The 57,671-nt window shown below is 77.1% G+C and carries 35 protein-coding genes (1 of these 35 running past the window's edge); 15 read left to right on the plus strand and 20 right to left on the minus strand.

The genetic code is table 11. From position 1 onward, the window contains the following. Positions 1-143: 143 nt before the first annotated feature. Entirely contained in the window at positions 144-461 is a 318-nt protein-coding gene (locus tag ACIP60_RS35450) for a cupin domain-containing protein (protein WP_400692842.1), read from the minus strand. 148 nt (positions 462-609) lie between these two features. Here ACIP60_RS35450 and ACIP60_RS35455 point away from each other — a divergent pair, with 148 nt between their 5' ends. Continuing rightward, the gene (locus ACIP60_RS35455; RefSeq protein WP_400692844.1) at positions 610-1,524 is read left to right on the plus strand and encodes a hypothetical protein; all 915 of its coding nucleotides are present in this window, start codon (positions 610-612) and stop codon (positions 1,522-1,524) included. A gap of 19 nt (positions 1,525-1,543) precedes the next feature. Here ACIP60_RS35455 and ACIP60_RS35460 read toward each other — a convergent pair whose 3' ends face one another. The 8 genes from ACIP60_RS35460 to ACIP60_RS35495 all read right to left on the minus strand — a co-directional run bounded on the left by ACIP60_RS35460 (position 1,544) and on the right by ACIP60_RS35495 (position 9,855). Further along, positions 1,544-2,545 (minus strand): aldo/keto reductase, encoded by a 1,002-nt coding sequence (locus ACIP60_RS35460; RefSeq protein WP_400692847.1) that lies wholly within the window; start codon positions 2,543-2,545, stop codon positions 1,544-1,546. Continuing rightward, positions 2,542-3,519, minus strand: coding sequence for a Gfo/Idh/MocA family oxidoreductase (locus ACIP60_RS35465; protein WP_400692849.1), 978 nt, complete (start codon positions 3,517-3,519; stop codon positions 2,542-2,544). The genes ACIP60_RS35460 and ACIP60_RS35465 overlap by 4 nt, the downstream gene beginning before the upstream one ends. Before the next feature lies 1 nt (position 3,520). Further along, a complete protein-coding gene (ligA, locus tag ACIP60_RS35470) occupies positions 3,521-4,834 on the minus strand; it encodes a protocatechuate 4,5-dioxygenase subunit alpha (RefSeq protein ID WP_400692852.1) in 1,314 nt (437 codons plus the stop codon). Positions 4,835-4,838: 4 nt separating this feature from the next. Further along, a complete protein-coding gene (locus ACIP60_RS35475) occupies positions 4,839-5,762 on the minus strand; it encodes an amidohydrolase family protein (protein ID WP_400692855.1) in 924 nt (307 codons plus the stop codon). Between the two features lie 5 nt (positions 5,763-5,767). Then, entirely contained in the window at positions 5,768-6,457 is a 690-nt protein-coding gene (ligK, locus tag ACIP60_RS35480) for a 4-carboxy-4-hydroxy-2-oxoadipate aldolase/oxaloacetate decarboxylase (RefSeq protein WP_400692857.1), read from the minus strand. Positions 6,458-6,475: 18 nt separating this feature from the next. Next, positions 6,476-7,504: an amidohydrolase family protein gene (locus tag ACIP60_RS35485; RefSeq protein ID WP_400692860.1), complete on the minus strand. Its 1,029-nt coding sequence runs from the start codon at positions 7,502-7,504 to the stop codon at positions 6,476-6,478. Between the two features lie 27 nt (positions 7,505-7,531). Then, complete coding sequence (locus ACIP60_RS35490; RefSeq protein WP_400692863.1) at positions 7,532-8,839, minus strand: 4-hydroxybenzoate 3-monooxygenase; 1,308 nt, start codon at positions 8,837-8,839, stop codon at positions 7,532-7,534. A 248-nt stretch (positions 8,840-9,087) separates the two neighbouring features. Next, complete coding sequence (locus tag ACIP60_RS35495) at positions 9,088-9,855, minus strand: IclR family transcriptional regulator (protein ID WP_400692866.1); 768 nt, start codon at positions 9,853-9,855, stop codon at positions 9,088-9,090. A 66-nt stretch (positions 9,856-9,921) separates the two neighbouring features. On the opposite strand from ACIP60_RS35495, the gene ACIP60_RS35500 reads away from it, so the two are divergent. The 4 genes from ACIP60_RS35500 (at position 9,922) to ACIP60_RS35515 (ending at position 12,764) form a co-directional block, all read left to right on the plus strand. After that, on the plus strand, positions 9,922-10,614 hold the full coding sequence (locus ACIP60_RS35500; protein ID WP_400692869.1) for a substrate-binding domain-containing protein: 693 nt from the start codon (positions 9,922-9,924) through the stop codon (positions 10,612-10,614). Positions 10,615-10,688: 74 nt separating this feature from the next. Then, complete coding sequence (locus ACIP60_RS35505) at positions 10,689-10,910, plus strand: hypothetical protein (protein WP_400692872.1); 222 nt, start codon at positions 10,689-10,691, stop codon at positions 10,908-10,910. A 142-nt stretch (positions 10,911-11,052) separates the two neighbouring features. Beyond that, positions 11,053-11,565: a hypothetical protein gene (locus ACIP60_RS35510; protein ID WP_400692874.1), complete on the plus strand. Its 513-nt coding sequence runs from the start codon at positions 11,053-11,055 to the stop codon at positions 11,563-11,565. Between the two features lie 17 nt (positions 11,566-11,582). Beyond that, the gene (locus ACIP60_RS35515) at positions 11,583-12,764 is read left to right on the plus strand and encodes an RNA-binding protein (RefSeq protein ID WP_400692877.1); all 1,182 of its coding nucleotides are present in this window, start codon (positions 11,583-11,585) and stop codon (positions 12,762-12,764) included. Positions 12,765-13,108: 344 nt separating this feature from the next. Here the strand turns inward: ACIP60_RS35515 and ACIP60_RS35520 are convergent, their stop codons facing one another. Beyond that, on the minus strand, positions 13,109-13,660 hold the full coding sequence (locus ACIP60_RS35520) for a GNAT family N-acetyltransferase (protein WP_400692879.1): 552 nt from the start codon (positions 13,658-13,660) through the stop codon (positions 13,109-13,111). 375 nt (positions 13,661-14,035) lie between these two features. Between ACIP60_RS35520 and ACIP60_RS35525 the strand changes: the two genes are divergently transcribed. Both ACIP60_RS35525 and ACIP60_RS35530 read left to right on the plus strand, forming a co-directional pair. Then, positions 14,036-15,133 carry a polyprenyl synthetase family protein gene (locus ACIP60_RS35525; RefSeq protein ID WP_400692882.1) on the plus strand — a complete coding sequence of 366 codons (1,098 nt, stop codon included), beginning with the start codon at positions 14,036-14,038 and terminating at the stop codon, positions 15,131-15,133. A 211-nt stretch (positions 15,134-15,344) separates the two neighbouring features. After that, complete coding sequence (locus tag ACIP60_RS35530) at positions 15,345-15,755, plus strand: hypothetical protein (protein WP_400692885.1); 411 nt, start codon at positions 15,345-15,347, stop codon at positions 15,753-15,755. On the opposite strand, the gene ACIP60_RS35535 is transcribed toward ACIP60_RS35530, so the two are convergent. From ACIP60_RS35535 to ACIP60_RS35545, 3 genes are all read right to left on the minus strand, one after another. Continuing rightward, complete coding sequence (locus ACIP60_RS35535) at positions 15,710-23,389, minus strand: amino acid adenylation domain-containing protein (RefSeq protein WP_400692888.1); 7,680 nt, start codon at positions 23,387-23,389, stop codon at positions 15,710-15,712. The genes ACIP60_RS35530 and ACIP60_RS35535 overlap by 46 nt on opposite strands. Further along, positions 23,386-38,184 (minus strand): amino acid adenylation domain-containing protein, encoded by a 14,799-nt coding sequence (locus ACIP60_RS35540; RefSeq protein WP_400692891.1) that lies wholly within the window; start codon positions 38,182-38,184, stop codon positions 23,386-23,388. Before ACIP60_RS35540 ends, ACIP60_RS35535 begins: the two co-directional genes overlap by 4 nt. Positions 38,185-38,418: 234 nt before the next feature. Continuing rightward, positions 38,419-38,637 carry an MbtH family protein gene (locus ACIP60_RS35545; RefSeq protein WP_100840487.1) on the minus strand — a complete coding sequence of 73 codons (219 nt, stop codon included), beginning with the start codon at positions 38,635-38,637 and terminating at the stop codon, positions 38,419-38,421. 635 nt (positions 38,638-39,272) lie between these two features. Here ACIP60_RS35545 and ACIP60_RS35550 point away from each other — a divergent pair. Then, a complete protein-coding gene (locus ACIP60_RS35550) occupies positions 39,273-40,127 on the plus strand; it encodes a hypothetical protein (RefSeq protein ID WP_400692895.1) in 855 nt (284 codons plus the stop codon). A gap of 37 nt (positions 40,128-40,164) precedes the next feature. On the opposite strand, the gene ACIP60_RS35555 is transcribed toward ACIP60_RS35550, so the two are convergent. Next, positions 40,165-40,656 carry a winged helix-turn-helix transcriptional regulator gene (locus tag ACIP60_RS35555; RefSeq protein WP_400692898.1) on the minus strand — a complete coding sequence of 164 codons (492 nt, stop codon included), beginning with the start codon at positions 40,654-40,656 and terminating at the stop codon, positions 40,165-40,167. A 96-nt stretch (positions 40,657-40,752) separates the two neighbouring features. On the opposite strand from ACIP60_RS35555, the gene ACIP60_RS35560 reads away from it, so the two are divergent. Beyond that, a complete protein-coding gene (locus tag ACIP60_RS35560; protein WP_400692901.1) occupies positions 40,753-41,616 on the plus strand; it encodes an NAD(P)H-binding protein in 864 nt (287 codons plus the stop codon). 277 nt (positions 41,617-41,893) lie between these two features. On the opposite strand, the gene ACIP60_RS35565 is transcribed toward ACIP60_RS35560, so the two are convergent. Further along, positions 41,894-42,418, minus strand: a complete 525-nt coding sequence (locus tag ACIP60_RS35565) for a MarR family winged helix-turn-helix transcriptional regulator (RefSeq protein WP_400692904.1) — start codon at positions 42,416-42,418, stop codon at positions 41,894-41,896. A 105-nt stretch (positions 42,419-42,523) separates the two neighbouring features. On the opposite strand from ACIP60_RS35565, the gene ACIP60_RS35570 reads away from it, so the two are divergent. After that, the gene (locus ACIP60_RS35570; protein ID WP_400692907.1) at positions 42,524-43,963 is read left to right on the plus strand and encodes a DHA2 family efflux MFS transporter permease subunit; all 1,440 of its coding nucleotides are present in this window, start codon (positions 42,524-42,526) and stop codon (positions 43,961-43,963) included. 61 nt (positions 43,964-44,024) lie between these two features. On the opposite strand, the gene ACIP60_RS35575 is transcribed toward ACIP60_RS35570, so the two are convergent. From ACIP60_RS35575 to ACIP60_RS35585, 3 genes are all read right to left on the minus strand, one after another. Beyond that, positions 44,025-45,080 carry a hypothetical protein gene (locus ACIP60_RS35575; protein ID WP_400692909.1) on the minus strand — a complete coding sequence of 352 codons (1,056 nt, stop codon included), beginning with the start codon at positions 45,078-45,080 and terminating at the stop codon, positions 44,025-44,027. 311 nt (positions 45,081-45,391) lie between these two features. Then, positions 45,392-46,153: an isocitrate lyase/phosphoenolpyruvate mutase family protein gene (locus ACIP60_RS35580; RefSeq protein ID WP_400692912.1), complete on the minus strand. Its 762-nt coding sequence runs from the start codon at positions 46,151-46,153 to the stop codon at positions 45,392-45,394. 72 nt (positions 46,154-46,225) lie between these two features. Next, positions 46,226-47,416, minus strand: a complete 1,191-nt coding sequence (locus tag ACIP60_RS35585) for a hypothetical protein (RefSeq protein WP_400692915.1) — start codon at positions 47,414-47,416, stop codon at positions 46,226-46,228. A gap of 334 nt (positions 47,417-47,750) precedes the next feature. Here ACIP60_RS35585 and ACIP60_RS35590 point away from each other — a divergent pair, with 334 nt between their 5' ends. After that, positions 47,751-48,023 carry a hypothetical protein gene (locus tag ACIP60_RS35590; protein ID WP_400692917.1) on the plus strand — a complete coding sequence of 91 codons (273 nt, stop codon included), beginning with the start codon at positions 47,751-47,753 and terminating at the stop codon, positions 48,021-48,023. A 131-nt stretch (positions 48,024-48,154) separates the two neighbouring features. Here the strand turns inward: ACIP60_RS35590 and ACIP60_RS35595 are convergent, their stop codons facing one another. Together ACIP60_RS35595 and ACIP60_RS35600 are read right to left on the minus strand one after the other, a co-directional pair. After that, positions 48,155-49,609, minus strand: a complete 1,455-nt coding sequence (locus ACIP60_RS35595) for a serine hydrolase (protein WP_400692920.1) — start codon at positions 49,607-49,609, stop codon at positions 48,155-48,157. A gap of 58 nt (positions 49,610-49,667) precedes the next feature. Further along, on the minus strand, positions 49,668-50,576 hold the full coding sequence (locus ACIP60_RS35600; protein ID WP_400692923.1) for an oxidoreductase: 909 nt from the start codon (positions 50,574-50,576) through the stop codon (positions 49,668-49,670). Positions 50,577-50,677: 101 nt separating this feature from the next. Here ACIP60_RS35600 and ACIP60_RS35605 point away from each other — a divergent pair, with 101 nt between their 5' ends. The 4 genes from ACIP60_RS35605 to ACIP60_RS35620 form a co-directional block, all read left to right on the plus strand. Then, positions 50,678-51,673, plus strand: coding sequence for a DUF5937 family protein (locus ACIP60_RS35605; protein ID WP_400692926.1), 996 nt, complete (start codon positions 50,678-50,680; stop codon positions 51,671-51,673). A gap of 141 nt (positions 51,674-51,814) precedes the next feature. Beyond that, positions 51,815-52,456, plus strand: coding sequence for a hypothetical protein (locus tag ACIP60_RS35610; RefSeq protein ID WP_400692928.1), 642 nt, complete (start codon positions 51,815-51,817; stop codon positions 52,454-52,456). Between the two features lie 482 nt (positions 52,457-52,938). Next, the gene (locus tag ACIP60_RS35615; protein ID WP_400692931.1) at positions 52,939-56,181 is read left to right on the plus strand and encodes an amino acid adenylation domain-containing protein; all 3,243 of its coding nucleotides are present in this window, start codon (positions 52,939-52,941) and stop codon (positions 56,179-56,181) included. 17 nt (positions 56,182-56,198) lie between these two features. Then, positions 56,199-57,671, plus strand: partial view of an amino acid adenylation domain-containing protein gene (locus tag ACIP60_RS35620; protein ID WP_400692933.1) — the start only. Its footprint extends 4,083 nt past the window's final position; 1,473 of the gene's 5,556 nt are visible here — the first part of the coding sequence; the start codon lies at positions 56,199-56,201; its stop codon lies beyond the right edge, outside the window.

Raw genomic sequence — 57,671 nt, forward strand, 5'->3', positions numbered from 1 at the left:
AGGCCCACCTCGACCAGCAGGGCATCCCGCGCCTACGCTCCTGGCGAGCCGTCAGCTGACGCGACGGCGATCAAGATCCCCGACAGAGTCAAGCTAGGAATCCCTGACGGAACCCCCCGTGCCTGGGGCGGCCCGGCGGGTCGTCACTCCTCCGGGAGTTCCACGATCACCAGGGTGCCCCGGCTGCCCGGGCCGACCGCGTGCGCGGTCCCGGCCGGGACCACGTACAGCTCGCCCGCGCGCACCGGCAGTGGGGTGCCCTCCAGTAGGAGTTCCAGCCGGCCGTCGAGGACGAGGAGTGCCTCGGCGGTGCGGTGGCTCTCTTCGGGCAGCGGTGTCCCGTCCATCCGCAGGACCTTCACGCAGGCCGGTCCCACCAGGCCCAGGGGGAGGGAGCTCCAGGCTTCCGGGAGACCGGCCGCCGTCTCCGTCAGGTTGACCGTCAAGTTGGCCGGGTTCACGGCGCACGCCTCCTGACGGACCCGCCCGTCCGGACGGGCCCGTGTCTCGACATCAAGGGGATGACCGGAAACTACCCGACCGGGAGCGGCGGTTGGTCGACCGTTCGGTAAAGAATGCATCCGGCCCGGAGCGGGCACACGGCCTGGCATGAACGAGACCGCACCGCCGAACCCGGAGCCGTCCGTGCCGCCGCACCCGGCGGCCCCGCCCCATCCGGTCGCCCCGCCGAAGCCGGGCGCGCCGCCGGCCGCCGTGCCGCCGACCGCCGCTCCGCCCGGCGGGCGCCGCCGCGCGTGGCGGTTCGGCGCGGCGGCGGCCGTGCTGGTCCTGGTGGGGGCCTGCGCGGTGGCCCTGGCCGGTCGGGAGGGGCGCGGGCCGGTGCACGGGTCGATGCCCGCGCCGGTCGTCGGTCCGGTGGACGGGCCGGTGGTCGGGGACGGGGCGCAGGCGCTGCCGGGGAGTCCGCACGCGCTGCTGCTGGACGGGGTGTCGGGCCGGGTCGAGATCGTCGGCTCCCGCGACTCCGCCGCCACCGCCGCGTACCTGCCCGAGGGCTCCGAGGCCCTCGGCCGGGTCGGGTTCGGGCCGGCCGGGAGCGACGGCGCCGTGCCCGTGCGGTGCGCCGCCGCGGACGGCGGGCCGCTCGCGCGGTGCGGCGGGGTGCTGCGGCTCACCGTCCCGGAGGACACCGCGCTGACGGTCCGCCAGGAGTCCGGGGAGATCGCACTGTCCGGGCTGCGCGGCGACCTCGCGCTGTCACTGGCCTCGATCCGCTGCACCGCCGTCGGCCTGCGCCCGGAGCACGCGACGGTGTCGGTCCGCTCCGGCAGCGCCGACCTCGGCTTCGCCGCCCCGCCCGGCGACCTGACCCTGGAGTCGACGTCCGCCTCGGTGGCCCTGCGGCTGCCGGCCGACCACCCCGACGACGGGTACGCCTTCGAGTCGGACGCGGCCTCCGCCGACGTCCGGATCGCGCTGCCCGAGCAGCCGGGCGCCGACCACCGGGTACGGCTGCGCACCACCTCGGCCTCGGTGGCCGTGCTGCCCGCCGAGGCCGGGTGACGCGGGGAGCGCCGTGGGGTCAGCCCGCCGCGCCGCAGCGCTCGGTGTCGATCTCCGGCAGGGTCGCCGCCGCGTAGCGCGCGCCGTGCACCGTCCGGTCGGACAGCACCCGGTCGGCCGCCGCCAGCAGCTCGGCGGGGACGTCCAGGTCGAGGGTGGCGACGTCCTCGCGCAGGTGGGACACCGAGCGGGTGCCCGGGATGGCCAGGACGTGCTCGCCCCGGGAGAGCACCCAGGCCAGGGCCAGCTGGGCCACCGTCAGGCCCGCGGCCGCCGCCAGGGCGGACAGCTCGGCGCGCAGGGCCAGGTTGGCCGGGTAGTGGGCGTCGGTGAAGCGCGGCATGCCGAGCCGGATGTCGCCGGGCGGCAGGTCGGCCGTCCGGGGCGGCTCGTCGGTCAGGAAGCCGCGGCCGACCGGGCTGAACGCGACCAGGGCGACGCCCAGTTCGCGGGTGGCGGCCAGGGTGCCGCGCTCCGGGTTGCGGGTCCACAGGCTGTACTCGTTCTGCAGCGCCGCCACCGGGTGCACCGCGTGCGCCCGGCGCAGGGTGGCCGCCGACACCTCGGACAGGCCGATCGCGCGGACCTTGCCCGCCGCGACCAGCTCGCCCAGCGCGCCGACGCTCTCCTCGACGGGGACGGCCGGGTCGAGCCGGTGCAGGTAGTACAGGTCGATCACGTCGGTGCGCAGCCGGGCCAGCGACTCCTCCGCGGTGCGCCGGATCGTCTCCGGGCGGCCGTCGATGACCCGCCGCCCGTCCACGCCGGTCATGCCGCACTTGGAGGCCAGCACGATCCGCTCGCGGTGCGGGCCCAGCACCCGGCCGACCAGTTCCTCGTTGGCGCCGAAGCCGTACAGCGCGGCCGTGTCGAACAGGGTGACGCCCGCGTCCAGCGCGGACAGCAGCAGTTCGGCCGCGTCCTCGGGGGCGGGCGGGGTGCCGTAGGCGTGGCTGAGGTTCATGCAGCCGAGGCCGACGGCCTGGACCTCGAACGGCCCGATCCCGCGCAGGGTGCTCATGCGCCCACCGGGGCGGCGGTGAGCTGCCGTTCCAGGTCGGCCAGGGTGCGGTAGCAGGGCAGCACCTGGGCGAGCGAGGCGTTCGGCTCGCGGCCCTCGCGGATCGCCGCGACGAACTCGCGGTCCTGCAGTTCGATGCCGTCCAGCGAGACGTCGATGCCGCTGACGTCGATCGGTTCGTCTTCTCCGGTCACCAAGTCATCGTAGCGAGCGAGGTAGGTGCCGGTGTCGCCGATGTAGCGGAAGAAGGTGCCCAGCGGGCCGTCGTTGTTGAAGGAGAGCGAGAGGGTGCAGATCGCGCCGCTCGCGGTCCGGAGCTGGACCGACATGTCCATCGCGATGCCCAGCTCCGGGTGGAGCGGGCCCTGGAGCGCGTTGGCCCGGACGATCGGCGAGCCGGTCTGGTAGGCGAACAGGTCGACGGTGTGCGCGGCGTGGTGCCACAGCAGGTGGTCGGTCCAACTGCGCTGCCGGCCGAGTGCGTTGAGGTTGCTGCGGCGGAAGAAGTAGGTCTGCACGTCCAGCTGCTGGATGGTCAGCTCGCCCGCCGCGACCCGGCGGCGCACCCACTGGTGGCTGGGGTTGAAGCGGCGGGTGTGCCCGGCCATCGCCACCAGGCCGGTGCGCTCGGCCGCCGCGGCGCACGCCTCGGCGTCCGGCAGCGAGGCCGCCACCGGGATCTCCACCTGCACGTGCTTGCCCGCCGCCAGGCACTGCCGGGTCTGCGCGGCGTGCAGCGGCGTCGGGGTGGCCAGGACCACCGCGTCCACGTCGTCCATCGCCAGCACCTCCTCCAGGCTGCCCGCCGCCCGGGCGATGCCCTGCTCGGCGGCGAAGCGCCGGGCGCCGTCCAGCGAGGAGGAGACCGCGGCGGCCACCTCCACGCCCTCGATCCGGCGCAGGGCCGCCGCGTGCTTGGCGCCGAACGCGCCGCCGCCCGCCAGGGCGATCCTCAGGGGCTGCTGCTTGGTCATCTCAGTTCTCCTCGGCGGGAGTCGGGCCCTGCGGGCGGTTGGTCAGGATCAGGTGGCCGACGGCCGTGTTGGACGCCGGCACGTGGTAGAAGCGGTGCTCGACGTCCACGGCGCCGCCGTCGTCCACGTCGCTCAGCGCGCCGCGCGCGATCAGCCACATCACCAGCTCGATGCCCTCCGAGCCGGCCTCCTCCACGTACTCCAGGTGCGGCACCCGGGCCAGGCCCGCCGGGTCGGCGACCAGCCGGTCCAGGAAGGCGTTGTCCCACTCCCGGTTGATCAACCCGGCGCGCGGGCCCTGGAGTTGGTGGCTCATCCCGCCGGTGCCCCAGACCTGCACGTCCAGCGGGCGCGGGTACGACTCGATCGCCCGGCGCAGCGCCCGGCCCAGCTCGAAGCAGCGCGCCCCCGACGGCACCGGGTACTGCACCACGTTGACGTGCAGCGGGATCACCCTGCACGGCCAGCGCTCCACCTCGCCGAACATCAGCGACAGCGGCACGGTCAGCCCGTGGTCGACCGGCATCTCGTTGGCCAGGGTGAGGTCGAAGTCGTCCTGGATCAGGCAGTGCGCGAGGTGCGCGGCCAGCTCCGGGTCGCCCTCGACGCCGGGCACCGGGCGCGGGCCGTAGCCCTCGTCGGCGGTCGGGTAGGCGGCGCCGGTGCCCAGCACGAAGGTCGGGATCAGCGAGAGGTCGAAGGCGCTGGCGTGGTCGTTGTAGACCAGGACCACCACGTCCGGGACGTGCGCGGCGGCCCACCGCCGGGAGTGCTCGTACCCGGCGAACACCGGCCGCCAGTACGGCTCCCCGGTCCTGCCGTGGTCCAGCGCGGCGCCGATCGCCGGGACGTGCGAGGTGAACACGGCGGCCGAGACGGCGGCGTGCTCGGCGGGCGGCGCCTGGCCGGCGTGCGCGGCCTCCAGCACGGCGTGGTCGATCCGGCTGCCCGAGGCGGTGGCCGAGCGGCCGCCGGAGACCATCATCTCCCGGTACTCCCGCTCGGTCATGCCGGTCATCGAGCCCGCCATCTGCTGGAACGACAGCCCCAGCGTGGCACCCCACTTGGCGAGGAAGTAGATGTTCCCGCCCTCGCGCACCGCCGCGTTCAGGTCCCGCTCCAGCAGCGCCCGCCGCTGCTCCTCGCGCAGCGGCCAGGCGTCCAGGTAGGCGCGCTCGTCGGCCAGGTACGCGGCCCGGTTCTCGGCCGTCATCAGCGACATGCAGAACTGGTTGAGGTGGTAGCCGCGGGCGGACTGCTCGGCGTCGAAGATCGTGGTGCCGGGGACGAGCCGGTAGGTGCGGTCCAGTGCCACGCCGTCAACTCCCTTCGTTCTCGGGCCAGTACAGGCGGTTCGGGTTGTCCACCAGGAGCCGCCGGCGCAGTTCGGGGGTGGGCGCGACGTGCGGCAGGAAGTCGACCAGCAGGCCGTCGTCCGGCATGTGGCCCTTCAGGTTGGGGTGCGGCCAGTCGGTGCCCCACAGCACCCGGTCGGGGAACTCCTCGACCACCCGGCGGGCGAACGGCACCACGTCCCGGTACGCGGCCCGCTCGCCGTCCAGCGCGGGCGGGCCGGTCAGCGAGAGCCGCTCCGGGCAGCCGACCTTGCACCAGACGTCCTCCCGGGCCCGCAGGAAGGAGAGGAACTCCGCGAACTCCGGGCCGTCCGGGTCCTTCGACACGTCCGGGCGGCCCAGGTGGTCGACCACCAGCGGCACCGGGACGGAGAGGAAGAACTCGCGCAGCCCGGCCAGGTCGGCGGCCTCGAAGTACAGCACCACGTGCCAGCCCAGCGGGGCGATCCGCGCCACCACGTCCCGCAGGTCCGCGCGCGGGGTGACGTCCACCAGGCGGCGGACGAAGTTGAACCGCACCCCGCGCACCCCCGCCTCGTGCAGCTCGCGCAGCTCGGCGTCCGAGATGCCGGGCCGCACCGTCGCCACGCCGCGCGCCCGGCCGTCCGACCGGCGCAGCGCGTCCAGCAGGGCCCGGTTGTCGGCGCCGTGGCAGGTGGCCTGGACGATCACGTTGCGGGCGAAGCCCAGGTGGTCGCGCAGGGCGAAGAGCTGCTCGGCGGAGGCGTCGCACGGGGTGTACTTGCGCTCGGGCGCGTACGGGAACTCGGCCGCCGGGCCGAACACGTGGCAGTGCGCGTCCACCGCGCCCGCAGGGAGGTCCAGTTCGGGGCGGCCGGGGGAGGGGTGCCAGTCCAGCCAGCCCGGGGTCTTCTGCTGTTCCGTCACGGCGATCAGTCCTCGTAGCGCAGGCCGAGCGCGGCCAGCGGGCCGCGCATCGCGTACATGTCCAGGCCGAGCTCGCCCGCGCGCAGCCGCTCGCGCTTGCCCGCCTCGTTCTCCTCGCGCCGCGCGGACGCCTCGGCGGTCCCGGCGGCCCGCTCGCGCGGCACCACCACCACGCCGTCCGCGTCCGCCAGCACCACGTCGCCCGGGCGGACCGGCGCGTTGGCGCACACCACCGGGACGTTGACCGAGCCCAGGGTGGCCTTCACCGTGCCGCGGGCGCTGACCGCCCGGGAGAACACCGGGAAGTCCATCGCCGCCAGCTCCGCGACGTCCCGCACCCCGCCGTCGATCACCAGGCCCGCGCAGCCCCGGGAGCGGAACGAGGTCGCCAGCAGCTCGCCGAAGAACCCGTCCTCGCTCTCCGTGGTGCAGGCCGCCACCACCACGTCGCCCGGCCGGATCTGCTCCGCCGCGACGTGCAGCATCCAGTTGTCGCCCGGCTGGAGCAGCACCGTCACCGCCGGGCCGCACAGCCGCGCCCCCGGGTACACCGGGCGCAGGTACGGGCGGGCCAGGCCGGTGCGGCCCATCGCCTCGTGGACGGTCGCCGTGCCGAAGGCCGCCAGCGCGGCCACCGCGGCCGGATCGGGCCGCTCGATCCTCGTGTGCACGACACCGAGTTCGGGGTGCGTCATGGTCTGCTCCTGGGGGTCTCAGCGGCCGGCCGCGGCGAGGCGGGCGGCCAGTCGGGGGTGGACGCGCAGCGCGTTGCCGGCGTACACGGCCGCCCGCTGCGCGTCGGTGAGCCGGTCGGTCGCGTCCACGTACCGCCGGGTGTCGTCGAAGTGGTGGCCGGTCAGCGGGTCGACCCCCCGCACCGCGCCGATCATCTCGCTGGCGAACAGCACGCCCCCGGACGGGACCACCGAGGCCAGTAGGTCGATGCCCGGCTGGTGGTACACGCAGGTGTCGAAGAAGACGTTCGTGCCCACCAGCTCCTCCGGCCGCGGCCCGCCCAGCGCCTGCGCCAGCCCGCGGAAGCGCCCCCAGTGGTAGGGCACCGCGCCGCCGCCGTGCGGGACCACCAGCCGCAGCGTCGGGAAGTCCGCGAACAGGTCGCCCTGGAGCAGCTGCATGAACGCGGTGGTGTCGGCGTTCAGGTAGTGCGCGCCGGTGGTGTGGAACGCCGGGTTGCAGGAGGTCGACACGTGCACCATCGCCGGGACGTCGTACTCCACCAGCGCCTCGTACAGCGGGTACCAGCTCCGGTCGGTCAGCGGCGGCGCGCTCCAGTGCCCGCCCGACGGGTCCGGGTTGAGGTTCACCGAGACCGCGCCCAGCTCCTCCACCGCCCGCCGCAGCTCCGGCAGGCAGCTCGCCGGGTCCGCGCCCGGCGACTGCGGCAGCATCGCGCCCATCGCGAAGCGCTCCGGGAACAGCGCGCCCACCCGGTGCACCAGGTCGTTGCAGATCCGGGCCCAGGCGGCGGAGACCGCGAAGTCGCCCAGGTGGTGGGCCATGAAGCTGGCGCGCGGCGAGAAGACGGTCAGGTCGGTGCCGCGCTCGTCCATCAGCCGCAGCTGGTGGGGCTCGACCGCCGCGCGCAGCTCGTCGTCCGAGATGCGCGGCCCGGCCGGGTCGGGGGCGGCGGCCGGGTCGCCCGCGGCGGCGACCTGGCGTTCGCGCCAGGCGGCGAGCCGGGGCGGGGCGGTGGTGAAGTGGCCGTGCGCGTCGATGATCACGGGGTTCTCCTGGGAGGTCGGAGGGGTTCAGGCGCCGGCGGACGGCCAGCCGGTGTACTGCTCGGCCAGGTACGCGCGGCCCGCGCGGGTGCCCACCACGCCGTCCAGCTCGCCCAGTTGGCGGCGCAGCTCGAACGGGGAGGCGTCCGGCGCGGTGTGCAGCAGGCGGGTCATCCAGGACGAGAAGTGCTGCGCCCGCCAGACCCGGCGCAGCGCCTGCGGCTGGTAGTCGGCCAGCGCCGGTTCGCCCTCGGCGCCCAGCGCCCGCAGCAGCACGCCCGCCAGCACCTTGACGTCGTGCAGCGCCAGGTTCAGCCCGCGCGCGCCGGTCGGCGGCACGGTGTGCGCGGCGTCGCCCGCCAGCAGCAGCGAACCCCAGCGCATCGGCTCCTGCACGAAGGACCGGAAGCGCAGCACCGTCCGCTCCAGGACCGGGCCCTCGACCAGCCGGAAGCCGTCCCGGCCCGCGACCCGGGCCTGGAGGGTCGCCCAGATCCGCTCGTCCGGCCAGTCCTCCGGCCGCTCCCGCGGGTCGCACTGGAAGTACATCCGCTGCACGGTCGCCGTCCGCCGACTGACCAGCGCGAAGCCGTGCTCCGAGTGCGCGTACACCAACTCCGGTGCGCTGGGCGGGGCCTGGGCCAGCACGCCGAACCAGGCGAACGGGTACTCGGCGCCGTACCGGGTGCGCAGCGCCGCCGGGACCAGGCCGCGGCAGGTGCCGCGCGAGCCGTCCGCGCCGACCACGTACCGGGCCCGCAGCTCGTGCCGCGTCCCGTCCGCCGCCGTGAAGCGCACCCGGGGGCGGTCGGTCGCCACGTCCAGCACCTCGGTGCCGCGGACGCCGAAGTGCACCGTCCCGCCGTCCCGTTCGCGGGCGTCCGCCAGGTCGGCGAACACCTCGGTCTGCGGGTACAGCCACACCGAGGCGCCCACCAGCTCCCGGAAGTCGATCCGGTGCGCCCGGCCGCCGAAACGCAGCTCGGTGCCCCCGTGCTCGTGGCCCTCGCGCAGGACCCGGTCGCCCACCCCGGTCTCCACCAGGTCACGGGCCGCGCCCGCCTCCAGGATGCCCGCCCGGTGGGTGCCCGCGATCTCCGCCCGGGTGCGCAGGTCGACCGCCACCGCCTCCACCCCGGCCCGGCCCAGCCGGTGCGCCAGCATCAGCCCCGCCGGGCCCGCGCCGACCACCGCGACGGGCACCTCGGTGACGGTGTCGACCGCGTCGTCGGTCGCATCGGAGCCGGAGCCGGAGCCGGAGCCGGAGCCGGAGCCGGAGACGGTGTCGGAGTCGGCAGCGGCATCGACGGCGGAGTCGGTGACGGATTCGGGCATGACGGCTCCAGGGCACGGCGGGGCGGGGGTGGCGGCGCCCGGGGCGACAGGCCGGCCGGGCACGCCCCGAACGTTGGCAGCTCGTTCCGCCGGCCGTCGCCACCCTTTCCGCCTGACGGAAACGCGCTGCTCGCGGCGGGCTGCGCGGCGCAGACTGCGGGACGGCCCACGGCGTCGTGCGCGGTGCGGTGTCGTACGCGGTGCGTCGTGCGCGTTACGGCGTCGTGCGCGTCACGGCGTCGGGCGCGCTACAGCGCCGTGCGGGCCCGCCGCCCCAACTCCTCGGAGATCCCGTGCACCGCCCGCAGCAGCGGCTCCCGCAGCCCCCGCGCCCGCTCCGCGCCGCGCGCCGCCACCACGATCCCCAGCGCCGCGCCCACCGGCCCGGTCCGGCCGATCCGCACCGGCGCGGCCACCGCCACCGTGCTCTCCGACAGCTGACGGTCGCTCACGAACACCTGCTCGCGGCGGATCAGGTCCAGCTGCGCCCGCAGCGTCCTCGGGTCGGTCACCGTGTGCGGCGTCCACGAGCGCAGCGGCGCCGCCAGCACCTCCTCCTGCAACTCGCGCGGCGCGTGCGCCAGCAGCACCCGGCCCATCCCCGTCGACCCGACCGGGAACCGGGTGCCCACCATCGTCAGCAGCTCCACCGAGCGGTGCCCCGCGATCCGCTCCACGAACACCAGCTCGGTGCCCTCGCGGACCGCCAGCTGGATGTTCTCGTGCGTCGCCTCGTACAGGTCCTGCATGAACGGCAGCGCCGCGTCCCGCAGGATCTGGGTCCGCGGACATCCCGAGGCGATCTCCCACAGCCGCAGCCCCACGTGCCACGACCCGTCCTCGGCCCGCTCCAGCGCGCCCCAGGACGCCAGCTCCGCCACCACCCGGTGCGCGGTGCTGATCGCCAGCCCCGTGCACTGCGCGATCTCCGACAGCGTCCGCGACGGGTGCTCGCGGTCGAACACCGCCAGCACCTGGAGGACCTTGCCGGCCGCCGAAACCCGGTTCGCACTCATCCCGCCAGTCTCGCACCCGCCCGTCCGGCCCCCGCCGGCCTCACCCCTGCCCCTGGAGGAACCCCCGTGGACCTGCTCGCCCTGACCTCGATGGCCGTCCGCCCCGCCCTCGCCGACCTCGTCCCGCTGCTGCCCCCGGTACGGTTCGAGGCCGCCGGCGGCGTCGAGGTGGCCCGCCGCATCCGCGCGGGCGCGTCCGCCGACCTCGCCGTGCTCGCCGCCGACGCGCTCGCCGCGCTGCACGCCGAAGGGCTGGTGGAACGCCCCCGCCCGCTCTGGGACTCCGCCACCGTCGCCGCCGTGCCCGCCGACGCCCCGCCCGCCGCCCTCGCCACCACCGCCGACCTGCGCACCCTGCTCACCACCGCCCGGGCCGTCGCCCACTCCACCGGCCCCAGCGGCACCGCCCTGCGCGCCTTGGTCGACCGGCTCGGCCTCACCGCCCGGGTCCGCCTCGTCCAGGCCCCGCCCGGCACCCCCGCCGGCCACCTGCTCACCGACGGCCGCGCCGACCTCGCCTTCCAGCAGCACAGCGAACTCGCCGACCTCCCCGGCATCCGCGTCCTCGGCCCGCTGCCCGGCGACACCGCCATCACCTCCACCTTCGCCGCCGCCGTCCTCACCGCCACCCCCCGCCCCGGCCCCGCCCGCCACCTGCTCCACCTGCTCGACCGCCTCGCCGCCGCCGGAGCCCCGCCCACCGCCCGGGCCCGCGGAATGCACCCGCACACCCCGGCGACCGGCCGTCCCGCCGGGTGACCCCCGACCGGCGCCGGACCGGCCCGGCCGAATTCGGTTCCGGCGGACCGGCCCGACCGCCTACCATCGCGGCCATGCCCAGACCCTTCGGCTTCAGCTACGACCGGCGCCCCGACGGCACCGTCACGATCACCCACCAGGGCCGCCCGGCCGGCACGCTGCGCGGGGCGCGCGCCGAGAAGTTCCTCGCGGAGGTCGACTCCGGTGACGCCCAGCTGGTGATGGCCCGCTGGACGGGCGCCTACAAGCACGGCAACGAACGCACGGCACGCGACCACCCGCGCAACCGGCGCTAGCCTTCCTCTCCCGGGCCCCGGCCCCGGGTCCGTCCAGCCGCCCGCCGGGCGATAGCGCACCGCCCGGCGCGCCGTCAACTCCGCGACGCGGCGCGCCGATAACGGCTGGACGGCCCCGCGCCGGGTGCCGAGACTGGGTGCGGTGACGACCCATACGGACCGCTCGACGGCCCCCTCCGCCGCCGCCCCCTCCACCGACCTCGGCGAACTGCGGCGGCAGTTGGCCGTCCTGCACGGCGGCAAGGTGACCTCGGTGCACGTCCCCGGCGGCGGCGCGGGCCTGTTCGCCCTGCTGCTCGGCCTGCCCGACCCCCGGCCCGACGGCCCGGCCGAACTCGCCCACCGCTGGCTCACCGTCGCCCGCAGCGGCTGGACCCTCGACCGCCCCACCACCGCCCGCACCACCCCCGGCCCCGGGGCCCGGCACCTGGCCGACGACCTGCGGGCCCTGATCGGCCGGGAGATCACCGCCGTCCGGATCACCGAACCCGACTGGGACACCCTGATCGAGTTCGGCGACCACCACCTGCGCATCCACCCCGCCGCCCCCGCCCCCCACGCCCCGCCCGACGACACCCCCGCCTGGGCCCTGCGCCTCCCCTCCCGCCACCTCCTCCTGATCGGCCCCGGCCCCCGCTGGCGAACCCGCCACTGACCTGCGACGATGCCCGGATGCTGCGCCACGTCCACCGCGTCACCGCGTACGATCCCGCCGACCGTGACGCGTACGGCCGCTTCACCGGCACCACGGACACCCGCAGCGACCGCGGCCCCGTCGAGGCCGCGTACGTCGCGGCCGTCGCCGCGTTCGCCGCGGACTCCGGTGTGACGGTGCTGGAGCTGCGGGAGCCGTCCCTGCCCCCGGTCCCGGTCCACCCCGGGCCGGAACCGGCGTACCGGGACCCGGAGCCGGACGCGCTGCTGCCCGGCGGCCGGGAGGCGCTGCACGACGGGCTGCGGGTGGACGTGCCGACCGCGCAGGAGCTCGTTCGGGCGATGCTGCGCGACAGCGGGCTGTGGTGCCGGCTGGAGGCCGAGGGCCGGTTCGCCGTGCACATCGGGTGGGACCAGTACATGTACATCGGCAGCCACCTGCCGTGCGAGCGGGCCGTCGCCGCGACGAACGCCGCCGGTCTGTTCGCCGAGCGGATCGACGCCTCCCCGTACGACCCCGAACCGGAGCCGCGCGCGGTCCAACAGCGCCCCGCCGACCAGGAGTTCTGGGACCGGCTGCGGTGGTGCGTCGAACAGGGCGAGGCCGCCCTGCTGGAGGAGCTGTACGCGGGCAACTCGGCCCGCTGGTACCGGCTCACCCCCGCGAACCTCGACACCGTCCGGGCCGGCCTCGCACCGCGCGCCCGGCTCTCGGTGCGGCCCGACGTCCTCGGCGACGCCGCCGCGGTGGCCGCCCGGATCGCCGCGATGACCGAGCAGGACGCCACCGTCGAACTGGTCGTCGAGCACCCGGACGGCCGGATCACCGCCGCCCTCCACCACCCCGGCGACCCGGCCCCCGACCTCTCCCGGGCCCGGGGCGCCGCACTGCTCCCGCTCCTCGCCGACGAGGACCCCCCGCTGTTCACCGCCGCCCGCCCCGACCCCGACGGCGTCCTGCGCCTGCGCCGGTCCGTCGACCCGGCCCCCGGCGACTTCCGGTGGGCCCGACTGCGGGCGCTGCGGCTCGGCGAGCAGGTCACCGTCCGGATCGGCACGGACGGCACGGCCGACCTGGACGGCCTGCCCGCCCGGCTGCGGGGCGGGCCGACGGCCGGGCCGGGCGGACGGGTGGCGGGGCGGATCACCGCGATCGACCTGGTCCGCGAACAGGTCGAGGTCGCGCCCACAGGACGGTGAAGCGACCGCCGGACAGGCGGACGCCCGGGCGAACTCCGCGACCCGGGTCTCCGGCGCGCGGCGGGACCACGCCACGGCCGTGGGCAGGGGGCGTGCGGTGGCGGTGGCGGAGCTGGTGCCACCTCGCTCCGGGTGCCGGCGTCCTGGACGCCGGGCTGAAGGGGTTCCTCGGCCGCGGCTACCGGAAGGGGGCGGACGGGCCCGCGCCCGCCCGGCTGATTCCGCAGCCGCCGGAGGTCCTGCGGAAGGTCTTCGCCGCGTTCACGGCCGGTGGTTGACGAGCTCGGCGGCGGAACGGCCCCGGTGGAGGGCGAGACGTTCGGCGCGGCGGGCGTGCGGGTGCGTCATGTTCCGGGTCCGGACGGCGGGGCTTCGCTGCTCCAGCGGGTCTCGCCGTCGACGACGGTCCCGGTCGGGGTCAGGCCGAGGGCGCGGGCGACGCCGGCGGACGCCCGGTGTTCGGGGTGGACGTGGGCGAGCAGGACGTCCACCCGCTGGGCGCGCAGCCAGTGGGCCATCGCGAGTGCGCCCGTGCGGGCGTGGCCGTGTCCCTGGTGGGCGGTGCCGATCACCCAGGCCAGTTCCGCCGTGACGCGGCCGTCCGGGGCGCGCTCCAGGGTGGCCTGGACCGTGCCGACGAGCTGCCGGTCGGAGGTGCGGCGCAGCATCCAGTTGAGCCAGCCCTGCTCGCCGTCCGGGGAGCGGCCCCGCTCCAGGCGGCGGTAGCGGGCGCGGAGTTGCTCCGGTGAGAGCGGGTGCCCGCCGATCCAGGTGTGCAGCCGTACGTCGTCCAGCAGGGTGAACGCCTCCGCGGCGTGCGCCGCCCGCAGCGGTTCGAGGCGGAGGGCTCCGGCGGTGATCTCGGTGGCGGCGGGCCACTGCGCTGGGTCGGGCATCCCGGCAGCGTACGCCGCGGTGCCCCGGCGCGTGGTCACCCGGTGCGGAGCGGGCCGTCCAGCTCGGGTCCGGGTGGGCGAGGACCGCCTCCGGCTGTTCCGGGTGGGGGAGGTGTCCGGCTCCGGGCACGACGGCGAAGCGGGCGGCGGGGAAGGCGTAGGCGGCGCCGTACCCGGGGGTGGCGACCCGGTCGCTCTCGCCCCACAGCACCAGGACGGGCACCCGGACGCCGCGCAGCCGCTCCCGCAGCCCGGGGTCGTGCACGGAGGGGTCGCCGGCCAGCACCCGCACGGTGGCCAGGTCGGCCCGGCGGCGGGCGAGTTCGGCCGGGGGGAGGGGAACCCGCCGGGGCGGCGGCGTGACAACCTGGCGGCGTGAACGACGTCCTCACCGCCGCGCTGCGCCGCGCCGCCGACCACCAGCACCGCTTCGAAGCGCGCTTCGCGGCGCACCTCGACGCCCTGGCCGACCCGGCGGCCGGCCCGCTGGAGCCGCCGCCGCACGGCAGGTTCCCGGCCCGGGCCCTCGCGCTGGTGCGCGAACTGTCGCTGCGCGGCGGCAAGCGGCTGCGGGTCGCCCTGCTGCACGAGGCCGCCGCCCTGGCCACCGACCGGCCGGTGCCCGGCCTGGACGCCGCCGCGATCGGCATCGAACTGCTGCACACCCACGGGCTGATCCACGACGACCTGATCGACGACGCCCCCGTGCGCCGGGGCGGCCCGTCCACCTACCACGCCTACCGCCAGGAGTTCCCCGACCGGCCCGACACCGCCCTCGCCCTCACCGTCCTGGCCGGGGACCTGGCCGCCTTCCTGGCCGTCCGGGCCCTGCTCTCCGGCGACCTGCCCCCCGAGCGCGCCCTGGCCATGGCCACCGTCGTCACCGACGCGGCGGCCGCCGCGGTCAACGGCCAACTCCTCGACCTGGAACGCGACTTCCACCCCGCGCCCGAGACCGGGTTCCTGCACACCGTCACCGAGTACAAGTCCACCCGCTACTCGATCCTCGCCCCGCTGCGCCTGGGCCTGCTCGCCGCCGGCGCCGACCCCGCCCCGCGCGACGCCGACCTGCGCGCCTACGCCACCGCGCTGGGCATCGCCAACCAGATCCACGACGACTGGCTCGACCTCTTCGGCGACCCGGCCGCCCTCGGCAAACCCCTCGGCACCGACATCCGGGCCGGTCGCCGCAGCTACCTCGTCCGCGCCCTGCTGGCCGCCACCGCCGACGACGCCCCCGCCCGCGCCACCCTGCACGCCGTCCTGGGCGTCCCGCACCCGGACGAGGACGCCCTCGCCGAACTGCGCGACCTCGCCCGCGCCCGCGGCCTCGACCGCACCCTGCACGACGAAGCCGCCCGACACGCCCGCCGCGCCGCCACCCTGGCCACCGCCTGGCAGCGGCACTGGCGCCCGGACGCCGTCGCCTTCTTCACCCACCTCCCGGCCTGGTCCGTCACCCGCGACCACTGAAACCCGCCGCGCCCGGCAGGACCGGCCCGTGCCGAGGAACCCCTCCGGAGCCGCTGCACCACGGCCAGTCCCCCGATAGGGCGGGGCGAGCCGTCGCGCTCCGGATCTCCCGCACCAGTGCTGAAGGCTGAGGCAGCCGTCAGGCCGTCGGTTCGTTCCCCGTCGTTGTCGCTCCCGCGTGAACACGGCGGCACCGGGCGTTTCGTCAACAGTGACAGGACACGTCACCGCATCCCGGCCGGAGGCGGCGGCACTCCTCGCGGCGGCGCTCGGGGGCGGGACCGGGGCGGACCCGGGCCGCTTCGACGTCCGGGCCGATCCCGACGCCGGGCTGGCGGAGGACTTCATCGGCCGGCCGGTCAAGACCGACGCCGAGGGGCCGCGGGAGGTCCTGCCGCCCGCCGTCTCCCGCCTCCCGGCCGCCGCCCGGGCCGCCGGGCACCGGGCCGTGGCCGCCTGCGACTTCGAGGGCGAGCTCCCGCAGGTCTGCGTCGGAGCCGGGAGTTCGGACCTGACCGGACGCGACCGGCCCGGCCGCCCGTGCGGGCCGGCCGGGCCGGCCGGGCCGACGGGGTGTCAGGGGGCCTCCGGGGCCGGGAGGAAGCCGGTGTCCCGGAAGTAGGAGAGGTAGCGGACGAGCACCTCCTCGGTCAGCGGCGCCGGGTGGACGCCGAGGCGGGCCGCGGCCTCGGTGGTGCGGCGGGAGTCGAAGCGGCGGGCCTCCGCAGGCTGCTCCGCGCCGCCGTCCGCGCCGCCGCCTCCGCTGCCGTCCTCGCCGAGGAAGAGCTGGGCGGCGTTGTCGTGGCGGGCCGCGACGGCGGCTCGCCACTGGTCGGCGGGCAGGGTGCGCAGGCGGTAGCCGAGGTGCTCGGCGGCGGCGAACACCCGTGCCAGGTCCGGCGGTTCGGGGTGGGTGAGGTGGAAGGTCCCGCCGCCGCCGGGGGCGTCGAGGACGAACGCGGTGATCGCCGCGCTGACGTAGTCCACCGGTACCCAGCCGGTGGAGCCCGGCGGCAGGTCGGGCACCGCCCCCGCCTGGAGGCAGCCCTTGATCAACTGCCAGAGCAGGTCCCGGTCCTGGCAGGCCCCGGTCACGCTGTCGCCGCTGATCCGACCGGGGCGGTGCACGGTGACCGGCAGCCCGCGCTCCCGGGCCAGCCCGACCAGGCCCTCGGCCACCCACTTGCTCTGCGCGTAGCCGTCCGGCAGCGCCGCCACCGGCCCGGCCGGGGTGTGCTCGGTCACGGTGCCCGGGCCGCCCGTCGGCGGGTGCACGCCGGTGGTCGAGACGTGGTGCAGGCCGGGGGAGCGGGACTCCGCCAGCAGCCGCAGCAGCTCCTCGGTGCCCGCGACGTTCGCGGGCCGCAACTCCCGGTAGCCCGCCGCGAAGTTGACCCGGGCCCCGTTGTGCACGATCGGCCCGAGCCGGCGCAGCAGCGCCGCGCGCGCCCCCGGGTCGAGACCGAGCCCGGGCGCGGCCAGATCCCCGGGCACCGGACGGACCAGCTCCCGGTACCGCTCCTGCCACAGGCCGTACCGGCGCAGGTTCCGCTCCAGCCGCAGCGCCCCGTCCCGCTCGTCCTCGGCCCGCACCAGGCAGTCCACCGGGCCGCCGGTCGCCTCGATCAGGTCGCGCAGCAGGAACGCCCCGAGGAAACCGGAGGCACCCGTCAGCAGCGGCCGGGCGGAGGACGGCACGGCGGCACCCGCCCGCGCCGCCGTTCCGGCCCCGGTGATGTCCGGGGCCAGCCGGACCTCGGCCGCCCAGTCCACCGCCTCCGCTCCCGTTCCCGTCCCCGCCTCCGCTCTCGTTCTCGCTCCTGTTCCCGCTCCCGCCTCCGTTCCGGTCCCCGGCCCGGCGTCGGCCGCCACGTCGGCCGCAGCCCCGACCGAGGCCGCAGCCCCGGGCCCGTCCAGCAGGCGGGCGACGCCCTCCGCCGTCGGGGCCGCGAACAGGGCGCGCAGGGAGAGGCGTCGGCCGCAGCGTTCCTCGATCCGCTGGGCCAGGGACACCACCAGCAGGGAGTGGCCGCCGCAGGCGAAGAAGTCGTCCGTGGGGCCGATCTCCGGCAGGCCGAGGGTCTGGGCGAACACCTCGCACAGGGCCGCCTCCCGTTCGGTGCGCGGCGCCCGGCCGGTGCCCCGGGGGTGCTCGGGGGCGGGCAGGGCCCGGCGGTCGGTCTTGCCGTTGGGCGTCAGCGGGAGCGCGTCCAGGGCGACGTACGCGGAGGGCACCAGGTGGTCCGGCAGGACGGCCGCCAGCCGGGCCCGCAGCTCCGCGGCGTCCGGGGGCGTCCGGCCGTCCGGCCCGCCCACGGTGTACGCGACCAGTCGGCGGTCGCCCGGCCGGTCCTCGCGGACCACGACGCAGGCGGCCGCGACGCCCGGCAGCGCGGTGAGCGCCGCCTCGACCTCGCCGGGCTCGATCCGGAAGCCGCGCAGCTTGACCTGCTCGTCGACCCGGCCGACGTACTCCAGCTGCCCGTCGCGGCGCCAGCGGGCCAGGTCGCCGGTGCGGTACATCCGTTCGCCCGGCGCCCCGGCCGGGTCGGCCACGAAGCGGGCGGCGGTCAGGCCCGGACGGCCCAGGTAGCCGCGGGCCAGGCCCTCCCCGGCCACGTACAGCTCGCCCACCACGCCCGGCGGGACGGGGGCCAGCCGGGCGTCCAGCACGCGCACCCGGGTGCCGTCCACGGGGACGCCGATCGGCACGGACCGGTCCGGGACGGCCGCGCCCGCGGCGGGCTGGAAGCCGCTCATGGTGGCGCAGACCGTGGTCTCGGTGGGCCCGTACGCGTTGACCAGGCGGTGCTCGGCGGCCCAGGCGCGGGCCAGCGCGGGCGGACAGGTCTCCCCGGCCAGGACCAGGGTCGTCCCGGCGGGCAGCGACCCCGGGGGCAGCGCCGCGAGCGCCGCCGGGGGCAGGGTCAGGTGGGTGATGCCGTGCTCGCGGACCCGGGCGGCCAGGGCCGGGCCGGGCAGCAGCGCCTCCCGGGCGTCCAGCTCCAGGCAGGCGCCGGACAGCAGGCCCATGCACAGCTCCCAGAACGCGGCGTCGAAGCTCACCGACGCCAGTTGCAGCACCCGGTCGGCCCCGGTCAGCCCCAGCCGCTCCCGCTGGGTGCCCGCCATCGCGGCGATGCCCCGGTGGGTGACCACCACGCCCTTGGGCCGCCCGGTGGAGCCGGAGGTGTAGATGACGTACGCCGGGTGCGCCGGGTCCACCACCGGCAGCCGGTCCGACGCCCCGGCGGACGCGTCCGCCCCCGGCTCGCCGGGCGCGTCCAGGTACAGGTGGGGCACGTCCGACGCCGGCAGCCCCCGGTGCACCTCGGGCGTGGTGAGCAGCAGCCGCGGCGCGGCGTCGTCGAGCATGTACGCCAGCCGGGCCGCCGGGTAGCCGGGGTCCAGCGGCAGGTAGGCGGCCCCGGCCCGGAGCACGGCCAGCAGGGCCACCGGCAGGCCGCCGTCGCGGGGGAGCGCCACGGCGACCCGGTCCTCCGGGCCGATGCCGCGGGCGGCCAGCCGCCGGGCCAGCGCCTCGGCGCGGGCGTCGAGTTCGCGGTAGGTCAGGGTGGTGCGCGGGTCGCGGACCGCGGGCGCGTCGGGGGTGCGGCGCACCTGCCGGGCGAACAGTTCGGGGAAGGCGGCGGGCGGTTCGGCCCGCGGACCGGTGCCCCAGCGCTCCAGGCGGGCCCGCTCGGCCGGGTCGAGCACCGGGTAGGCGTGCAGCGGCAGGCCCGGGTCGTCGGTGACGGCGCCCAGCAGCCGCACCAGCCGCCCGGCCAGCGCCCGGACGGTGTCGGCGTCGAACAGCGCGGTCGCGTAGTCCACGGTGGCCGCCAGCCCCCCGGTGCCGCCGGGGTCCGCGGCGAAGGTGAAGGACAGGTCGAACTTGCTGGCGCCCAGGTCCAGCGACACCGGGTCGACGCGCAGGCCGGGCAGTTCGACGGGCGCGGCGGGGGCGTGGTTCTGCAGCACCAGCATGGTCTGGAACAGCGGGTGGTGCTCGGCCCGGGCCGGGTTCAGCAGCTCCACCAGCCGCTCGAACGGGACGTCCTGGTGGGCGTACGCGGCCAGGTCGAACTCCTTGACCCGGTCCAGGAGTTCCCGGAAGGTCGGGTCGCCGGACAGGTCGGTGCGCAGCACCAGCGTGTTGACGAAGAAGCCCACCAGGCCGGCGGTCGCCTCGTCGGTGCGCCCGGCCACCGCGGTGCCCAGCGGGACGTCCTCGCCCGCGCCGTGCCGGGACAGCAGCAGCGCCAGCGCGGCCTGCAGCACCATGAACTCGCTGCACCGCCCGGCCCGGGCCAGCGCGGCGATCCGGCCGGCCGTGGCGGCGTCCACCGCGAAGTGGTGGGTGGCGCCGTCGTGCCCGGCCCCGGCCGGGCGCGGCCGGTCGCAGGGCAGCTCGACCCGCTCCGGCAGCCCGGCCAGCGCCCCGCGCCAGAACGCCAGCTGCCGGGCCAGCGGGCTGTCCGGGTCGTGCTCGTCGCCCAGCAGCTCGCGCTGCCACAGCGCGTAGTCGGCGTAGTCGACCGGCAGCGGGCTCCAGTCGGGGGCCGCGCCCGCCAGCCGGGCCCGGTAGGCGGCGCCCAGGTCGCGGAAGAGCGGCGCCAGCGAGGAGCCGTCCGCGGCGATGTGGTGCACCACCAGCACCAGCACGTGCGAGTCGGCCGCCAGCCGCAGCAGCACCACCCGCAGCGGCGCCTCCCGCTCCACGTCGATCGGCTCGGCCACCGCCGCGGCCATCCGGTCGGCGCACTTGCCCGGCTCGACGTCCTCCACCGCGAACGGCAGCCGCACCTCGGCGGCCGGCACGATCCGCTGCACCGGCCCGTCCGGGCCCGCCGGGAAGACGGTGCGCAGCACGGCGTGCCGGTCGACCGCGTCGTGGCAGGCCAGCCGCAGCGCGTCCACGTCCAGCGGGCCGTCCAGGCGCACCGCGAACGGCACGTGGTACGTCGCGGACGGGCCGTCCAGGCGGTGCAGGAACCACAGCCGCCGCTGGGCGGGGGACAGCGGCAGCGGCTCCGGCCGGGGCCCGCGGCGCAGCGCCGGGCGGGCCGGGCCGTCGGCGTCCCGGAGCGCCGCGGCGAGCGCCGCGACGGTCGGGTGCTCGAACAGGGTGCGGATCTGCGCCTCGGTGCCCAGCGCGGAGCGGATCCGGCCCACCAGCAGCGTCGCCAGCAGCGAATTGCCGCCCAGCGCGAAGAAGTTGTCGTCCGCGCCGACCCGGGGCAGGCCCAGCGTCTCGGCGAACAGCCCGGCCAGGATCTCCTCCCGGCCCTCCAGCGGCGCCCGGCCGCCCACCGGCGCGGCGGCGGCCGGCGCGGGCAGCGCCGCCCGGTCCAGCTTGCCGTTGGCGGTCATCGGCAGCGCCTCCAGCACCACCACGGCCGAGGGCACCAGGAACGCGGGCAGCCGGCCGCCCAGGTACCCGGCCAGCGCCGCCGGGTCCGCGGTGCGGCCCGCCGCCGGAACGGCGTACGCCACCAGCGCGCGGTCGCCCGGCCGGTCCTCGCGCACCAGCACGCAGGCCGCCCGCACCGACGGGTGGGAGCGCAGCGCCGCCTCCACCTCGCCCGGCTCGATCCGGTGGCCGCGCAGCTTCACCTGCTGGTCGGCCCGCCCGACGTACGCCAGCTCCCCGTCACCGCACCGGCGCACCAGGTCGCCGGTGCGGTACATCCGGGCGCCCGCCGCCCCCGACGGGTCGGCGACGAACCGGGCCGCGGTCAGCCCCGGCTGCCCCAGGTAGCCGCGCGCCACGCCCGGCCCCGCCAGGTACAGCTCGCCCTCCGCGCCCTCCGGCACCGGCCGCAGCGCGCCGTCCAGCACCAGGGCGCGCACCCCGTCCAGCGGCCGCCCGACCGGCGGCACCCCGGCCGGGGCGCCCTCGGCGGGCACCCGGTGCAGCAGGGCGAAGGTGGTGGCCTCGGTGGGCCCGTACGCGTTCAGCACCCGGGTGCCGGGGTGCGCCGCCGCCAGCCGCTGGAGCACCCCGGGCGCCGCCGCCTCGCCGCCGCAGGCCACCAGCCGCAGCAGGCCCAGCGCCGCCGGGTCGGTCTCGGCGACCACGTTGAACAGCGCCGTGGTCAGGAACGCCGCCCGCACCCCGTCCCGGGCCACCGCCTCCCGCAGCGCCGCCGGTTGCAGCACGCCCTCCGGCGCCGCCACCACCCGGCCGCCGCGCAGCAGCGGCACCCACAGCTCGAAGGTCGCCGCGTCGAAGACGTACGCCGAGTGCAGCAGCACCGCCTCGCCCGCGCCGTCCCCGTCCCAGGCCCGGTCGGCGGCCAGCGCGGCCACGTCCGCGTGCGTGACGCCCACCGCCTTGGGCCGGCCGGTCGAGCCGGAGGTGAACATCACGTACGCCAGCCGCCGCCCGCCCGCCGGGGCGGGCAGCGGGCCGGGCACCGGCGGCGCCCCGGCCAGCACCCGGCCCGCGCCGTCCACGGTCAGCACCCGCACCCCGGGCCCCAGCGCCCGCACCCACGGGTGCCCGGCGTTCGCGGCGTCCACCACCAGCAGCCGGGGGGCCGCCGCCGCGGCGACCGCGGCCAGCCGCTCGACCGGCCAGCGCGGGTCCAGCGGCACGTACGCCGCGCCCGCCCGCAGCACCCCCAGCGGCGCGGTGACCTGCGCGGCCGAGCGGCCCAGTAGCAGGCCCACGCCCTCCTCGGGGGCCGCCCCCAGCCCGGTCAGCGCGCCCGCCAACCGGTCCGACAGGTCGGCGAGCCGGCGGTAGGTCAGCCGCTCGACCGCCCCGGTCACCGCCGGTGCCTCCGGCCGCTCGGCGGCCCACCGGGCCACCGCCGCCGCCAGGTCGGTGCCCGCGACGTCGGCGGGCAGCGCCGCCCCCGCGCCCCGCGCCAGCAGCTCCTCCCGCTCGCCCGCCAGCAGCACCGGCACCGCGTCGGCCCGCCCCGCCAGGCCCGCGCCCAGCCGCTCCAGCAGCCCGCGCAGCCGGTCCACCGTGCGCTCCGCCCACGGCCGCTCCAGCACCGAGGGGCGGAAGGCGAAGGTGATCCGCAGCGTCCGGCCCGGCGCCACCGTCAGGGTCAGCGGGTAGTGCGCGGCGTCGCTGCCCGCCATGCCGGTCACGGCCAGGCCCGGCAGCGCCCGCCCGGCGGCCCGCAGGCCCTCCTGGTCCAGCGGGTAGTTCTCGAACACCAGCAGGGTGTCGAACAGGGTGTCCAGGCCGGTGGTCGCCCCGATGTCGGTCAGCCCGACGTGCTGGCTGCCCAGCAGCGCGCCCTGCTCGTCCTGCAACCGGGCCAGCAGCGCGGCCAGGCCCTCGCCCGGCCGCACCGCCAGCCGCACCGGCACCGTGTTGATGAACAGGCCGATCATCGACTCGACCCCGGGCAGCTCCGGCGGCCGGCCCGACACCGTCGTCCCGAACAGCACGTCCGACCGGCCGGTCAGCCCCGCCAGCAGCAGCCCCCAGGCGCCCTGCACCAGCGTGTTCAGGGTCAGCCGGTGCGCCCGGGCGGTGGCCCGCAGCCGCTCGGTGGCCGCCTCGTCCAGCTCCAGCACCAGCGTCTCGGGCAGCTCGCCCGCGTGCGCCCCCCGGGCCGCCGCCCGCCCCGCCAGCAGCGTCGGCGCCTCCACCCCGGCCAGCGCGCCCCGCCAGGCGTCCAGCGCCGCGCCCCGGTCCTGCCCGGCCAGCCAGGCCAGGTAGGACCGGTACGGGGCGACCCGGGGCAGCCCGGCGGCGTCGCCCCCGCTCCCGTACAGCTCGAACAGCTCGCGCAGCAGCAGCGGCACCGACCAGCCGTCCAGCAGGATGTGGTGACTGGTGATCACCAGCCGGTACCGGGCCGGGCCGGTGCGCAGCAGCGCGAAGCGCATCAGCGGCGGCGAGGCCAGGTCGAAGCGCCGCACCCGGTCGGCGGCCAGGAACTCCCGCAGCCGCTCCTCGACCGCCGCGCCGCCCGCCGCGCCGTCCCCCGCTGCGTCCTCCGCGGCGGTCAGGTCCGCCACGTGCAGCGGCACCGGCACCTCGGCCGCCACCGCCTGCACCGGCTGGTCCAGGTCCTCGTGCAGGAACCCCACCCGCAGGTTGGCGTGCCGGCGCAGCAGCGCGCCCAGCGCGGCCCGCAGCGCGGCCGGGTCGACCTCGCCCTCCAGGGCCAGCACGAACTGCGAGGTGTAGACGTCCACCGCCTCGGCGTCGTACAGCGCGTGGAAGAGCATGCCCGCCTGCAACGGCGTCAGCGGCAGTACGTCCTCCAACTGGAACCCGGTCATGCGCGTCCACCCCACTTGGTCTGCAGTCGGTCGAGTTGGGCCTGGTCCAGCGAGACCAGGGGAAGGTCGGACGGCGTCCAGCCGCCCGCGTCGGGCTGCGCGGAGTGCTCCGCGATCGCCCGCAGCGCCCGGTCGAAGGCGTCGGCGAGCGCCGCCACGTCCGCCTCGTCGAGCAGGTCGGCGGCCCAGGTCCAGCGGGCCGTCAGGCGCGGGCCGGCGGGCCCGTCCTCGGTGTGCGCGTTGATGTCCAGCACGTGGTGCACCGGCATCGCCGGGTCCGCCGGGGCCGGCGCGCCGCCCTCGGGCAGCACCTCCCAGTCCGCCTCCGGGCCGGCCCCGGGCGCCGGGTGGCGGCCCAGGTAGTTGAAGCCGATCCGCGGCTCGGCGCCGCCGGCCAGCAGCTCCCGGGCGGCCGGGTCCAGGTGCCGCAGCACGCCGTACCCGACGCCGTGGTCGGGCACCGCCCGCAGCTGCTCCTTGACGTTCTTCACCGCCCGGTCCACCAGGCCCGCGTCGAACCGGCCCGGCACCCGCGGGTCCAGCGGACCCGGGTCCAGCAGCACCGGGTACAGGCTGGTGAACCAGCCCACCGTGCGCGACAGGTCCAGGCCCTCGGCGAGCTGCTCGCGCCCGTGGCTCTCCAGGTCCACCAGCACCCCCGCCCGCCCGTCGTCCCCGGCCCGCCCGGCCCGCCAGGAGCGCACCGCCAGCGCCAGCGCCGTCAGCAGCACGTCGTCCACCCCGGCGTGGAACGCCTGCGGCGCGCTGGTCAGCAGCTCCCCGGTGCGGTCGGACGCCGGACGGGTGGTCAGCGACCTGGTCCGGCCCGCCGTGTCCCGGGCCGGGTCCAGCGGACGCACCCCCAGCGGCGGGTCGTCGGCCCGCGCCACCGCCTCCCACAGCGGCAGCTCGCCCGCCCGGACGCCGCTCGCGCCCTGCGCGGCCAGCAGCCGGGCCCAGGCCCGGTACGAGGTGCCCACCGCCGGCAGCACCGCGCCACCCGGCGCGACCCCACCGGACACCGCACCGGACACCGCACCCGGCACCCCGGCGGGCGCCGGGTCGGACACCGCCCGCCAGGCGGTCGCCAGGTCCTCGACCAGGATTCGCCAGGACACCGCGTCCACCGCCAGGTGGTGCACCAGCAGCAGCAGCCGCCCGCGCACCCCCGGCCCGGCGTCGCACCACACCGCCTCCAGCACCCCGCCGTGGGCCGGCCGCAGCCGCCCCCGGGCCCGTTCGCCCTCGGCGGCCAGCGCGGCGCGCACCTCCCGCTCGCCCAGCCCCGCGACGTCCAGCCGCACCAGCCGCGGCGCGACCGGCACCGCCCCGCGCGGCAGCGCCTCCAGCGCCGCCGAGCCGTCCGCGGCCCGGGTCACCCGGACCCGCAGCATGTCGTGGTGGTCGACCAGCAACTGGAGCGCCGCCGCCAGCCGCTCCCGGTCCGCCCCGGCCGGGGTGCGCAGCACCGCGGACTGGTGGTAGCCGTCGGTGGGGCCCGGCCGGTCCAGGAACCAGGCCGCGATCGGGGTCGGCGGCATGGTGCCCGTCCCGTCCTCGGCCGCCGCCGCGGGGGCCTCCTCGGCCGGCCGGGCCACCGCCGCCACCGCCTGCGGGGTGCGGTGCAGGAACACGTCGCGCGGGGTGATCCGCAGCCCCGCCTCGCGGGCCCGGCTGACCAGCTGGATCGACAGGATGCTGTCCCCGCCCAGCGCGAAGAAGTCCTCCTCCGGCCCGACCTCCGGCACCCGCAGCACCCCCGCGAACACCTCGCACAGCACCCGCTCCGGCCCGTCCGCCGGCCGCCCCGCGCCGCCGCCGCCGGCCGCCGCCGCCCCGGGCCGCGGCGGGTCGGGCAGCGCCCGCCGGTCCGCCTTGCCGCTGGGCAGCAGCGGCAGCGCCGCCAGCCGGACGAACACCGCCGGCACCAGCCCGGACGGCAGCAGCTCCGACAGCCCGGCCCGCAGCTCCGCGTCCGGCGGCAGCGCGCCGCCGTCCGCCGCGGGCACCAGGTAGGCCACCAGCCGCTCCGCCCGGACCAGCACGCAGGCCGCGCCCACGCCCGGCAGCGAGGTCAGCGCCGCCTCCACCTCCCCGGGCTCGATCCGCAGGCCGTGCAGCTTCACCTGGTCGTCGCCCCGGCCCAGGTAGCGCAGCAGCCCGTCCGCGCCGCGCCGCACCAGGTCCCCGGTGCGGTACATCCGGGCCCCGTCCGCCGCGAACGGGTCCGCGACGAACCGGGACGCGGTCAGCGCCGCCCGCCCCAGGTAGCCGCGGGCCAGGCCCGCGCCCGCCAGGTACAGCTCGCCCACCGCCCCCGGCGGCACCGGCCCCAGCGCGTCGTCCAGCACGTACGCGCGCAGGTTGTCCACCGGGCGCCCGATCGGCACCGCCGCGTCCGCCCCGTCCGCGGCCGGTCGCCAGCGGTGCGCGGTGGCGTCGATGGTCGCCTCGGTCGGCCCGTACAGGTTGTGCACCGCCACGCCCCAGGCCTGCTCGGCCCGCGCGGCCAGCGCCCCGGTCAGCGGCTCGCCGCCGCACAGCACCGCCCGCAGCGCGCCCGGGGCCGGCTCCCGCTCGGTCTCGCCCAGCACCAGCGCCAGCAGCGAGGGCACGAACTGGGCGACCGTCACGCCCTCGGCGCGCATCCGTCCCAGCAGCCCCACCGGGTCGTGGTTCAGCTCCGGCGGCACCGGGCAGGTCGCGCCGCCGTGCAGCAGCGGCAGCCAGGTCTCCCACACCGAGGCGTCGAAGCTCGGCGAGGTCCGGGCCAGCACCCGGTCGTCCGGGGTCAGCTCCAGGTGCCCGGCCAGCCAGGCCATGTGGTTGACCAGCCCCGCGTGGGTGACCACCACGCCCTTGGGACGGCCGGTGGAGCCCGAGGTGTGGATCACGTACGCGGCGTCCAGCGGCGCCGGGTCCACCAGCGGCACGTCCGGCGACTCCGGTGCGTCCGGCTCCCCGTCCCCGTCGCCATCGCCGTCGCCGTCCAGCGCCAGCACCGGCACCGGCAGTTCCGGCAGCGCCGCCAGCGCCCGCGCCGGGGCCAGCAGCAGCACCGGCCGGGCGTCCTCCACGACGAAGCGCAGCCGGGCCGCCGGGTACTGCGGGTCCAGCGGCAGCCAGGCCGCGCCCGCCTTCGCGACCGCCAGCATCGCCACCACCTGCTCCGCGGTGCCCGGCATCGCCAGCGCCACCACGTCCCCGCGCCCGACCCCGCGCCCGCGCAGCCGCCGGGCCAGCGCGTCCGAGCCCGCGTCCAGCTCCGCGAAGGTCAGGCCCGCGCCGCCGTCCCGCACCGCGAGCGCGTCCGGGGTGCGGGCGCACCGGGCGCGGAACGCCTCCGGCGCCGTCCGCTCCGCCACCGCCCGCACCGGGCCGCGGCCCGCCGCGGCCAGCGCCGCCCGCTCCGCGCCGTCCAGCACCGGCACCGACCGCACCCGCAGCCCCGGGTCGGCCGCCAGCACGGCCAGCAGCCGCACCAGCCGGTCCGCCAGCGCCCGCGCCGTCCCCGGCTCGAACAGGTCCGCGGCGAACTCCAGCGACCCCTCCAGCCCCAGCGGGCGGCCCCGCCCGTCCCGGCGCTCGGCGAAGGTGAAGGTCAGGTCGAACTTGCTGATCCCGGTGCGCACCGGCTGCTGCGCCACCGCCAGGCCCGGCAGGTCCAGGTCCGCCCCGGCGTTGTTCTGCAGCGCCAGCATCACCTGGAACAGCGGGTGGCGGCTCTCGGTCCGCTCCGGCGCCAGCGCGTCCACCAGCCGCTCGAACGGCACGTCCTGGTGCGCGTACGCCGCCAGGTCGAACTCCCGCACCCGGTCCAGGACCTGCTCGAACGTCGGGTCGCCGGACAGGTCGGTGCGCAGCACCAGCGTGTTGACGAAGAAGCCCACCAGCTCGTCCAGCGCCTCGTCGGTGCGCCCCGCCACCGGCGTGCCCAGCGCGACGTCCTCGCCCCCGCCGTGCCGGGACAGCAGCACCGCCAGCGCCCCCTGGAGCACCATGAACAGGCTGCAGCCGCGCGAGCGGGCCAGCGCGTCCAGCGCCCGGTGGGTGTCGGCGTCCACCGGGAAGGCGAACGCGTCGCCCCGGTGCGAGGCCACCGCCGGGCGCGGCCGGTCCAACGGCAGCTCCAGCACGTCCGGCAGGCCCGCCAGCGCCTCCTCCCAGAACGCCAGCTGACGGGCCGCCAGCCCCGCCGGATCGCCCTCGTCGCCCAGCAGTCCGCGCTGCCACAGCGTGTAGTCCGCGTACTGCACCGGCAGTTCGGCCCAGCCCGGCGCCCGCCCCGCCGACCGGGCCCGGTACGCCGCGCCCAGGTCCCGGGCCAGCGGCGCCAGCGACCAGCCGTCGCCCGCGATGTGGTGCACCAGCAGCACCAGCACGTGCGCGTCCGGCCCCAGCCGCAGCAGCCGGGCCCGCACCGGGCGCTCCACCGCCACGTCGAAGGCGTACGCCGTCTCGGCCGCCAGCACCGCCGCCAGCAGCGCCGGGTCCACCTCGCGCGGCGTCAGGTCCAGGTCCGCGCCGGCCGCGTCCAGCACCAGCTGGCCCGGCACGCCCCCCGCCTCCGGGAAGACCGTCCGCAGCGACTCGTGCCGCTCCACCACGTCCGCCAGCGCCAGGCCCAGCGCCGCCGCGTCCAGCGGCCCGTCCAGGCGCAGCACCAGCGGCACGTTGTACGTCGCGCTCGGCCCTTCGAAGCGGTGCAGGAACCACAGCCGCTGCTGCGCGTACGACAGCGGCAGCGGGTCGGGCCGGTGCGCCGCCCGCTCCAGCCGGGGCCGGGCGGCCCGGCCGCCGTCCAGCGCCGCCGCCAGCCCCGCCGGGGTCGGGTGCTCGAAGACCGTGCGCACCTCGGTGTCCACGTCGAGCGCCGCCCGCAGCCGGGCCGCCAGCCGGGTGGCCAGCAGCGAGTGGCCGCCCAGCGCGAAGAAGTCCTCGTCGGCGCCGACCGAGGCCCGGCCCAGCAGGTCCGCGAACAGCCCGCACACCAGCTCCTCGCGGGCCGTGCGCGGCGCCCGGCCCGGCCCGGCGGCCCCGCCGTCCCCGTCCCCGGGCACCGGCAGCGCCGCCCGGTCCACCTTCCCGTTCGGGTTCAGCGGGAACGCCGCCAGCAGCACCACCGCCGCGGGCACCATGTACCCGGGCAGCACCCGGCCCACCGCCGCGGCCAGCTCCTCCGGCCGCGGCGCGGCCCCGGCCGCCGGGACGACGTACGCCACCAGCCGCCGGTCGCCCGGCACGTCCTCGCGCACCAGCACGAACGCGTCGGCGACCTCCGGCAGCGCCGCCAGCACGCCCTCGATCTCGCCCGGCTCCACCCGGTAGCCGCGCAGCTTCACCTGCCCGTCGGCCCGGGCGACGTACGCCACCTCCCCGTCCGCCGTCCAGCGCACCAGGTCGCCGGTGCGGTACATCCGCGAGCCGTCCGCCGCGAACGGGTCCGCCACGAAGCGCTCGGCGCTCGCCCCCGGCCGCCCCAGGTAGCCGCGCGCCACGCCCCGGCCCGCCAGGTACAGCTCGCCCACCACGCCCGGCGCGACCCGGTTCAGCGCGCCGTCCAGCACGTACAGCCGCATGCCGTCCAGCGGCCGGCCGATCGGCGGCGGGCCCGGCGGCAGGTCGGGGGAGACCCGGTGGCGGGTGGCGAAGGTGGTGGTCTCGGTCGGCCCGTACACGTGCAGCACCGCGGTGTCCGGCGCGGTCGCCGCGACCCGCTGCATCGCGTCCGGCGAGGCCAGCTCCCCGCCCGCGCACACCACCCGCAGGCCCGCGAACGCGCCCGGGTCGGTCTCGGCGACCACGTTGAACAGGGCGGTGGTCAGGAACACCGCCGTCACCCCCCGCTCGTGCACCGCCACGTCCAGCGTCCGGGCCTCCAGCAGCCCGCCCGGCGCCACCACCACCCGGCCGCCGTTCAGCAGCGGCGTCCAGATCTCGAAGGTCGAGGCGTCGAAGACGTACGCCGAGTGCATCAGCACCGCGTCCACCGCGCCGTCCGCCCAGGCCGCGTCGGCCGCCAGCGCCAGCACGTCCGCGTGGCTGACCCCGACGCCCTTGGGCAGGCCGGTGGAGCCCGAGGTGAACATCACGTACGCCAGCGCCTCCGGACCCACCGCCGGGACCGGCCGCCCCGGGCGCGGCGGCGCGCCGCGCAGCACCCGGCCGCACCGGTCCAGCACCACCACCGGCAGGCCCAGGCCCGCCACCCACGGCGACCCGGCCCCCTCCTCGTCCACCAGCAGCAGCCGCGGCCGGGCCACCTCCGCGACCCGGTCCAGCCGCTCGACCGGCCAGCGCGCGTCCAGCGGCACGTACGCCGCTCCCGCCCGCACCGCGCCCAGCGAGGCCGTCACCTGCGCCGCCGACCGGCCCAGCAGCACGCCCACCCGGTCCTCCGGGCCCACCCCGTGCCCGGCCAGCACCCCGGCCAGCTCGGCCGACAGCCGGTCCAGCCCGGCGTAGGACAGCGCCTCCTCGCCGTCCACCACCGCCACCGCGCCCGGCGCGCGCCGCAGCTGCCGCTCGAACAGCGCGGGCAGGGTGCCCGCGACCGCGGCGTCCGGGCCGGCGGGCAGCTCCCGCGCGGTGCCCCAGCGGGTCAGCCGCAGCTGCTCCTCCGCCGTCAGCAGCCGGTGGCCCGACAGCCGGCGGTCCGGCTCGGCCGCCACCCGCTCCAGCAGCCGCACCAGCCGGGCCGCCAGCGCCTCGGCGGTGGAGCGGTCGAACAGCGCGGTGGCGTACTCCAGGCCCGCGGTCAGCCCGCCCGCCCCGGCACCCGTCCCGGCCCCGGCGTCCCCGGTTCCCCCGGTTCCCCCGGCGTCCGCGGCGTCCCCGGTGTCCTCGGCGAAGGAGAAGGTCAGGTCGAACTTGCTCAGCCCGTTGTGCACCAGCCGCTGCTCCACCGCCAGGCCCGGCAGCTCCGGCCGGGCCGCCCGCTGGTTCTGCAGCACCACCACGGTCTGGAACAGCGGGTGGTGGTCCCGGGCCCGCACCGGGTTGAGCTCCTCCACCAGCCGCTCGAACGGCACGTCCTGGTGGGCGTACGCCGCCAGGTCGAACTCCCGGACCCGGCCCAGCAGTTCACGGAAGGTCGGGTCGCCGGACAGGTCGGTGCGCAGCACCAGCGTGTTGACGAAGAACCCCACCAGGTCCGCCAGCGCCTCGTCGGTGCGCCCCGCCACCGGCGCGCCCAGCGGCACGTCCTCGCCCGCCCCGTGCCGGTGCAGCAGCGCCGCCACCGCCGCCCGCAGCACCATGAACAGCGTCCCGCCGGTGGACCGGGCCAGCCCCAGCAGCGCCGCGTGCAGCGCCGGGGACACCTCGAACTCCACCACCGCGCCGCGCGGGTCCGCCACCGCCGGACGCGGCCGGTCCCACGGCAGCGCGACCAGCCCCGGCAGCCCCGCCAGCGCCCCGCGCCAGTGCGCCACCTGCTCGCGCAGCAGCGCCCCGTCCTCGCGCAGCAGCTCGCGCTGCCACAGCGCGTAGTCCGCGTACTGCAACGCGGGCGCCCCGGACGCCCGGGCCGGGCCGTCGCCGTCCCCCGCCAGCCGGGCCCGGTACGCCGCGCCCAGGTCCCGCACCAGCGGGCCCAGCGACCAGCCGTCCCCGGCGATGTGGTGCAGCACCAGCACCAGCACGTGGTGCTCCGGCGCCGCCCGCAGCAGCCGCACCCGCAGCGGCGGGTCCACCAGCACGTCGAACGGCTCGCCGACGGCCGCCAGTACCGCCGCCTCCAGGTCCTTGGGCGCGGTGCTCTCCACCACCGGGCGCGGCACCGCCGCCGCGGCGTCCAGCACCACCTGGTGCGGCACCCCGTCCCGCTCCGGGAACACCGTGCGCAGCGACTCGTGCCGCTCCACCACGTCCGCCAGCGCCAGCCCCAGCGCCGCCGGGTCCAGCACGCCGCGCAGCTCCAGCACCAGCGGCAGGTTGTAGGCCGAACCCGGCCCCTCCATCCGGTTCAGGAACCACAGCCGGCTCTGCGCGAAGGACAGCGGCACCGGATCGGGCCGCTCCACCGCCCGCACCACCGGCCGCCGCGCCGCCCCTGGCTCCAGGACGCGGGCCAGCCCGGCCGCCGTCGGGTGCTCGAACAGGGTGCGCACCGCGAGGTCCGCGCCCAGCACCGACCGCACCCGGCCCACCACCCGCATCGCCAGCAGCGAGTGCCCGCCCAGCTCGAAGAAGCTCTCCTCCGGACCGACCTCCGCCCGCTCCAGCACCTCGGCGAAGATCCCGGCGACCAGCTCCTCGCGCACCGTGCGCGGCGCCCGGCCCGGCCCGGCGGCCCCGCCGCCGTCCGCGGGCACCGGCAGCGCGGCCCGGTCCACCTTCCCGTTGGGCAGCAGCGGCAGCGCCGCCAGCACCACCACCGCCTCCGGCACCAGGTGCCCCGGCAGCACCCCGGCCAGCGCCGCCCGCAGCGCGCCCGCCGCCGCGCCCGGCGCGACCGCGTAGCCCACCAGCCGGGCCCGGCCCGGCACGTCCTCCCGGACCACCGCGCAGGCCGCCGACACCCCCGGCAGCGCCAGCAGCGCCGCCGCCACCTCGCCCGGCTCGATCCGGAACCCGCGCAGCTTCACCTGGTCGTCGGCCCGCGCCAGGTAGTGCAGCAGCCCGTCGGAGCCCCACCGCACCAGGTCCCCGGTGCGGTACATCCGCTCCCCGTCCGCCGCGAACGGGTCCGCCACGAAGCGCTCGGCGGTCAGCCCCGGGCGGCCCAGGTACCCGCGGGCCAGGTTGGCCCCCGCCAGGTACAGCTCCCCGGCCACGCCCGCCGGCACCGGCCGCAGCCGCCCGTCCAGCACGTACGCCCGCATCCCGTCCACCGGGCGCCCGATCGGCACCGCGGCGCCCGCCACCGGCCCCGCCACCCGGTGCGCGGTGGCGTCGATGGTCGCCTCGGTCGGGCCGTACAGGTTGTGCACCGCCGCGCCCCAGCGCTCCCCGACCGCCTCGGCCAGCGCGCGGGGGAGCACCTCCCCGCCGCACAGCACCGCCCGCAACCCGCCCGGCGGCAGCCCGGGCCCGCCGCCGTCCGCCGCGGCCCCCGCCGGGACGGCGCCCTCGCCCTCGTCCTTGACCTCGTCCTTGACCTCGCCCTTGACTTCGACCTCGACCTCGACCTCGGCTTCGGCGAGCACCAGCGCGAGGTGCGAGGGCACGAACTGGGCCACCGTGACGTCGAAGCGGCGCATCCAGTCCAGCAGCTCGCGCGGCTCCCGGTTGGCCTCCGCCGGGGCCACGCACACCTCCGCGCCGCAGGTCAGCGGCAGCCACAGCTCCCACACCGAGGCGTCGAAGCTGGTGGAGGTGCGGGCCAGCACCCGGTCGTCCGGGGTCAGCTCCAGGTGGCGGGCCATCCAGGCCATGTGGTTGGCCAGCGCCAGGTGCGGGACGACCACGCCCTTGGGACGGCCGGTCGACCCGGAGGTGTAGATCACGTACGCGGCCTCCGCCGGACCGGCCGGCTCCCCGGCCCCCTCGCCGCCGGGGCCCGCCGGGACGGGCGGCAGCGGCTCGTCCAGCGCCAGCCGGGGCACCCCGGCCGCGTCCGCCGGCAGGCTCCCGGCCGGGAGGCCTGGGCCGGTGAGCAGCAGCGCGGGCCGGGCGTCCGCCAGCATCTGCCGAATGCGCGCGGGCGGGTACCCGGGGTCGACCGGCAGGTAGGCGGCGCCCGCCCGCAGCACGGCCAGCATGGCGACCACGGTCGCCGCCGACGGTGCCGCGGCCAGCGCCACCAGCGCCCCCGGGCCCGCTCCGCGCCCGCGCAGCACCGCCGCCAGCGCGTCGGCCCGGGTGTCCAGCTCGGCGTAGCTCAGCCGGGTGCGCCCGTCCCGCACGGCGGGCGCGTCCGGGGTGCGGGCGGCCCACCGGGCGACCTGCTCCGCCACGTTCGCGGTCGGCAGCGGGCGCTGCTCGCCGCGCCCGTCGGCCAGCAGCCGGGCCCGCTCGCCCGGGGTCAGCGGGTCGAGCTCCCCGACGTTCCGGTCGGGGTCGGCCGCGGCCAGGGCCAGCACCCGGGCGAACCGGTCCGCGAGCGCGCGCGCCGTGCCCGGGTCGAACAGCTCGGTGGCGTACTCCAGGTACCCGCCCAGCCGGACGGCACCGGAGCCGTCCGGGCCCGCGCCCGTGTCCACGGTGTCGGAGTCGGCGGTTCTCGCGGCGTCGGTGTCCCCGGCTGCCCCGGCGGCTTCGGCGGCCCCGGCGACCTCGGCCAGCGAGAAGGTCAGGTCGAACTTGCTGGTGGTCGGCGGACCGGACAGGTCCCGCACGGTGACGCCGGGCAGGTCGAGTCCGGCCGCCCGCTGGTTCTGCAGCACCAGCATGGTCTGGAACAGCGGGTGGTGGCCGCCGGAGCGGTCCGGGTTCAGCTCCTCGACCAGCCGCTCGAACGGCAGGTCCGCGTGGCCGAACGCGGCCAGGTCGAACTCCCGTACCCGGCCCAGCAGTTCACGGAAGGTCGGGTCGCCGGACAGGTCGGTGCGCAGCACCACGGTGTTGACGAAGAAGCCCACCAGCTCGTCCAGCGCCTCGTCGGTGCGCCCGGCCAGCGCCGTGCCCAACGGGACGTCGGTGCCCGCGCCGTGCGCGTGCAGGGTCACCGCGAGCGCCGCGTGCAGCACCATGAACGGCGTGCAGCCGCTCTCCCGGGCCAGCCGCACCACCCGCCCGTACGCCCCGGCGGGCAGCTCGAACGGCACCGCGCCGCCCCGGTGGCCGGGGACGGCCGGGCGGGGGCGGTCCCGGGGCAGCTCGACCGGCCCCGGCAGGCCCGCCAGCGCCCCGCGCCAGAACGCCAGCTGACGCGCCGCCAGCGACTCGGGGTCGCCGTCCGCGCCCAGCAGCTCGCGCTGCCAGAGCGCGTAGTCGGCGTACTGGACGCGCAGCGCCGGCCAGTCGGGCGCGCCGCCGCCGGTGGTCCGGGCCCGGTAGGCGGCGGCGAGGTCCCGGCACAGCGGGGCCAGCGACCAGCCGTCGGCGCCCACGTGGTGCAGCACCAGCACCAGCACGTGCCGCTCGGGGCCGGTGCGCAGCAGCCCGGCCCGCACCGGCAGGTCCGCGGTCAGGTCGAAGGGCGCGGCGGCCAGCCGCCGCACCGCGTCCGCCACCCAGCCGTCATCGCCCGCGCCGTCATCAGTGCGGTCGCCCGCCGGGGCCCGCTCGACCTCCAGCGGCACCCGCGCCGCCGCGTCCGCCGGTGCCAGCACCAGCTGCTGCGGCACGCCGTCGCGCTCGGCGAGCACCGTGCGCAGGCTCTCGTGCCGGGCCAGCACGTCGTCCAGCGCGCCGCCCAGCGCCGCCGGGTCCAGCGGGCCGTCCAGGGCCAGCACCAGCGGCACGTTGTAGACGTCCCCCGCGCCCTCGACCCGGTTGAGGAACCACAGCCGCCGCTGCGCGAAGGACAGCGGCAGCGGGTCGGGCCGCTCCGCCGCCACCAGCGCGGGCCGCGCCGCCCCCGCCGGGCCCAGCACGGCCGCCAGCTCGGCCACCGTCGGGTGCGCGAACACCTCGCGCAGCTCCAGCTCCGCGCCGGTCGCCGCCCGGACCCGGGCCGCCAGCCGGGTGGCCAGCAGCGAGTGGCCGCCCAGCGCGAAGAAGTCGTCGTCCACGCCCACCGCGGGCAGCCCCAGCACGTCCGCGAACAGCCCCGCCAGCACCTCCTCGTACGCGGTGCGCGGCGCGGGCCCCTCGGCGACGGCGGTCGGCGGCGCGGGCAGCGCCCGCCGGTCCACCTTGCCGTTGGCGTTCAGCGGCAGCGCGTCCAGCAGCACGAACGCGCCCGGCACCGTGTACGCGGGCAGCACCCGGCCCAGCGCCCGGGCCAGCGCCGGACCCTCCACCCGCGCCCCGGGCTCCGGCACCACGTACGCGACCAGCCGAGGGTTGCCCGGCACGTCCTCGCGCACCAGAACCCGCGCGTCCCGGACGCCCGGGCGGGCCAGCAGCGCGTTCTCCACCTCGGCGGGCTCGATCCGGAAGCCGCGCAGCTTCACCTGCCCGTCGGCCCGCCCCACGTAGTCGACGTCCCCGTCCGCCGTCCAGCGCACCAGGTCGCCGGTGCGGTACATCCGCTCACCGCCCGCCGCGAACGGGTCGGCGACGAACCGCCCGGCGGTCAGGCCCGGGCGGCCCAGGTAGCCGCGGGCCACCCCCGCCCCGCCCACGTACAGCTCGCCCACCACGCCGGGCGGGACGGGGCGCAGCGCCGCGTCCAGCACGTACAGCCGCACGCCGTCCAGGGCCCGGCCGATCGGCGGCACCCCGGACGCGCCGGGGCGCACCCGGTGCCGGGTGGCGAAGGTGGTGGTCTCGGTCGGCCCGTACACGTGCAGCACCGCGGTGTCCGGTGCGGCCGCGGCGATCCGGCCCAGCACGCCGGGGGCGGCCGCCTCGCCGCCCGCCGCCACCAGCCGCAGGCCCGCGAACGCCGCCGGGTCGGTCCGGGCGATCTCGTTGAACAGGGCGGTGGTCAGGAAGAGCGCGCCCACCCCGTCCCGCTCGACCGCCGCCCGCAGTCCGGGCGCGTCCAGCACCCCGGGGGCGGCCACCACCACCCGGCCGCCGTTCAGCAGCGGGGCCCAGATCTCGAAGGTCGAGGCGTCGAAGACGTACGCCGAGTGCATCAGCACCGCGTCCACCGCGCCGTCCGCCCAGGCCGCGTCGGCCGCCAGCGCCAGCACGTCCGCGTGGCTGACCCCGACGCCCTTGGGCAGGCCGGTGGAGCCCGAGGTGAACACCGTGTACGCCAACCGCCCGCCGGGCACCGCCCCCGGCAGCGGGCCGGGCCGCTCCGGGCCGCCGCGCAGCACCGCGCCCGCCCGGTCCACCACCAGCACCGGCAGCCGCCCGGCCGCCGCCGCCACCCAGTCCAGCCCGGCCGCCGCCCCGTCCACCACCAGCGCCCGGACCCGGCCCACCTCGGCCACCCGGTCCAGCCGCTCGGCCGGCCAGGCCGGGTCCATCGGCACGTACACCCCGCCCGCGCCCACCACGCCCAGCGAGGCCGTCACCACCGCGGCCGAACGCCCCACCAGGACGCCCACCCCGTCCTCGGCCCGCAGGCCCCAGCCGGTCAGCGCCCCGGCCAACCCGGCCGACAGCCCGTCCAGTTCGGCGCAGGACAGCACCCGCGCGCCGTCCACCACCGCCGGCGCGTCCGGCGCGGCCCCGGCCCGGGCCGCGAACGCCGCCGCCAGGCCGTCCGCCGCCGGGCCGTCCGTCGCCCGCCGCGGCAGCGCCCCGCCCCGGCCCTGCTCGACCAGCTCCCGGGCCCGGGCCGCGTCCACCAGCGGCAGGCCGTCCACCGGGGCGTCCGGGTCCGCCCCGGCGAACGCGGCCAGGAAACCGGACACCGCCCGCTGGTGCAGCCGCACGTCCTCGGGGTGGTACAGCGCCGGATCGGTGTCGAAACCGATCAGCGGACCCGTCCCCTCGGCCCGCTCGGAGACGAACAGCGACACGTCGTTCACCGGGCCGATCGACAGCAGCCGGGAGGTGGCCCGGCTGCCCGCGAAGTCCAGGTCGTAGTCGTAGCCCATGACGTTCACCACCAGGTCGGTCAGCCGCGACCCGCCGTCCGCCAGGTTCAGCTCCCGGGCCAACTGCTCGCGCGAGAAGCGCCGGTGGCGCAGGGCGCCGCGCATCTCGGCCGCCACCGCCCGCACCAGGCCGCCCACCGTCGTCCCCGGCTCCACCGCCAGCGGCAGCGGCAGCACGGTGGCGGTCATCCCCACCGCCTCCCGGAACCCGCCGGGACGCCCGTGCGAGGCCAGCCCCAGGCAGACCTCCCGCCGCCCGGCCACCCGGGCCGCGTACGCGGCGAGCGCCGCGACCAGCACCGCGCTCCAGGTGGTGCGGTGCTCGGCGGCCAGCCGCCGCAGGCCCTCGAACACCGGCAGCGGCAGCGTCTCGCCGGTGTGCAGCGCCCCGCCGTTGCCCGTCCCGCCGTTGTCCGTCCCGCCGGTGCCCGGCGCGCCGGTGTCCGACCGGTCCGCGCCGCCGCCGTCGGTGCGCCGGCGCAGCAGGGTGCCCGCGCCCGCGCCGCTCCCGTCGGTGGCCCGGTCGGCGAACCGGCCGACCCAGTACGCCCGGTCCGCCGCGTACCGCTCCGAGGCCCGGTACGCCGCCTCCTCCTCCACCAGCGCGCGCAGCGGCCCGCCGACCGGCCCCGGCACCACCACCGGCTCCGCCCCGGCCGCCGCCCCGGTGTACAGCTCGGCGACCGTCCGGGCGAGCACCGCGCCGCTGAGGCCGTCCACCGCGATGTGGTGGTAGCGCACGTACCAGTAGTGCAGCTCGGGGCCCAGCCGCAGCAGCGCCCAGTGGTGGGTGGGCGCCTCGACGTCGTCGACGGTGGCCATGTCCCCGGCCATGTACCGCTCCGCCGCCGCCACCGGATCGGCCGTCCCGCTCAGGTCCACCCGCAGCAGCCGCGCCCGCGGCACCCCGGACCGGACCACCCGCTGGCGCACCGCACCGTCCCGCTCGACCAGCACGGCGTTCAGGCTGTCGCACTGGTGGAACACCCGGTCGGCCACCTCGGCGAACAGCTCCTCGTCGAGCCCGCCGCGGATCTCCAGGCATTCGCCGATGTTGTACTTCGGGCTGTCCGGATCGACCAGCTGGCCGTACCGCACGCCCTGCTGCGCGGCGGTCAGCTCCAGGAGTTCGGAGTCCGGGAGTTCAGCGTCCGGGAGTTCGGAGCCCGGGAGTTCAGCGTCCGGGAGTTCCGGGTCCAGGAGTTCCGGGGCGGTTTCGTCCGACGGGACGGGACGGTATTCAGGCATGCCGACGACACCTTCGGTGAGGTTTTCCAGCGACGAATGGGAAGAACCGCGGACACGGTCGAGCGCGCGGTCGGCCGGGGCGCGTCCGCGGGGTGAATTCCCACTGAAGGGAGGGATTGCCGCCGGGCCCGTGGAAGGCGCCGCCGGGCCCGGAGCGGAAATCCCGTAAATAAGATGATCAGATCAAGATGATCGAATCGGACGGCCGGACCGCCCGGACGGCCGGACCGCGGGTCAGTCGGTGTCGGACTCCATGGCCGCGACCAGGCCGGCCGGGCGCATGTCGGTCCACAGGCGGTCGATCCGCGCCACGCACTCCTCCCGCGACCCCTCGGCGCCCACCTGGTCCCAGCCGCCCGGGACCTCGATGTGCGCGGGCCAGAGCGAGTACTGCGCCTCCGCGTTCACCAGCACGACGAAGCGCCCGGATTCGTCATCGAAAGGATTGCTCACGTTGCCCACCCCTTGTATCGCCTTGTCTCGGTCGCCGTTCCGCGTTTCGAGCGTCCTGCGGTCCGGGAGCGACGGCACTCCGGTGCGGAACCCCCGAAAACCGCCCGGCGCACAACCCGGCGCACAACCCAGCGCGTATGTCATGGATGTGATGCGCCGGGGCACGACTGCCCCCGAAAAACATATCTATTCCTATCACGTCATTGGATCTGTCGAGGCCGCTCCCGGTGATCGCCACGTTACCGGTCCGTAATCATTCAAGTGAGCGAATTAGAAAAGGCCCCGGTCATATGCCGAACCGCCCGGACCGGCGCACATGCGGTCGCGACCTGCCCGCTGCACCCCCGCATGTACCGATATGGAACGATCCGTTCCCCTCGGCTCCCGGTGCTCTCCCCGTGATCCCCTGCGCCCTTCCGGCCCCCGCCGTGCTCCCGTGCGCCCGTCGTACGCCCCGGGGCCGCCCGTGTCCTCCGGTGTCGCCCCGTGTCCCCCGATGTCCCCCGGTTTCCCGGCCGCTTCCCCGGAGCCACCCCGGGGCCGCCCGGGCCCCGCTCCCGGGGCGGACCCTCCTGCCGCCGCCCGTCCGGGGCCGCGTAGAGTGACCGCTCCGCCCACCGGGAGAGGACGGCAGCGTGCGTGAGCGTTCCGGAATCCTGTTCGTCACCGACCTCGCGTACCCGGCCCAGGGACGCCGGTACTGCGACGAGGACATCCTCCTGACCGCGCGGCTGCGCGAGGAGTTCGACCTGGCGCTGTGCCACCCGCGCGACGCCGCCGCCCTGATGGACGGCTTCGACGCGGTCGTCATCCGCAACAGCGGGCCGGTGCTGCACTACCGCGAGCAGTTCGACGCCTTCCGCCGCCGGGCCGCCGAACGCGGCACCCGGGTCTACAACCCGCTGACCGGCCGCGGCGACATGGCCGGCAAGGACTACCTGCTCGACCTCACCGCGGCCGGCCACCCGGTGATCCCCACCGTCGACCGTTCCGCCGACCTCCACCTGCTGCCCCCGGCCGAGCGCTACGTGGTCAAGCCCAAGGCCGGCGCCGACTCGATCGGCCTCTCCGTGGTCGACCGCGCCCAACTGACCGACCGCGCCCCCGGCCCGGTCCCCTCCTGGGACGGCATGCTCGTCCAGCCGCTGGTCGACTTCCGCTACGAGGTCTCGTTCTACTTCGTCGACGACGCCTTCCAGTACGCCCTGCACGCCCCCGACCCGTCCCGCCGCTGGGAGCTGACGCCCTACCACCCCACTGCGGACGACCTGGACTTCGCCCGCCGGTTCATCGCCTGGAACACCCTCGACCACGGCATCCAGCGCGTCGACGCCTGCCGCACCGCCACCGGCGAACTCCTGCTGGTCGAACTGGAGGACCTCAACCCCTACCTCTCGCTGGACGTCGCCCCACCGCCGCAGCGCGAGGCGTTCGTCACCGCGATGGCCGCCTCGCTCCACCACTTCCTGCACACCACCCCGGGGGAGTGACCACCCCGGGCGCGGTCGCCGCCGCCCGCCGCTCCGGCTAGACGCCCTTCGCCGCGGCGACCTTCACCTCTGCGCCCTTCGTTCCTGTGCCCTTCGCCCCGGCGGCTTCCGCTCTGCCGCCCTTCGCCCTGCCGTCCCGCGTCGGTCGTTCGGCGTGGGCGGCCCGGGCCGCCAGGACCTCGGGGGTGCGGGTCTCGGCCCAGCGGGCCAGTGTCCAGACGTGCCGGGCGGCCTCCTCGCCGAGCGGGGTCAGCGAGTAGTCGACCCGTGGCGGGATGACGGGGTACGCCTCCCGGTGGACCAGGCCGTCCTGCTCCAGCGTCTGCAGGGTCTGGGCGAGCATCTTCTCGCTCACCCCGCCCACCGCGCGGCGCAGTTCGCTGAACCGGTGGGTGCCGTCCAGCAGGACGGCCAGCACCAGCACCGCCCAGCGGCTGGTGACGTGCTCCAGGATGCCGCGCGAGGGACAGCAGACCGAGTTGACGTCCACCGGGATCCCGCCGGTCAGTTCCTTCACCCTGGTGTTCATGGAAGTACCTTACCTGAAAGTGGGTACTTCCGAATGGTTAGTGACTTTCCTAGGGTGGGTCTCCAAGCGTTGTCCCACCTCAGGAGTTGCATCACCATGAGCATCGTCGTCACCGGCGCCACCGGTCAGCTGGGCCGTCTCGTCATCGACGCCCTGCTGGCCCGCGTCCCGGCCACCGAGGTCGTCGCCGCCGTCCGCGACGAGGGCCGGGCCGCCGACCTGGCCGCCCGCGGCGTCGAACTGCGGGTCGCCGACTACGACCGGCCCGAGACGGTGGCCGCGGCGATCCGCCCCGGCGACACCGTGCTGCTGGTCTCCGGCAGCGAGGTCGGCCGCCGGGTCGCCCAGCACACCGTCGTGATCGAGGCCGCGAAGGCCGCCGGGGCCGCCCGCCTGGTCTACACCGGGGTGCTCGGCGGCCCGGACGCCGACTTCCGGCTCGCGGACGAGCACAAGGCCACCGAGCAGCTGATCCTCGACTCCGGCCTGCCGTACACCTTCCTGCGCAACGGCTGGTACACCGAGAACTACACCGCGCTGATCCCGGTCCAGCTGGAGCACGGCGTGGCCGGCAGCACCGCCGGCGGCCGGATCGGCTCGGCGTCCCGCGCCGACTACGCCGCCGCCGCGGCCGAGGTGCTGACCGGCGAGGGCCACGAGAACCGGGTCTACGAGCTCAGCGGCGACACCGCCTGGACGCTGGAGGAGTACGCCGCCGAACTCTCCCGGCAGAGCGGCCGCCAGGTCGCCCACCACGAGCTGCCGGCCGAGGCCAACCTCGGCGTGCTCACCGGCGCGGGCCTGCCCCCGCAGCTGGCCGAGATCCTGGTCGACGTCGACGTCTCCGGCATCTCCCGCGGCCTGCTGGCCGGCGGCAGCGGCGACCTCTCCCGCCTGATCGGCCGCCCCACCACCCCGCTCTCCACCACCATCGCCGAGGCCCTCGCCACCACCCGCTGAGCCCCCGGCCCGCCCGGCCCCGGTCCGCCCGGCCGCGTCCTGCCCGACCCCGGCCAGCTCGACCCCGGCCCGCTCGGCTCCGGGGCCCTGGGCTCAGCCCGATTCGTCCTCGTCGCTGCGGCGGCCCGCCCGGGCCGCGGCGAGGAAGACGGCCAGGGCCACCACGGGGCAGGCGAGTCCGAGACCCAGCAGGACGTAGCGCACGACGACCCCCTCCTTCTGTTCACGAACCCTTTCGGCGTGAAGGGCGGTCAACCTGACCCCTGCGGGCGGACTTTCACCCGTCGGTGTCGTGGGCGTCGTCGCTGTTGCCGCCGTCGTCGTCGCTGCCGCCGTCGCCGCTGCGGCTGTCGGCGACGGCGGTGCGGATGCGGCCGAGCAGGGTGCGCAGCTGCTCGCGTTCGGCGGCGCCGAGGGCGCCGGTGGCCGCGGCGAGGGCGGCGCGGTCGAGTTCCTCGGCCTCGCGGTGGCGGCGCACGCCCTCCGGGGTGAGGGTCAGCAGGAACGCGCGCCGGTCGGAGGGGTGCCGGACGCGTTCGACCAGGCCGTCGCGTTCGAGGCTGTCGACGATCGTGGTGGTCGTGCGGGGGGCGTTGCCCACGTACTCGGCGAGGTCGCGCATGCGCAGCGGGCCGCCCGCCAGGGCCAGGACGCGCAGGGTCCGCAGCCGGGCCACCGAGGCGCCGTGCTCGCGCAGCCGGCCGTCCACGAAGGTGCGCAACTGCTGGGTGGTGGCGAACAGTTCGTCGATCAGGACGTCGCTGCTGCCGAACCGGTGCCGCGCCTTCGCTTCCGCTGCCATGCCGTGTGCTCCCCATCCTCGTCCGGTTCCGCTGCGGAATCCGGTGCGTTCCCGCCGGGCCCTCGGACTTCATGAGCATACTCATACTGAGTATGCTCAGCTTCTATGAGCACCCGCCTGGGCCAGCGCCGTGTCGTGCCCATCATGGCTGTCCTGACCACCTTCATCTGCATCGTCGACGGGGCGATCACCACCGTCGCCCTCCCCAGCATCGCCCGGCAGTTCGACCTGACCCCGGCCGCCCTCACCGGCGTCGTCGTGGTCTACCCCGTCTGCCTGGGCATGATGATCCCCGCCTCCGCCTGGCTGGTGGAACGCCACGGCGGCCGCCGCCTGATGCTGCTGTCGCTGTCCGCCTTCACCGCCGCCAGCGGCCTGTGCGGCGCCGCCCCGAACCTGACCGCCCTGGTCGGCGCCCGCGCCCTGCAGGGCCTGGCCGCCGGTCTGCTCATGCCGACCTCGCAGGCCCTGCTCTTCCGCACCTTCAGCCAGACCGAGCAGGTCAGGCTGTCCCGGCTGATGGTCATCCCGCAGCAGATCGCCCCGGCGATCGCCCCGCTGCTGGGCGGCCTGCTGATCACCGGCCTGTCCTGGCGCTGGGTGTTCTACGTCAACGTGCCCTTCGGCGCCGCGGCGGTCCTGTTCGGCGCGCTCTTCCTGGCCGAGCACCGGGACCACGCCGCCGGCCGCCTCGACCTGCCCGGCCTGCTGCTGTGCGGCGCGGGCACGGCCGCCCTGATGTACGGCGTCTGCGCGGGCCCCGACCTCGGCTGGACCCGGCCGCAGGTGCTCGGCACCCTGGCTGCCGGCGCGGTCCTGCTCGCGGTCGCCGTCCGGCACCAACTCCGCACGCCCGAGCCGATCCTGCGGCTGCGGCTGTTCCGCGACCGGCTGTTCCGCGACACCAACCTGGCCAGCCTGGTCGGCTACGTGCCGATGATGGGCGCCATGTTCCTCGGCCCGATCTTCATCCAGGAGGCCCGCGGCGGCACGGCGCTGGAGAGCGGCAGCACCACCTTCACCGAGGCGTTCGGCGTCCTGGTGACGATGCAGGTGGTCGGCGCGGTCTACCACCGGATCGGACCGCGCCCGATCATCGGCACCGGCCTGCTGGGCGTCGCCGGCGTGATGCTGCTGTTCGCCACCGCCGACGCCGACACCGGCCTGTGGGCCTTCCGCGGCTACATGTTCCTGCTCGGCCTGGCCATGGGCGCGGTCTTCATCCCCACCACCATCGCCTCCTTCAGCACCATCGCCCGCGCCGACGTCGCCCACGCCGCCACCCTCAACACCGTCGTCCGGCAGACCGGCAGCGCCCTGGCCCCCGCCGTCGTCACCTCGGTCCTGGTCCTCGGCGCGAGCGGCTCGCAGCGCGCCCACCCGCCGCTGGCCGCCTACCAGCTCAGCTACTCCGTCCTGGCGGCCGTCGCCCTCGTCGCCGCGCTCTTCGCCCTCACCCTCCCCGCCGGCCCCGGCACCACCCGCCCCGCGGACGGCCCCACCACCGCCCGCACCCGCCCCGGGCCCCGCCAGCAGGTCGGCTGACCGCCCCGCCCCACCGCCCGGTCCGGACCCCGGTCCGGACCCCGAGCCGGGACGGGCCGGGTCAGGGCGCCGGGACGGTACCGAGAGCGGGGAGCATCCGCGCGACCTCCTCGTCGTCGGCACCCTCGACGTCGACGTCGCCCGCCACGCGCAGCTCCAGGTGGGCGAACCGGGGGGCCAGCGCGGCGAGGAGGGCCGGCGGATCGAGGTCCCCGTCCGCGTCCGCGGCTCCGATCACCAGTTCCCTGATGTCCAGGTGCTCGAGTTGGGCGAGCAACGGGTGCTCCGCGAGGAGGACGAAATCACCGGCCTCCTCGGGCTCGAAGTGCGCCCCGCCCAGGTCGAGGCTCCGCAGCCGGGGGTACCGGGCCGGGGCCGGCTCCGCCAGTTGGGCGTTCGTCCCCATCGTGCCGTGGACGTCGCAGTCGATCTCCACCTCCAGTGAGACGAGGGCGGGCGTCGCGGAGGGGAACAGGGAACCGTCCGCGAAGACGGACCCCCGCACCCGCAGGTGCGCCAGGCCGTCGTGCTCCACGTCGTCGAACAGGAACGCGCCCTCCAGCTCCAGCGAGCGCAGCGCGGGCAGCGACCCCCACAGCGCCCGCGCCACCGCCTCGGGGACCACCGCGGCGTTCAGGTACGCCTCGGGGACGACGGAGTTCCCCGCCGAGGTCGTGTGCGACTCCAGCAGCGTGTCGAACCCGTGGCCGAAGGACAGGGACGCCAACCGGGGCCACCGCCGCCGCCCCAGCGCGACCGCGGCCCGCTCGGCGGAGTGGTGGTAGTCGGTGAGGTGCAGCTCCGGACCGCGCAGCAGCCGGGCCGCCGGATGGGACAGCAGGGCGTCGACCAGCACCCCCTCCCACTGCTCGGGATCGGCCGGGTCGACCTCCCCGCCCCCGAACGGCCCGGTCGGCGACCGCTCCGTCAACAGCCGCTCCGTCAACAGCCGCTCCGCCAGCAGCCGCTCCGTCAACAGCCGCTCCGCCAGCACCCGGCGCCGCCGCCCCGGGTCCGGCGCGAGCCGGAAAACGGCCTTGTCGACGAACCCCCGGGACCAGGTGAACCGCCAGGACCCGTCCGCCCGGAGCAGGTCGAGCCCGCACTCCCGCTCCACCCGCCCGTACGCCGCGACCGTCTCCGCCGACTCCCCGCCGCTGCGGTGCTCCCGCCGGATCGCCTCCCCGCGCGGATCGCCTCCCCGCGCGGATCGCCCACCGCGGCGAGCGCGTCCGCGTGGGCGAGCCACTCCGCCCACCCGTCCGACACCGGTACCGCCACATCACCGGCAAAGCCCACGTCGCCCTCCTGGCCTCGGGTGTCGGTGGGCACCCTACGGGCACCCACCGACACCCGCCGCCCCCGGCCGGTCTCCTGACCGGCCGCCGGCTCGGGCGATCCGATGACGCGGGGGAGTCGGCCCGGACGCTAGGACTTCCACGCCCCCAGCATGTCCTTCATGGAGTCCGTCAGCGCGAGCTGGAGCAGCGGGCCGTAGGTGATCCGGCCGACGCCGAGGCGGCGGAAGCGGTCGAGGTCGTGCCTGACGGGGTGGGCGGTGGAGTTGACGGGGACGCCGAGGGCGCCGGTCACCGCCGTGAGCAGGGCGTCGTCGTCCTGGATGCGCACCGGGTAGACGCTGTCGGCACCGGCCCGCTCCAGGGCCAGCAGCCGTTCGACCGCCTCGTCGAGGACGGCGGAGGCGTCCTGCGCGTGCAGGAAGAGGTCGGTGCGCCCGTTGATCCAGACCGGGACCCCCGCGTCGTCGGCCGCCGCGCGCAGCCCGGCGACGTACTCCGCGTGCTCCTCGGTGCTGCGCAGCCGCCCGCCGTCCGAGTGGACGGTGTCCTCGACGTTGAGGCCGACGCCGCCGACCTCGATCAGGCCGGCGATCAGGTCGGCGGGCCGCTGCCCGTACCCGGCCTCCAGGTCCACGGAGACCGGGACGTCGACGGCCGCGATGATCGGCCTGACGGCGGCGAGCACCTCCTCGAAGGTCTGCCCCTCGTGGTCCTCGGCGCCCCGGGACTCGGCGAGCGGATGGCTGCCGATCGTCAGCGCGGGAAACCCGGCGCCGGCCGCCGTCCGCGCCGACCACACGTCCCAGACGGTGGGCAGCACGAGCGGCTTGTGGTCGGCGTGCAACTGCTTGAGGCGTCGAGCGCGCTCGACGGTGGTGGGAAGGTCCATGCCCAGGACGCTACCCCCGGATCGGCCGCGCACAACGCCTTGACGGGCCCGACATGCGCCCGGGCCGGACGGTCAGGCGGGATCGGGATCGGGATCGGGATCGGGATCGGGGTCAGGGCTGTCGGCGGAGGTCGCGGCCAGCAGCCGCTCCAGGGCCGCCAGTACCGCGTCCAGGGTGTCGGAGCGGGTGAGCTCGTCCAGCGGCAGGCTGGGCCACAGGTTGTAGTCGCGGGCTGCGGCGTCCGCGAGTCTCCCCGCCAGCGTGGGCAGTCGGCGCAGGTCGGCGGTCAGGGCGGCGGCGGCCGTCGCGCCGAGGCGCTGCCGGACCGCGCCCAGGCTGAAGTCGAGCCGGGCCTTGTCGCTGCGGGGGGTGAGAGTCAGGGCCCAGAGGCGGCAGTTGCGGCCGGCGGTCGTGTACTCGGCCAACGCACTGGGGTGTTGGCCGCGACCCCCTTCCCAGCGGCCGTGGCGGGAAGCGTGCTCCAGGAGGTGGCGGGCGGCGGCCTCGTGGGCACGGGGGTAGCCGCTGACTGCCTGTTCGATCTCGTCGCGGGACCAGGCAGCCCGGCGGGTGGCGGTCGAGGAGGACTTCCCGGGCACCGCGGCCGTCTCGCCGTAGACGCGCGGCACCAGGACGCGGAGCGCCCCGGCACCCCGGTAGTGGGTCAGTTCGACCGCGTACACGTCGGTCTGGCGCAGTTGTCGGTTGAGGAACTCCACGACCGCCCGCAGCTCGACCGGGATCCGGTCGGCCACGAAGAGCAGCCGCATGCGGCCGGCGGTCAGCCGCTCCTCCACCACGGCCCAGAACTCCTGCGGGGTCCGCTCGCCCAGCAGGGCCTCGTACGCCTGATCCAACGGGACGCCGTCGGTGGCGCAGGTGTCCTCGAAGGTTTTCCGCAGCAGGGCCGCCGGCCAGTAACGGGCGCCGTTGGCGGCGTAGTCGAGCATCTGGCCGACCACCTCGCGCCGGATGCGGGTGTCGCCGGCCCGCTTCACCTCCACCAGGGTCGGCACCGCGTCCTCGTCCACGAACAGGTGGTCCAGCGCCAGCGTCGGTCCGGTGTGCTCCCCGGTGGCCACGCCCATCTCCCGTGCCACCAGGGACAGGCGCAGCGGACGGCCGTCGGCCAGCGAGCCGAAGTCCAGGACGCGCGGATGACGGGCCAACAACCGCTGGAACTCCTCCTCGGAGTCGAAGCCGACCGCCTCCAGGGTGTGCACGTCCTCGTCGCCCACCACGAACACCGGTTGCAGTGTCACCGACACCCCTCCGCCACCCAAGCCGTCCCCGCGGGCACCGAACCTACCAGCGGCCGGTCTCCGGGGTCGGCGAGCCGGGGACGCCCGGGACGGCGAGAGGGAGCGGGGCCTGGTGGTGAAGCGCCGTCAGCTTCCGGCGGGCGGTCGGAGAGCAGTGCGGCGACGGCCTCCGGCTGCGGTTGCGTCGCCGCCCGCCCCGAGGGCCGGTACGTGCCGGAACCCTTCGGTGTCCGCGACGGGCAGCATGCCGAGGACCGCCGACCTCCCGGCACCGGCACTGGAAGCCCGTCGGCACCCCCGCCGCTTGTCGGCCCGGGGTGCCAGGCTGTGTCCCATGGACGAGCACCACGAGCAACTGCTGCGCGGCCGGGTCTACGGCGCCGACCACGAGGATCCCGGCCCGCGCCCCGGCCGTGAGTACCGTGAACTGGTGGGCGGCCCCCTGGACGGCCTCCTCCTGGACGTCACCGGCCGGGACCCGGCCGACCTCGAACGCGGGGCCGCCCTCGTCACCGGTCTCAGCCACTACGGCAGCGAAGGCCGCGCGCACTACGCACCCCGCCCCACCGCCCCGCACCGCTGGGACTGGACGGGCGACACCCCGTAGCGCCCCCGCGCACGCGAGACCGCCCGGCGCGGCGGGCGCGGGTCGACCCCGTACGGCGGGGGCCCGGCCGCAAGGGGGGATTGGCCGGGCCCTCGTCCGCCGCACCCGACGCCTGCCCCGGCGGGGCGCTCTCATGCGCCCTCCTGTCCCTGCCCTTGCTCTTGCTCCTGTTCCTGCCCTTGCTCTTGCTCCTGTTCCTGCGGGACCCGGCCGAGGCCGTCGAGGAGTTGGAGGATCTGCTGGAAGGGCCTGCGCAGGGCCACCGCGGCGGGGCGGGAGTCGGCGCGGGCGTAGGCGGCGAGGCCGTCGCGGACGGTGGCCAGGGCCGGCCCGGGCCCGCCGGTGTCCAGGAGGCCGGTGATCGCCCGGCCGGTGGCGGCGGTGAGGGCGCGCAGGTGCGGCCGGGCGTCGGTGACGACCGGGGCGAGGTCGTCCCTGGCGGTGAACGCGGCGACCTCCCCGGCCAGGGTCTCCAGGTGCGGGGCGAGGCGGTCCACGGCGGTGACGGCCCGGGCGGTGCGCCCGGCGCTGTCGCGGTGCCGGTGGTGCAGGGGGTTGAAGCGGACGGAGCGTTCGGCTTCGCGGGCCCGCGCGGCGTTGTCGTGGACCGCGTCGACGTGACCGGTGACGGCGGCGACGTTGTCGTGGGCCACCGCGGGATCGGCACCGAGGGCGGTGGCGGCGCCGATGGCGGCGTTGATCGCGGTCTCGTCCGAGCCCGGCCGGGAGCGGGTGAAGATGGCGGCGGCGTAACGGCGGCCGTCGGGGTGGGAGATCACGCCGACCTCGTTGCGGACCACGCCGAGCAGGCCGCCGCTCTTGGCCGCGACCCGCACCGGCGGCCGGAAGCCGCTCGCGATCCGGTGCCGGGTCAGCTGGCGGCCCATCAGGGTGCGTACCCGGGCGCACGCGGCGGCCGGTCCGGCCCGGTCGGTCCAGATCAGCCGCAGCAGTTCGGCCATGTCGCGCGGGGTGGTGCGGGTCCCCCGGGACGGGTCGAGCGCGCGGGCGGTCGGCAGCAGTTCCTCGACCCGGGCCGACTCGGCCGCCGACGCCCGCTCCCCCCAGGCCACCGCGTCCGCCCAGCCGGTGCGGCCCAGGTCCCGGCCGATGGAGTCGAGCATGGTCCGCAGGTCGGACTCCAGCACGGTGCCGGTCAGTCCGAGCCGTTCGGCGGTCGCGTTCACGGCGTCGACGCCGATCCGCCGCAGCAGCACGTTGGTGGTGTGGTTGTCGCTGATGGTGAGCATCAGGACGACCATGTCCCGCCAGGAGAGCACCGCGTCGTCCTCGAACAGCGAGGTCCCGGTCGGGCCGAAGGTCCGGTCGGCGGCGCTCAGCGTCACCCGCTCGCCCGGGTCCAGGCGGCCCTCGGCGAACCAGGTCTCCACCTCCAGGGCCACCTGCACCTTGACCACCGAGGCCGGAACCGACGGCTCGTCGGCGCGGAAGCCGGACTCACGGAAGCCGGACCCGTCGGAGCCGGACCCGCCGAAGCCGAACTCGCCGTCGTCGTCCAGCGGCAGGACGCACAGCGCGCCCTCGCAGCCGGCCCGCTCGAAGATCCCCCGGATGTCGTCCGTCACGGCGCCCATCCTGCCAACAGGGCTCCGGCAGGGTCCCAACAGGGCCCCGGCAGGGCGGTCACTGCCGGTGCAGCGCGTCCAGCCGGGTGAGTTCGGCCGCGGACAGCCGCAGGCCGCCGGCCGCGACGTTGGCCTCCAGGTGTGCGGGGTCGCCGGTGCCGGGGATGGCCAGCACGTGCGGGCCGCGGTGCAGCGTCCAGGCGATCCGGACCTGCGCAGGGGAGGCCCCGTGCGCCCGGGCGACCTCGACCACCTCCGGGTGCTCCTCGGCGCCCGCCCCGTACTGGCGGCCCGCGGCCGCGATCGCGTAGAACGGCACGAAGGCGACGCCCTGTTCGCGGCACAGCTCGACGAGGGCGTCCTGCTCGGGCCGGACCCCGAGGCCGTACATGTTCTGCACGCACACCACCGGCGCGACGCCCTGCGCCTCGGCCAGCTGGTGGGGCTGGACGTTGGACAGACCGAGGTGCCGGACCAGCCCGGCCGTCCGCAGCTCGGCCAGCGCGCCGAACCGCTCGGCGACCGAACCGTCGCCCACCACCCGCAGGTTCACCAGGTCCAGGTGGTCGCGGCCGAGCTGGCGCAGGTTCTCCTCCACCAGCCCGCGCAGCTGGTCCGGCCGGGCGTGCGGCAGCCACGCCCCCGACGGGTCGCGCGGCTGCCCGACCTTGGTGGCGATCACCAGGTCGTCGGGGTAGGGCGACAGCGCCCGGTTGATCAGTTCGTTGGCCGAGCGCAGCGGCGAGAAGTAGAAGGCCGCGGTGTCGAGGTGGTTCACGCCGAGCTCGACGGCCCGGCGCAGCACGCCGACCGCCTGCCCGCGGTCGCGCGCGACCGCGCCGGGCACCAGGGCCGCGCCGGTCTGGGCCAGCCGCATCGCGCCGAAGCCGATCCGGTGGACCACGCGGTCGCCCAGCGTCCAGCTGCCCGCCGCGGCGGCGGTGATCGTCTGTGGGGTTGGGGTCATGCCGCCGATGATCGGCCGGCGGCTACAGTGGCGGCCACTGATTCGGACATCTGCGAATCCTCGGAGAGCAGTCCTGGAGAGCAGTCCTCGGAGAGCAGGAGGTGGCCGTCCTGGCCGAACTGGCCTTCCCGGCCCGCGACGTGGCGCGGGTGCGGTTCGCCGTCTCCCCGATGTGGCAGCTCACCACCGGCTACCGCCTGCTGGCCGCCGGCACCGCGGACCCGGTCCACCGGCGCTGGCTCGACCAGGTGCGCCCCCGGGTGGCCGCCGCCGCGCTCGACCGGTGCCGGCTCGCCGAACTGCTCCCGCCCGGCACCCCGTACGTGCCGGACTTCCTCAACCCCGCACCCGTCGGCCCCGCCCCCGCCCTGGAGGAGGAACTCGCGGCGATCGCCGCCACCCCCGCCGAACGCGTCCGCGCCGACCTCGACCACCTCCGCCACCACCAGGGCCGCACAGGCCCCCGGACGCGCGCCCTGCACGCCGACCCGGCCGCCCGGCTGCCCGCACTCCTCCGGGAGATCGCCGCCTTCTGGGAGACGGCCCTCGCCCCGTACTGGCCGCGGATCCGCGCCCTGCTGGACGCCGACGTCCTGCACCGCTCCCGGCAGGCCGCCCGGCACGGCACCGGACGGCTCCTCAACACCCTGCACCCCCAGCTCAGTTGGGACGACACCGCGCTCCGCCTGGACCGCCGGAGCCGGACCCTGGCCCGCCACACCACGGGCGGCGGACTGCTCCTGATCCCCACCGCCTTCAAGGGCCCCGGCCTGTCCACCCGGATCGCCCCGCCCGACCCGCCCCAACTCGCCTACCGCGCCCACGGCGTCGGCCGCCTCTGGCAGCCCCGCACCAGCTCCGCCACCGAGGCCCTCGCCGCCGTCCTGGGCCGGGCCCGCACCCTCCTGCTGGCCGAACTCGACGCCCCCGCCACCACCACCGAACTCGCCCACCGCACCGGCCTCTCCCCGGCCCACGTCTCGCAGAACCTCACCGCCCTGCGCGCGGCCGGCCTCGCCACCGCGCACCGCACCGGCCGCACCGTCCTGTACGCCCGCACCGCCGTCGCCGACGCGCTGCTCGCCGCCGACCACTGACGGTCTGTCATATTCCTTTATGTACAAGCGACTTGTTGCCCAGCTCGGCCGCGTGGAACGATGGCCGTTCCGCGCCGGACTCGGCGTCGGGGGGTCGGGCGGGCGTGGGGGTGCCCGCCCTCTGCGGTGGGGGAGTACACCATGGCACTGCAATTCGTCGGTCTGTTCGCGAACGACCCGGCCTACCAGGCGGCGCAGGCCCAGCTCACGCTCTGTGACCGGCCGGCCGCCCCGGCCGACGCGGCCTGGGGGCTGTGGCCGGCGCCCGCGGTGCTGGGGGCGACCCTGCTGGGGAAGCTGGCGAACGTGCCGGGCGCCAACGTCGTCGTGCGCGGCGCCCGGGGCCGGATGCCGGTCGGGGACACCCAGCTGATCGGGGTCCCGGCGGGCGGCCAGCAGCACAACCTGACGGCCGAGACGGCCGGATCGCTGCGGACGTGGCTGGCGGCGAACCCCGGGGCGGCGCTCACCGTCGTGGTGAACGTGACCACCAGCCCCAGCACCACCTTCGCGGGGACGATCGTCGAGATCCTCAACCACGAACTGTCCGCGCACGCCGAGCCGTACGCCGACTTCCTGATCGCGGAGGCGGCCGCCGCCGGGACGGGCGTCCTGGACACGGCCGACCAGCAGCACCGGGCCCTGGCCGCCGGCAACCCCCGCTACCGGCTGATCGGGGCGGAGTACGTGACGACCCACCCGGCGGCCGACCAGGCGCCGCGCTACCGCACCCGGATGGCGCAGGACACGGTGGCCAACGCGACCCTGCCGCCGGGCGTCTGACCGCGCGGCAGCCGACCGCGGCCGAAGTGGCGCCGGGCCCCGAGGAGGGGGCCCGGCGCCACTTCGTCGTCCGCCCGGCGGCGGGCGGGCCGAACGGGGGCGCGCCGGGCCGTGGCGGGTCGGCGCCGGGTCGGTGCCCGGCCGTGGCGGGTCGGCGGCGGGTCGGTGCCCGGCCGTGGCGGGTCCGCGACGGGTCGGCGGCCGGGTCCGCAGCAGCGTTCCGGTCGCCGGCCCGGTGACGTCCGGAAACGCGGAGGAGGTCCAGACCATTGACCGGGTGCCTCCTCGCTCCCTAGCATCCGCCGTGTCACAGCAGCCCCATTTCAGCCATCCCGGCCCGGACGTCCCGGCCCGGGTGGCCGGCGTACCCGCGTGCGGCCCCACCCGCCCGCGCCGCCGCCGAACGGGGCCGCCGGGACGGCCCTCGACGGCGGAGGGCCCCGCACCGCGTACCACGGGAAGACCAACGGGGAGCTCGATTCATGTCTACCGGGAACACCGGACCGGAACCGGTGGCCGAAGCCACCGCCGCGCTGTCGGTGGGACAGGAACGCCTCTGGTTCCTGGCCCAACTGGAGCCGGGGGACCCGTCGTACAACATCCCGTACGTCCTGCGGCTCACCGGGCGGCTCGACCCGGCGGCGCTGCGGACCGCCCTGGACGCGGTCGTCGCCCGGCACGAGGCCCTGCGCTGCCGGTTCCCCGCCGCGGACGGGCGGCCCGCCGTGGTGGTCGAGCCGCCCGGGCCGGTCCGGCTCGATGAGCGCGACCTGCGGGACGCCCCGGCGGGGGAGGCGGAGGCGGCGCTGGCCGAGCTGAGCAACACCGCCTTCGACCTGGCCGCCGACCCGCCGCTGCGCGCCGCGCTGCTGCGCACCGGGGACGAGGAGCACCTGCTGGCCCTGGTGCTGCACCACATCGCCGCCGACGGCTGGTCGCTGGGACTGCTGCGGGCCGAACTCGCCGCGCACTACACCGCGCACCGGGAGGGCCGGAGCGCCGAACTCCCGCCCGCCCCCTCCTACCTGGCGCACGCCGCCGCCGAACGGGCCTGGCTGGACGGCCCCGAGGCGGCCCGGGCACTCGCCCACTGGCGCGAACGCCTGGCCGGAGCGCCCCCGCTGGAGCTGCCCCTCGACCGGCCCCGGACCGGCGCGCCCAGCAGCGCCGGGGCCTACCACACCCGGGTGCTGCGCGGCCTGCGGCCCGTCCTGGAGTCCTTCGCCCGGGCCCGCCGGGTGACGCCGTTCATGGTGCTCGCCGCCGCCTACCAGGCCCTGCTGCACCGGTGCACCGGACAGGACGACTTCTGCGTCGGGGTGCCCACCGCCGCCCGGGACACCGTGGAGAGCGAACGGATCGTCGGGTACTGCTCCTCGGCGCTCGTGCTGCGCGCCGACCTCTCCGGGGCGCCCACCTTCGACGCCCTGCTGCGCGCCGTCCGCAGCGAGTGGACGCGCGCGCTGAGCCACCGGCGCATCCCCTTCGAACGGCTCCTCGACGAACTGGGCACCGACCGGGACCCGGACCGCGCGCCGGTCTTCCAGACCATGCTCACCGTGCACACCCACACCGGCGGCGAACTCGGCGAGGAGCCCTTCGCCGACCTGCGCTGCGCGGAGGCCGACGCCGGCCACACCGCCGCGAAGTCCGAACTCGGCCTGGACGTCCGGCCGGACGGCGACGACCTGCACGCCGTCTTCGGCCACCGCACCGACCTGCTGGACCCCGCGACGGCGGCGGCCCTCGCCGCCCGGTTTGAGACACTGCTGCGCGCCGCCCTCGCCGACCCGGAGACCCCGGTGCACCGGCTGCCGCTGCTGACCGACGCCGACCGCGCCCTGCTGGCCGACGGGGCCCGCGGGCCCGCGCTCCCGGCCGGACCGCCCACCGTCCTGGCCGCCGTCGACCTGGCCGCCCGCCGGCGCCCGGACGCCCCGGCGGTGGTCGGCCCGGACGGGACGCTCACCCGCGCCGGGCTCGCCGCCGCCTCCCGGGCGCTGGCCGCCCGGCTCGCCGCCCACGGCGTGCGCCGCGGCGACCTGGTGGCGCTCTGCCTGCCGCGCGGCCCGCGCGCCGTGACCGCGATGCTGGCGGCCTGGCGGCTGGGCGCCGGCTACCTCCCGCTGGACCCCGGCTACCCGCCGTCCCGGCTGGCGTTCATGCTCGCCGACAGCGGCGCCGCCGTCCTGCTCACCGAGGACGGCACCCTCCCGGACGGCCTGCGCGCCGACCTCCCGGTGCTCACCGCCGACGCCCCGGCCCTCGCCGCCGACGCTCCGGCCCTCGCCGCCGACGGGCCGGACCCGCAGGACCGGGCCGTCCCCGAGGAGAGCCCGGCCACCCCCGCGGACCCCGCCTACCTGATCTACACCTCCGGCTCCACCGGCACCCCCAAGGGCGTCCTCGTCCCGCACCGCGCCCTGGCCGCCCGGGTGGCCTGGATGCGCGACGGGTACGGCCTGACGGCCGACGACCGCGTCCTGCAGTACGCCACCCTGTCCTTCGACACCAGCGCCGAGGAGGTCTTCCCCGCGCTCGCCGCCGGCGCCGTCCTGGTCACCGCCCGCCCGGACGCCACCCTGCCCGACCAGCTCGCCGAGCCGTACTGCGCCGGCCTCACGGTGCTCGACCTGCCCACCCCGTACTGGCACCACCTGGTCGCCGACCTCGACGAGACGCCCTGGCCGCCGGGCCTGCGGCTGCTCGTGCTGGGCGCCGACCAGGTCCGCCCGGAGGCCGTCGCGGCCTGGCGGAACCGGTTCGGGGAGCGCGTCCGGCTGGTCAACTCCTACGGCCCCACCGAGACCGCGATCATCGCCACCACCGCCGAGCTGGGCCCCGCGGACGCGCACCGCCGCCCGCCGATCGGCCGCCCGGTCGGCGGCACCACGGTCGCCGTCCTCGACCGGCACGGCACCCCGGTGCCGCCCGGCACCCCGGGCGAACTGGTCATCGGGGGAGCGGGGGTGACGGACGGCTACCTCGGCCGCCCCGGCGCCACCGCCCGCGCCTTCGGGCCCGACCCGGACGGCCCGCCCGGCGCCCGCCGCTACCGCACCGGCGACCTGGTGCGCCGCCTCCCGGACGGGACGCTGGAGTTCCTCGGCCGGATCGACGACCAGGTGAAGGTCCGCGGCTACCGGGTCGAACCCGGCGAGGTGGAGTCCGCGCTGCTCGCCCGCCCGGGCGTCACCCAGGCCGCGGTGGTCGCGCACCGCGACACCCTGGCCGCCTACGTGGTCGGCTCCGGCCTCGACCCGGACGCGCTGCGCACCGCCCTCGCCCGGACGCTCCCCCCGCACGCCGTCCCCGGCGCGATCGTCCCGCTGGACGCCCTCCCGCTCACCCCCAACGGCAAACTCGACCGCCGCGCCCTGCCCGCCCCCGACGCCGTGGCCGGCGCCCGCCGCCGCCCGCCGCACGTGCCGCCGCGCACCGAGGCGGAGGAACTGGTCGCCGACGTCTGGCAGGAGGTGCTGGGCGTGGCCGCCGTCGGCACCCACGACGACTTCTTCGACCTCGGCGGCCACTCCCTGCTCGCCACCCGGGTCGTCGCCCGGATCCGCGCCGCGATCGACCTCGCCGTCCCGCTGCGCGCCCTGTTCACCCACCGCACCGCGGCCGCCTTCGCCGAGGCCGTCGAAGCCGCCCTGGTCGCCGAGATCGACAACCTGTCCGACGACGACGCCGCCCGGCTGCTCGCCGCCCCGGACGCCCCGTAAGGAGACCGGCTCCCGTCATGAGCTCCGACACCACCACCCCGGACGCCCCCGCCAAGGCCGGGCTGTCCGCCGCGAAGCGCGAACTCCTCAGACGCCGACTGGCCGGCCGCCCCTCCGCCCGGACCACCACCGTCCCCCGGCGCGCCCCGGACGCCCCCGTCCCGCTCTCCTTCGCGCAGGAACGGCTCTGGTTCATGGAGCAGTTCGCGCCGGGCACCGCCGCCTACAACATCCCCGTGGTCCGCCGGCTGCGCGGCCCCCTCGACCCGGACGCCCTGCGCGCCGCCCTGGACGCCGCCGTCGCCCGGCACGAGACGCTGCGCTCCCGCTACCCCGCCACCGAGGACGGCCGCCCGCTGCTGGTCGTCGACCCGCCCGGCCCCGCCGAACTGACCGTCACCGACGCCGCCGACGAGGCGGCGGCCGAACGGATCGTGGACGCGGACGCCGCCGTCCCGTTCGACCTGGAGCACGGGCCGCTGCTGCGGGCCCGGCTGATCCGGCTCGCCGCCGAGGACCACGTCCTGCTGCTGGTCGTGCACCACAGCGTCAGCGACGGCTGGTCCAGCGAGGTGCTGCTCGGCGAGGTGCTGCGCGGCCACGCCGCCCGGGTCGCCGGCGCACCCGATCCGCTGCCCGAACTCCCGGTCCAGTACGGCGACTTCGCGATCTGGCAGCGGCAAGAGCTGAGCGGCGACCGGCTGGCCGCCGAGGTCGCCCACTGGGGCGCCGAACTCGCCGGGGTGGAGCCGCTGGAGCTGGCGTTCGCCCGCCCGCGCCCGCCGCGCCAGACCTTCGAGGGCGCCGGGTACGCGTTCCGGGTCGAGCGCCCCCTGCTGGAGCGCCTCACCGCCCTGGGCCGCCGCCACGACGCCACCGCGTACATGGTGCTGCTGGCCGCCTTCCAACTGCTGCTGGCCCGCCACAGCGGACGCACCGACTTCGCGGTCGGCTCGCCCGTGGCCGGCCGCCCGGAGGCCGAACTGGAGCCGCTGGTCGGCATGTTCGTCAACGTCCTGGCGCTGCCCGCCCGGCTGGAGGGCGACCCGGACTTCGCCGAACTGCTCGCCCGCACCCGGGAGACCTGCCTGACCGCCTACGGGCACCAGGACCTGCCGTTCGCCCAGCTGGTGAGCGAACTCAACTGGCCCCGGGACGTCTCCCGGCCGCCGGTCTTCCAGGCCGTCCTGGCGGTGCAGAACTACGCCGTCCAGGGCGAGGGCCCCGACACCGCGCCGCTCACCGCCGAACCGTTCGGCGTCCGGGCCAGCGGCACCCGCTTCGACCTCGAACTCTTCCTCCAGGAACGGCCCGAGGGCCTGAACGGCTCGTTCAACTACAACACCGACCTGTACGACGAGGCCGACATCGCCCGCCTCGCCGACCACCTCGGCCGCCTGCTGGCCGCCGTCGCCGACGCGCCCGACACCCCGCTGTCCGCCCTCGACACCCTCACCGCCGAGGAGCGGGCGTTCGAGACCGAGCGCTTC

The organism is Kitasatospora sp. NPDC088783 (assembly GCF_044750705.1).
GTDB lineage: Bacteria > Actinomycetota > Actinomycetes > Streptomycetales > Streptomycetaceae > Kitasatospora > Kitasatospora fiedleri.

Bases quoted from the DNA above. Each gene is read 5' to 3' on its own strand.
- ACIP60_RS35565 (WP_400692904.1), bottom strand. From the start codon at position 42,418: ATGGCAGCGGAAGCGAAGGCGCGGCACCGGTTCGGCAGCAGCGACGTC.
- ACIP60_RS35615 (WP_400692931.1), top strand. From the start codon at position 52,939: ATGTCTACCGGGAACACCGGACCGGAACCGGTGGCCGAAGCCACCGCC.
- ACIP60_RS35600 (WP_400692923.1), bottom strand. From the start codon at position 50,576: ATGACCCCAACCCCACAGACGATCACCGCCGCCGCGGCGGGCAGCTGG.
- ligK (WP_400692857.1), bottom strand. From the start codon at position 6,457: ATGACGCACCCCGAACTCGGTGTCGTGCACACGAGGATCGAGCGGCCC.
- ACIP60_RS35520 (WP_400692879.1), bottom strand. From the start codon at position 13,660: ATGCCCGACCCAGCGCAGTGGCCCGCCGCCACCGAGATCACCGCCGGA.
- ACIP60_RS35515 (WP_400692877.1), top strand. From the start codon at position 11,583: ATGCTGCGCCACGTCCACCGCGTCACCGCGTACGATCCCGCCGACCGT.
- ACIP60_RS35560 (WP_400692901.1), top strand. From the start codon at position 40,753: ATGAGCATCGTCGTCACCGGCGCCACCGGTCAGCTGGGCCGTCTCGTC.
- ACIP60_RS35505 (WP_400692872.1), top strand. From the start codon at position 10,689: ATGCCCAGACCCTTCGGCTTCAGCTACGACCGGCGCCCCGACGGCACC.
- ACIP60_RS35610 (WP_400692928.1), top strand. From the start codon at position 51,815: ATGGCACTGCAATTCGTCGGTCTGTTCGCGAACGACCCGGCCTACCAG.
- ACIP60_RS35540 (WP_400692891.1), bottom strand. From the start codon at position 38,184: ATGCCTGAATACCGTCCCGTCCCGTCGGACGAAACCGCCCCGGAACTC.
- ACIP60_RS35460 (WP_400692847.1), bottom strand. From the start codon at position 2,545: ATGAGCACCCTGCGCGGGATCGGGCCGTTCGAGGTCCAGGCCGTCGGC.
- ACIP60_RS35590 (WP_400692917.1), top strand. From the start codon at position 47,751: ATGGACGAGCACCACGAGCAACTGCTGCGCGGCCGGGTCTACGGCGCC.
- ACIP60_RS35570 (WP_400692907.1), top strand. From the start codon at position 42,524: ATGAGCACCCGCCTGGGCCAGCGCCGTGTCGTGCCCATCATGGCTGTC.
- ACIP60_RS35555 (WP_400692898.1), bottom strand. From the start codon at position 40,656: ATGAACACCAGGGTGAAGGAACTGACCGGCGGGATCCCGGTGGACGTC.
- ACIP60_RS35465 (WP_400692849.1), bottom strand. From the start codon at position 3,519: ATGACCAAGCAGCAGCCCCTGAGGATCGCCCTGGCGGGCGGCGGCGCG.
- ACIP60_RS35535 (WP_400692888.1), bottom strand. From the start codon at position 23,389: ATGACCGGGTTCCAGTTGGAGGACGTACTGCCGCTGACGCCGTTGCAG.
- ACIP60_RS35495 (WP_400692866.1), bottom strand. From the start codon at position 9,855: ATGAGTGCGAACCGGGTTTCGGCGGCCGGCAAGGTCCTCCAGGTGCTG.
- ACIP60_RS35455 (WP_400692844.1), top strand. From the start codon at position 610: ATGAACGAGACCGCACCGCCGAACCCGGAGCCGTCCGTGCCGCCGCAC.
- ACIP60_RS35490 (WP_400692863.1), bottom strand. From the start codon at position 8,839: ATGCCCGAATCCGTCACCGACTCCGCCGTCGATGCCGCTGCCGACTCC.
- ACIP60_RS35580 (WP_400692912.1), bottom strand. From the start codon at position 46,153: ATGGACCTTCCCACCACCGTCGAGCGCGCTCGACGCCTCAAGCAGTTG.